Below are 51,983 nucleotides of genomic sequence, written 5' to 3'. Positions count from 1 at the left end.
CCCGAGACCGCCACCCAGGCGCGCCCGGGCGCGGGCCAGATGACGGCCATGCAGGCCGCGGCGATCAGCGGCATGAAGGACGAGATCCAGCGGCGCTGGAACCCCAACTGCGAGGTCGTGGGCGGCGGTTCGATGCAGATCAAGCTCAGCTTCAAGCTGGCGAGCAACGGGCGCGTCCAGGGCCAGGTGACCGCCGGCGGGGCCGAGAATTCCGGCGACGCCATCGTCAAGACCGAGGCCGAGCGGGCGATCCGCGCGGTCTTCCAGTCTGCCCCGTTCGAAGGCCTGCCGCCCGACTACTACAACACCCAGCTGAACCTGAACTTCAAGGCGCGCGACGCCTGCGCCGCGCGTTAGGCGTTCCAGAGACGCCGCAAAGAGAAGAATGGAAGGAAGCCCGACGATGATCGCCAAGAGCGCCCGCGCCAAGCGGACCCTCGCCACGCCGCTCCTCGCCATGACCCTCGCCCTGGCGGGCGGCGCGTTCGCGGCCGCCCTGCCGGGCGTGGCGGCGGCCCAGATCGAGATCGACATCGACAAGGGCGCGGTCAAGCCGATGCCCGTGGCGATCCCGGCCTTCGCCGGTGCCCAGCGCGGCGCCGACATCGCTCAGGTCATCAGCGGCAATCTCGAGCGCTCGGGCCTGTTCCAGCCGCTGAACGTGGCCGGCGTGCCCGACAAGCTGACCGACGTGAACATCCAGCCGCGTTTCCCCGACTGGCAGGGCACCGGCGCCCAGGCGCTGATCAACGGCCAGGTCACGGTCGGCGCCGACGGCTCGCTGCGCGTCGACTTCCGCCTGTGGGACACCTTCAGCCAGCAGCAGCTGCTGGGCCTGCAATTCACCTCGACGGCAGAGAACTGGCGCCGCGTGGCCCACAAGATCAGCGACGCGGTCTATGAGCGCCTGACCGGCGAGAAGGGCTATTTCGACACCCGCGTGGCCTTCGTCGCCGAGAGCGGCCCCAAGCTGAATCGCGTCAAGCGCCTGGGCATCATGGACCAGGACGGCGCCAACCCGCAGTTCATCACCGACGGCTCGTCGATCGTGATGACCCCGCGCTTCTCGGCCACCAGCCAGGAGCTGACCTACATGGCCCTGCGGCCGACCGGGTCGAGCATCTACCTGCTGAACCTGCAGACCAATCGCCAGGAAACGGTCGGCCGCTTCCCCGGCATGGTGTTCGCCCCGCGCTTCTCGCCCGACGGCAAGAAGGTGGCCTTCTCGGTCGAGAAGGGCGGCAACAGCGACATCTACGTGCTGGACCTGCGCACCCGCCAGTCGACCCGCATCACCACCGACCCGGCCATCGACACCTCGCCGTCGTTCTCGCCGGACGGCAGCAAGATCGTGTTCAACTCCGACCGCGGCGGCCAGGCTCAGCTCTATGTGATGAACGCCGACGGCTCGGGCGTGCGCCGCATCTCCTACGGCGGCGGCCGCTATACGACCCCGGTGTGGAGCCCGCGCGGCGACTACATCGCCTTCACCAAGCAGACCGGCGGCCAGTTCCACATCGGCGTCATGCGCACCGACGGCGGCGACGAGCGCCTGCTCACCACCAGCTATCTCGACGAAGGCCCGACCTGGGCCCCCAACGGGCGGGTGCTGATGTTCTTCCGCGAGAGCTCGGCCGGCAATCCGCGCCTCTGGACCGTCGACATCACCGGCCGAATCCTGCGTCCCGCCGCCTATCCGGGCGCGGCCTCGGATCCGGCCTGGTCGCCGCTGCTGGACTGATTTTCGGGCGAGGGAAGCTGCGGAATAAGAAGGTTTCGCAACTTTCCACAGCCTCGGCGCGTTGGAGCGTGGCTGTTCATCCGTCGTTCACCCGGCAGGTGAAACGAGGTGGAGCAGCGTCCAACTGACGCCATTGTGAGGTCCAGGGAACGTTTTTGCGGGGCGGAGCAAGAGCAGCGCCGGTAAGAGTTTTGAACCCAGGCCGTACCTAGACTTGAGGAGATACTGTATGAGCTTCGACACCAAGAGCGCCGTCCGACTGGCGCTGATCGGTCTGGCCGTCGCTTCGGTCGCGGCTTGTACGCGCCCGAAGCCCCAGGGCCCGGTCGAAACCCCGCCGGCTCCGACGCAACCGGCCACGCCGCAACAGCCCTACACGCCGCCGCCGGCCCCCGGTCCGGTGGACCAAGGTCCGCTGCCGGGCACGGTGCAGGACTTCGTCGTCAACGTCGGCGACCGCGTCTACTTCGACACCGACTCCTACTCGGTCCGCGCCGACGCCCAGCCGGTCCTGGCCGGCCAGGCCCAGTGGCTGGCCCGTTACTCGGCCGTCCGCGTCCGCATCGAAGGCAACGCCGACGAACGCGGCACCCGTGAATACAACCTGGCCCTGGGCGCCCGCCGCGCCAACGCCGTCCGCGAGTTCCTGATCGGCCAAGGCGTCGCCGCCTCGCGCATCGAGACAATCTCGTTCGGCAAGGAGCGTCCGCTGGATCCGGGCACCACCGAAGACGCGTGGGCCAAGAACCGCAACTCGCGCACCGCCATCACCGAGGGTGCGCGCTAAGGCTTGACCGCCTGAGCTGAACGAAGGCCCTCCTCCTAGCGGAGGGGGGCCTTTTTTCTGGCCGCGTTTCTGGCCGCACTTTTGTCCGCAACCGGGGCATAATCGTCGACATGAAGCTGAAATCCGCGCTCCTCGCCTCCGTCCTCCCGGTCGCCTTGGCTCTCGCCGCCGCCGCGCCGGCCCTGGCCCAGACGCCGATGCCCGATCCGCTGGACGACCGTTCGGCCAAGCGCATCGAGAAGATGGAGAAGGTCGTGCGCGAGCTGCGAGCGATCGTCTTCCAGGGGCGCGACACCGGCAAGCCCGTCGTCGTCCAGACCGCCGAGACCGACGCCCAGATCGCCGCCCTCAACGAGCGGATCTCCGACCTGGAGCAGACCATCCAGCGGATGAACGGCCAGAACGAGGTCCTGACCCACGATCTGGACCAGGCCCGTCGCGGCGCCGAGAGCCAGAAGTCGCGCGCCGACCAGCTGGAACAGCGGCTGTCGGCCCTCGAAGGCAAGATCACGACGCTGGAGACCGCCGCCGCCAACGCCGCGGCCGCGCAGATCCCGGCGGCGCCGGCCGCCCCGGCCGATCCGGCCACGGCCTTCAAGCAGGCCCGCCAGCTGCTGCTGGACGGCGACTATGCCGGCGCCGAGAACGCCTTCGGCGGCTTCGTCTCGGCCTATCCCGACGACGCCAAGGCGCCAGAAGCCCGCTACTGGCTGGGCGAGACCCAGTTCGTCCGCGAGGCCTATGGCGACGCGGCGGGCTCGTATCTTGGCGCCGTGCGCGGCTGGCCGCAGACCAGCTGGGCGCCCAATGCGGTGCTGAAGCTGTCGCGCTCGCTGGTGGCGCTGAAGAAGCCCGCCGACGCCTGCCGCACGCTCGACGAATTGGCCAAGCGCTATCCCAAGGCGCCGGCCGACGTGGTCAGCAAGGCCAAGAGCACGCGCACCCAGGCCAAGTGCGCGGCCTGACGCGAGACGTCCAGGCCGTCCTGCAACGGCGACTGCGGCCAGGGGCGACCACGCCCCTGGCCGTCGGCTTTTCGGGCGGCGGCGACAGCCTGGCCCTGCTGCGGCTGACCCTGGACTGGGCCGAGCTCCGGGGACGACCGGTCCTGGCCCTGACCGTCGACCACGGCCTCAATCCCGCCAGCGCCGGCTGGACCGCCGACGCCTTGGCCAAGGCCCGGGCCCTCGGCGCGCAAGCCCAGGCGCTGCACTGGATCGGCGACAAGCCGTCCACGGGCGTGCAGGCCGCCGCCCGCGCCGCCCGCCACGCCCTGCTGGCCGCCGCCGCCCGAGAGGCCGGCGCCTGCGTCCTGCTGCTGGGCCACACCGCCGACGATCGCCTGGAGGCCGCGCGGATGCGGGCCGAGGGCTCGACCACCTCCGATCCCCGGCAATGGGCCCCGTCGCCGGTCTGGCCGGAGGGGCGCGGCGTCTTCGTCCTGCGGCCGCTGCTGGAGGCACGCCGCCAGGCGCTGCGCGAATGGTTGTCGCAGCGGGGCGAGACCTGGCTGGAGGATCCGGCCAACGACGACGCCCGCTTCGCTCGCGCCAGGGCTCGTGCGGCCCTGGCCGGAGAAGACCCGGCCGTTCCTCCGCTTGCGCCGGATCCCGCGCCGCCCGCCGCGTTCGAGGGCGAGCACGCCCTGCGCCTGCCGCGCGAGGCTCCCGCCGCCCAGGTCGCCGCCGCCTGCCTGTGCGCGGCCGGCGCCGCCACGCCGCCGCGCGGCGAGCGGCTGGAGCGGCTGGTCGCCCGGCTGCGCTCGGGCGAGGCCTTCACCGCCACCCTGGCCGGCGCCCGGATCGTCGCGGGGGAGGCCGGGGCGCTGTTCGTGCGCGAGGCGGGGGAGGGGCGCCGCAGCGGCCTATCGCCGCTGGTCCTGGCCGCCGGCGAGACCGGCGTCTGGGACGGTCGCTACGAGATCACGGCGGGCGCGCAGCCGATCACCGTCCGACCGCTCGGCGGACTGGCCGGCCGTCTGCCGGCGGACGAAACGCAGGCCCTGAAAGGGTTTCCCGCCGCCGTCCGCCCCGTCCTGCCGGCCGCCGTCGACGCCGTCGGCATGGTTTCTAGCCCGATCCTTGCAGAGGCCGGGACAATCGGCGCGCGCGTGCTGATCCGGGAAAGGTTCGAGGCCGCGACCGGCCTGATCGATCAAGAACCCGCTACATGACATCGCGCGCGTGGCGAAAAGCCGTCCGCCGTCCTATCTTAGGTCGACGAGCGCTATCTTTGGGAAGACGACGCGTATGAATCTGAGGAATGTCGCCATCTGGCTTGGGGTCGTTTTCGTCCTCATCATGGCCTACAGCGTCTTGCAGCGCGGCGGTCCCACGGGGCGCGCCGGCGAGGTCAGCTACTCGCAACTGCTCAAGAACATCGACGCGGGCCAGGTCAAATCCGCCGAGATCAACGGGCAGCAGGTCAAGATCGCCTCGCCCGACGGCAAGACGACCTACACCGTCAACGCCCCGCCCAACAGCGAAGACCTGATCAAGCGCCTGGAAGCGCGCAACGCCGAGATCAAGATCCAGGACGGCGGCCGCTTCAGCCTAGTCAACCTGTTCCTGAACATGCTGCCGATCCTGCTGCTGATCGGCGTGTGGATCTTCTTCATGCGCCAGATGCAGGGCGGCACGAAGGGCGCGATGGGCTTCGGCAAGTCCAAGGCCCGCCTGCTGACCGAGAACAAGAACCGCGTGCTGTTCGACGACGTCGCCGGCGTGGACGAGGCCAAGGAAGAACTGCAGGAGGTCGTCGACTTCCTGAAGGATCCGGCCAAGTTCCAGCGCCTGGGCGGCAAGATCCCCAAGGGCGCCCTGCTGGTCGGCCCTCCCGGTACGGGTAAGACCCTGATCGCCCGCGCCGTGGCGGGCGAGGCCGGCGTGCCGTTCTTCACCATCTCCGGTTCGGACTTCGTCGAGATGTTCGTCGGCGTCGGCGCCAGCCGCGTGCGCGACATGTTCGAGCAGGCCAAGAAGAACGCCCCCTGCATCATCTTCATCGACGAAATCGACGCCGTCGGTCGCCACCGTGGCGCCGGCCTGGGCGGCGGCAACGACGAACGCGAGCAGACCCTCAACCAGCTGCTGGTCGAGATGGACGGCTTCGAGGCCAACGAAGGCATCATCCTGATCGCCGCCACCAACCGTCCCGACGTTCTGGACCCCGCCCTGCTGCGTCCGGGCCGCTTCGACCGGCAGGTCGTGGTGCCTAACCCCGACGTCGCCGGCCGCGAGAAGATCCTGCGCGTGCACATGAAGAACGTGCCGCTGGCCGCCGACGTCGACGTCAAGACCCTGGCCCGCGGCACCCCCGGCTTCTCGGGCGCGGACCTGGCCAACCTCGTCAACGAGGCGGCCCTGACCGCCGCGCGCAAGAACCGCCGCATGGTCACCATGCACGACTTCGAGTACGCCAAGGACAAGGTCATGATGGGCGCCGAGCGTCGCTCGATGGCCATGAGCGAGGACGAGAAGAAGCTGACGGCCTATCACGAGGGCGGCCACGCCCTGGTGGCCCTCAACGTCCCGGTCGCCGACCCCGTGCACAAGGCCACCATCGTGCCGCGCGGCCGCGCTCTCGGCATGGTCATGCAACTGCCGGAAGGCGACCGCTACTCGATGAGCTACGACATGATGACCTCGCGTCTGGCCATCATGATGGCCGGCCGGGTCGCCGAGGAGCTGATCTTCGGCAAGGAGAAGATCACCTCGGGCGCGTCGAGCGACATCAGCGCGGCCACCAACCTGGCTCGCAACATGGTCACCCGCTGGGGCTTCTCTGACGACCTGGGCACCGTGGCTTACGGCGACAACCAGGAAGAGGTGTTCCTGGGTCACTCGGTCGCGCGCACCCAGAACGTCTCGCCCGACACCATGGTCAAGATCGACGCCGAGGTCCGTCGCCTGGTGAAGGGCGGCGAGGACGACGCCCGTCGGATCCTCACCGAGAAGCTGGAAGACCTGCACTCGGTGGCGAAAGCCCTGCTGGAGTTCGAGACCCTCAGCGGCGAGGAGATCATCGGCGTGACCAAGGGCGTGGCCCCCAAGCGCGACGAGCCGGAAGAAAAGAAGCCGACCGGCCCGGTCGCCTCGGTTCCGGTCTCGCCCTCGGGCGTCACCGCTTAAAGGTCGATCACCTACTCGAATAATGCGAAAGCCGGATCCGTCCTCGGGTCCGGCTTTTGTTTTGCGCGTTAGGAGGCCTCATGAAGACCGCTCTCGTCGCCGCCGTTCTGGCGCTGTCGCTTCCGATCGCAGCGCCTGATCGCGTTCGGGCGGCCGAACCGCCCGCCGTCGGGATCGCGCTGGAGAACTACGCCTATCCCTATCCCGTGGGGTTCCTGCCGCTGGAGCACGGGGGCCACGCCGTGCGCATGGCCTATATGGACGTCGCGCCGACCGGCCTGGCCAACGGCCGCACCGTGCTGCTGCTGCACGGCCGCAACTTCCCCGCCGGCTACTGGGCGCCGACCATCAAAGCCCTCGCCGGCGCAGGCTATCGGGTCGTGGCCCCCGACCAGATCCAGTTCGGCAAGTCCTCCAAGCTCGACGACGAGCCCGTCCGCTTCGACCGCATGGTCGAGGACACGGCCGTCCTGCTGGACCACCTGAAGATCGGCAAGGTCGACGTCGTCGCCCACTCGATGGGCAACCATGTGGGCGTGCGCTGGTCCCTGGCTCATCCTGACCGCACCGGGCGCCTGGTCATGTACGGCCCCGTCGGGCTGGAGGACTACCGCCTCTACACGCCGTCCACGCCGCTGGAGAAGCTGGTCGCCGACGACGAGGCTAAGGGGCCAGAGGCTTATCTGAACGAGTTGATGACCAGCTACGGCCTGACCCTGCCGCGCGAGGCCATGGCCCCCTATGTCGAGCTGCGCGAGGGTCTCAAGCGCTCGGGCGACTGGCCGCGCTACGTCCGCAGCTTCGCCGCCAGCGCCGTCGCCATCCGTGACCAGCCCTATTTGCAGGACCTGCCCAAGGTGTCGGTTCCGGTGCTGATCCTGGCCGGCGAGCGCGACGGCACGGCGCCGGGCAAGGGCTATGCTAGGCCCGAGGACAAGCCGAAGTTCGGCCATGTGCTGGCCCGCGCCCAGGCCCTGGCGCCGACCATGAAGAACGCCCGGGTCGAGGCCTTCGACGCCGGCCACCTGCTGCACCTGGAGCGCACCGAGCGGTTCAACGCCGCCGTCCTGGCCTTCCTGAGCGAAGGCCGGTAGAGCTTCCCTTCGAAGTCGAACGAAAGGGAAGATCGATGAAGACGTCGATTCCGGGCCTTCTGGCCGCCGCCGTGATGCTGTCGCCAGCCGTCGCGCTGGCCGCGCCCAAGCCGATCCATGCCGACGGCATGACCGGACCCGAGGTGGTCAAGTGGTTGCAGGACGCCGGCTACAAGGCTGAACTGCTGACCGACAAGACCGGCGACCCGCACATCAAGAGCGCGGCCAACGGGGTCAACTTCGACATCTATTTCTACGACTGCACGGCCAAGCCGCGCTGCAAGGCGATCCAGTTCTCGGCCGGTTTCGACCTGAAGACCCCGCTCTCGGCGGGCAAGATCAACGAGTGGAACCGCGATAACCGCTATCTGAAGGCCTATATCGACGACGACGGCGACCCCTACGTCCAGTACGACGTCAACCTGAACGCCGGCCGCACCACCGACGTCCTGGACGACGACTTCGGCGTCTGGACCTCGATGATCGACGACTTCACCACCTTCATCGGCTGGTGACGGCCGCGGGTCACGGGGGTAAACCCGCCCCCATGATCCATGCCGTTCCAAGCGTCATGGGCGTGGTCAACGTCACGCCCGACAGCTTCTCGGACGGCGGCCGGTTCTTTGATCCCGCCGCCGCCCTGTCCCACGCCCGCCGGCTGATCGACGACGGCGCGGCCATACTCGACATCGGCGGCGAGAGCACGCGGCCGGGTTCGGACCTGGTCTCCGAGGCAGACGAGATCGCCCGGGTCGTTCCGCTGATCCGCGCCATCCGCGCCGAGAGCGACGTGACGATCTCGATCGACACCATGAAGCCGGGCGTCGCCCGCGCCGCCGTCGCGGCCGGGGCCGACATCTGGAACGACGTGGCGGCCCTGCGTTTCGCGCCCGACGCGCCGGAGGTCGCCGCCGAGCTGGGCTGCGAGGTGATCCTGATGCACATGCGCGGCGAGCCGGGCACCATGCAGGACGAGCCGCGCTATGACGACGTGGTGGCCGAGGTCGAGGCCTTCCTGCTGGCCCGGGCCCTGACCGCCATGGCCGCGGGCGTCGAGCGCGAGAAGATCTGGCTCGACCCGGGCATCGGCTTTGGCAAGACGCTGGAGCACAACCTGGCCCTGCTGGCCGCCCTGCCGCGCTTGGTGGGGCTGGGCTATCGCGTGCTGCTGGGCGCCAGCCGCAAGCGATTCATCGCCGCCGTCGACCCGCGCGCCCAGGACGCCCGCGACCGCTTGGGCGGCTCGCTGGCCGTCCATCTCCATGGCGCGGCCTGCGGCGTGGAGTCGGTGCGCGTCCACGATGTGCGCGAGATGAGCCAGGCCCTGGCGGTGTGGAAGGCGATAGGGGCGGCGAAGGGCTGACGGTCAGGCCGGGGCGGTCACCGCCTGGCCCGGTAGGCGAAGGCCACGGTCAGGAGGCCGACGACGGCGCCGATGGCGACCAGTCCGACGAACAGGCTCCAGGGCGAGTCCACGACGCCGCCGGGACGAAAGGGCTGCTGGCAGGCCAGCAGCATGACCGTCGCCGCCACGCCCGTGAGCAAGGCGCCCATCGCCGCCCCCGCGCCCGGGGAGCGAATCCCGCGTCGATGCAGCCACCACCAGGACGGACCGCCGAGCAGGCAAAGTCCGGCCAGCCAGGCCGGGAGGGAAGCGGCGAGGGCGATCGCGGCGATGTAGAAGGCCAGGCTTCCGCTCGTCGGCACGGACAGGACGAACGTCATTGTCGCCGTGAGCAGGGTGCCGGTTCCAACCCCGAGCGCCAGGGCCGTGACGACGTCGCCCTTGGTCGGCTGGGCGAGGCGCGGCGACGGATCCATGGCGGCTTCCTGGTTCTAAATGTAAGTCATTCCTTAAATATCTCATCGCTAATTTGCAAGCGATTAGCGAACGGCTTAAATACGGGCGCATGCAACGCGTGTTCGAAGCCCTGTCGTCGACGGTCCGGCGCAAGATCCTGGCCTATCTGGCCCATGCCGACCTGACGGCCGGCGAGATCGCCTCGCGCTTCGAAATCTCCAAGCCGGCGGTGTCGCAGCACCTGTCGATCCTGGAGGCGGCGGGTCTGGTCAGCAGCGAGAAGCGCGGCCAGTTCGTGCACTACAGCCTGGTGCGCGACAGCCTGGTCAACACGCTGACCGAGTTCGTGCAGGAGGTCTGCCCGGTCTCCAAGCCGCTGAAATCCGAGAGCGCGCGCCTCAAGGCTCAGCGCGACGGCGAGTGATCGGCAACGACGTCGGCCAGCCGACGTTATAGGCTCTTCCGAACCTTCGCTTTCCGGGGAGCCCGCCAATGATCCGTCCGTTGTTCGTCGCCGGCCTGGCCGTCCTGGCCCTGGCCGCCTGCGAGAAGAAGACCGAGGCGCCCAAGCCCGCGCCGACGCCCGACAACCTGGCCCAGAGCCCGGCGCCGCCGGCCGCGCCCGCCTCCGCCGAGCCCAAGCAGATCGTCTATGCCTGCGCTGACGGCAGCGTGCTGAAGGCGACCTATCCCGACGACAAGACCGCCGTGGTCGAATACGGCGACAAGACCCGCACCCTGACCGTGGCCATGTCGGCCAGCGGCGCGCGCTATGTGGGCGAGGGCCTGCAATGGTGGACCAAGGGCATGACCGAAGGAATGGTCGCCCCGCTCAAGGACGGCGAGGACGTCGCCAGCGCCAAGCCGGTCGAATGCATGGCCCCGTCCGACGCGGGGAAGTAGGGCTGGCGGGCGGGAGCCTTCTCCCTTCCCCCTTGATGGGGGAAGGGCCGGGGATGGGGGTGACTGCTGAACGGACGGCGGCGAGGCGTTTGGCGCCGCACCACCCCTGCCCCTCTCCCATTAAGGGGGGAGGGAGGTGGGAAAGGCTCTTCGCCTCGGCTGCGCCCGCCCTAGAGCAACGTTCGCTGCGTGGGTTCCACCGTCTCCGTCGGCGACGCCTCCCCCCGTCGCCGCAGTTCGGTCTCGGCGCTGAAGCGCACGTCGGGGTCGCGGTCCTGGGCCAGCAGGCGCAGCGCCTCGTCGCCGACCAGGGGCCAGGCCTTGCCGCGCTCGGGGCCTCTGGGCGCGCGGGGCAGCAGGCCCGGTTCGGCGCTCCAGGCCAGTAGCTGCTCGAGCGAAGCCGCGCGCAGCATGTCGCGCAGATGGTGGGCGGTGACATAGGCGTCGGGCAGGGCGCGGTGCGCCGGCAGGCCCAGCGCATGGACGAGGCCCTGCGGCATCCGCTGGTAGCGCAGCATCTGGTTGGAGAAGCTGGTCAGATGAGGCCACAGGCGCAAGGCGCATTTCCAGGTGCAGATCCAGGCGGCTCCGCCCGCCAGGGCCGGCGTGCAGTAGCGCTGCTCGAACGAGGCCCGATGCGCCGCCAGCGCCGCGACGCCGCCTTCGGGTCTCAGCACCCCGGGCGCGGCGTCCTTCCAGAACGGCGCGCCGGCCACCTCGGCGTCGAGGATGTGGTGAACGGCCATGGTTTCCGGCGAGATCGGGCGGCCGGGATTGACCAGCAGGGCGCCGCGGTCCTCGTCGACGCGCCAGCGGCCGTCAGGGTCCTGGACGACGTCCTGCCAGCCGATCTCGCAGACGTCCTGCGGTCCGTTGCCGGCGGTCTCGAGGTCGATGACGCGGATGCGTGTCATCACCTGAATATGGGACCAGGCCGCGTCGAGGCCAAATGGCCCGGCGCCCAAACCTGTCAGCTGACTCGCAGGAAGGCGCGTCCGGCGGCGAAGTCGCCGACCTCGACATAGGCGCGGCGCACGGTCTCGCGGCCGTCGCGGCCCTGGATGACGAACTCCACCGTCATGGCCTCGCGCGGGTCGAGCCGGGCGATGACGTCGCCAGCCTCGCGCGGGAAGCGGAAGCCCATGCCGGTCTTGGCGCTGGTCGGCAGCAGGGTGGGGGCGGGAGCGGCGTCGCGGGTCTCGGCCCCGAACACCCGGCTGGCCGCGCGCGGGGCGGCGTTGTCGGCCAGGGCCCCGGCGTTGCGGGCCTTCAGATAGGGACCTTGCGTGCGGGTCGGATCGCGCATGACCAGCCTGGCGGTGTAGGGCCTGGCGCCGTCGGCGAAGGTCGCCACGGCCAGCAGTTCGGTGTTGCGGCCGGCCAGGCCGAACACCAGACGGTCGCCGCCGAAGCTGGCCGACTGCGACAGCCGCCAGAACGGGATGGTCGCCGAGCTGGCGCGGTCGGCCTGCCAGCTGGCGCGATCGCCCGGATAGTTCATCCGTTGCAGCATGGCGTAGCCCTCGAAGGCCTTGCGCACGCGGCCGGCGGCGGTGGTCAGGTCCTTGGAGCCGCAGGGCACGGAGGCGGCCTTGGCGTGGGCGCGCTGCTGCACGCCGTCCAACTGCTCGACGCTGGCGCCGGCGCGCAGGGCCGCGCCCCGGGCCTGGGCCCTGCCGGCGTCGAGGGCGCCCGACAGCGACGGGCTGAACAGGCCGCAGCGCGCGCCGGCGGCGCTCATCAGGCTGCGTTCGTAGAAGACGTCGGAGGGGGTGGCCGTCGCCGTCTGGGCCGCGCCGAGCACGGCTGTGGCGACGAGCGTCGCCGCCAGGCGCCGCTTTCGCGGTGCGGAGGTCTTCACGGTGGCCATTTTCTCGTATTCTGCGAGAGAGGATATTCGAGCGGACCTTAGCCGCTCCTGGTTGCGGTTCGGTTAGCGATGCTTCTTTCGACGGATCTTTGGGTGGGCGCGCTGATCCGCCGCGCCGAGCTGGGCGGGGCCTTCGCCATGGTCGTGCGCAAGGGCGACGCCCGGGCGGGCGCGGTGCTGGTCAAGGTGGTCGACCGCAAGGCCGGCACGGTGCGGCTCTACAGCGAGGCCACGCGCGGCGACGGCGAGCGGGTGTGGATGCAGCCCACCAAGTCCGACTTCGAGCCGGATCTCGACGCCTATACCGAGCGCGCCGCGCGCATCGATCCCGATGTCTGGGTGGTGGAGATCGAGGATCGTGAGGGTCGCCACTTCCTGACCGAGGCGGTCGAGGGCTGAGCGCGGGGCGGGACGACAGGCCGCACGGCGTTCGTGCAACGATCCACAGCATTAACCCTGCCGCTAAACCAGACCGAAAGTAGAGCGCGGCAGGATGTCGCAGGTCCCCAGCAGCCCCCGTCATCCGCCCATGCTCTTCCTGATGAACGACGTCGTGCTCAGCCTGGACGCCGCCGAACTGTCGCCGCCGATGACGCGCGACCGTTTCGCGGCCCTGTCGCTGAACTTCGTCGCCGAACTGGGCAAGGAGCTCTATGCCGAAGAACCGCTGCTGCACCACAAGCAGGTGGAGAAGGCCAAGCGCCTGGCCGCCCTGATCATCGCCAAGGCCCCGGAGATCAATGCGGCGCTGTTCGTCGCGCCGGCGCGCGGCTGCCTGATCGAGCAGGTGCAGGTGCGCTACGCCCAGATCGGCCTGGAGGTCATGGGCGCGCTGCACCAGCGTCAGAAGGCGGGCCAACTGACCAATCTCGAGGCCGATCGCCAGGTCTGGCGCCGGCTTGCGGCCTGACGTCGCCGACGGCCCGCTACATCAGCAGGCCGGCCACGATGTTCAGGACGAGGGCTATCACCACCAATCCAGCGATGACCGTACCCAGGCAGAGCGCGCTCTGCCCCAGGGGACGACGACGGATGTGATCGCGAGGGTCTTCGGCCAGGGCCATGTCGTTTCCTCCGTCGCCCCGACGGCTCTCGGGGGCCGAACGTCGGCGACAAGATGAGCATGACTCCAATTCCCCAGGTTGAATAGGGTTTTTCGAACGCCTGTTCGTCGGGCGTCGGAGCATTTTCGCCTAGCGCGGCGACCTCCCTGGGTTGCCAGGGGCTGACCGCTCTCGCTAGGCTCTGAGCCCAGTATCGGGGGCTTGCTTAGATGACGGAACGGGGCGTGCGATCGGCGGGGGCGCCGACGCGGCGGGGAATGGTGCTGGGGGCGGCGGTGACGCCCCTGCTGTGGGCGGCGGGCGCGGGCGCCGGCCGCGCGGCGCCGGCCCAGGGGCGATGGATGGTCGCCTCGTCGGCCAATTTCAATGTCTACAGCGCCGGCGACGAGCGCCAGTTGCGCGCCTACACGCTGATGCTCGAAGACTTCGACATGACGCTGCGCTTCATGCACGGCCTGCCGCTGGACAAGGCCGCGGACCGCAAGCTCGACGTGCACCTGATCGACAACAAGGCCGAGCTGCGCGTCACTTATCCGGGCGCCAACGAGAACTGGGCCGGCTACTACGTGGCCACGGCGCGCGACGTGGTCTGCATCGCCCTGAGGCCGCGCCGCGTGGCCAGCCAGGACGAGGACAGCAACGACACCACGATGCACGAGTACGCGCACCACTTCATGCGCCGCAACCTCACCTTCGCCTACGCCCCGTGGCTGGTGGAGGGCTACGCCGAATATGTCGCCACCACCCTGTTCGACGGCGACCAGATCATCGTCGGCAAGATCAACGCCAACCGCGGCGAGTGGCTGATGAACTCGGCCTGGCTGCCGCTGGAAGACCTGCTGACCAAGCGCTCGAGCGAGCTGCCGACGGAGCGGGGCAAGAACTACTATCCCCAGGCCTGGCTGCTGACGCATTACTTCATGAGCGACAAGAAGCGGAAGGCGCAGCTGGAGGTCTATATCCGGGCGGTCGGCGAGGGGCAGGGCTCGGTCGAGGCCATGGAGAAGGCCACGGGCATGACCCTGGACGGGCTGACCAAGGCCTTGCGCGAATACACCCGCGGACAGCTGCCGCTGCAGGGCTACAGCCGCACGCGCAAGCGCGAGGTGTCGATCACGGTCACCCGCCTGCCGGTCTCGGCCGACGATCTCGTCCTGCGCCGCGTGCGCATGGCGCGGGACGACTTCGAGGAGGACGGCCCGCCCTTCGTCAGCGAGATCCGCACCATCGCCGCCCGCTATCCCGGCGACGCCTACGCCGAGCTGACCCTGGCGCGGGCCGAGCAGCTGGCCGGCGATCCGGCGGCCGGCATGGCGATCCTTGACCGCCGCCTGGCCGCCGACCCGACCGACCTGCTGGCGCTGGAGTACAAGGCGCTGGGCCTGCTGGCCAAGGCCGACAAGAACCCCGCTGAGGCCGCGACCCTGAACAAGGCCGCCGGCGCGGTGCTGGCCAAGGCCTTCCAGGTCGACGCCAACCGCTACCAGGTCCTGCTGGCCTATGCCCGCAGCCGCAAGACCGCGCCCGGCTATCCCAGCGACAACGTCATGGAGGCGCTGCTGCTGGCCAACGAGCTGGCGCCGCAGGTCTCGGAGGTGACGATGGAGACCGTCCAGGCGCTGGCCATGCGCAGGGAGTACGGCCACGCGGCCTTCCTGCTGAAGCCGCTGGTCAACGATCCGCACGGTCGCCGCAACGAGCGGGCGGCGCAGTTGCTCAAGGAGCTGGAGACCAAGGCGGCCGCGGGGAAGTCAGCCGTCTGAGACACGGCGTCGGGCGAAGCTGGAGCTTGCCCGACGCCAGGATGTCCGGCAAAGCTCAACGTGTAATTGTGCAGGGGGCGAGCTTGGCGTCGCGGGTTTTCGGGGGCGGTCTGGTCTTGGCGGCGGCTTTGGGCGCCTGGGCTCCAGCCTGGGGGCAGGGCGGCGGCGTGGCGGCCGCTCCGCCCGTCGTTCAGGCCGACGCGCCCGGCCGCTGGATCCGCGGCGAGAGCGACCATTTCATCGTCTATTCGGACCGCAGCGAGGCCCTGATCCGCCGCTACGTGACGATGCTGGAGGACTTCGACAGCGTTCTGCGGATGCTGCACGGCAAGGCCGAGGCCGAGACCCCCCGCAAGCTGCCGCTCTATCTGCTGTCAAGCTCGCGCCAGCTGCGGCGGACGATCCCCGGCGCCGACGAGCGGATGCAGGGCGTCTATCTCACGGGCGTCGAGGACATCTTCGTCCTGGCCATCCGCGACGACAGCAACAGCTACGACCGCAACAACGGCGACGACACGGTGCTGCACGAGTACACGCACCACTTCATGATGCAGTACTTCCCCGACGCCTATCCCGGCTGGATGGTCGAGGGGCTGGCTGAGTACTACAAGACCATCGACCTGCAGATGAAGAAGGTGCAGATCGGCGACTTCAGCCGCGGGCGCGCCAGTTCGCTGCTGAACGACAAGTGGCTGCCGATGTCAGACCTCTTGTCCAAGCGGCCGTCGCAGTTCGATCGCGATCAGGTGCTGACCTACTACGCGCAGTCCTGGCTGCTGACCCACTATGTCTGGAGCGACAAGGAGCGCCGCAAGAAGCTCCAGGTCTATCTCGATCTGGTCCGTGACCACGGCGACCCGATGGCCAGCTGGACCAAGGTCTATGGCCAAGACGGGCCGGCCCTGGAAAAGGCCCTGCGCACCTACATGAACAAGCCCCTGCTGGCGCTGAACCTGACGCGTGAGCCGCCGAAACCGCAGATCGCCTTCTCTCGCCTGCCGGCCGGCGCCGACGACCTGATCCTGGAGATCCAGCAGCTGAAGCTGGGCGTGGCCAAGGCCGAGGCGCCGGCCCTGCTGGTCAAGTTCCAAGAGGCGGCGGCCAAGCGTCCCGGCGAGTACTACAGCCGCCTGGCCCTGGCCCGGGCCGAGATCGAGCTGGGCGACCGCGCCAAGGGCGAGGCGATCCTCAAGACCCTGCTGGACGAGCGGCCCAGCGACCTGGAGACGCTTCAGGTCATGGCTTACAGCCGGCTGGAGACCGCCCGGCGGATGGCCCGCACGCCCGCCGACCGCGACAAGGCCAAGGCGATCTACGCCGACGCCGCGAACTATCTGGGCCGCGCCCACAAGCTCGATGACGACAACTACCTGACGCTCTATGGCTACGCCGAGACCAAGTCGATGGACCGCGAGCCGTCGCAGAACACCCTCAACGTCGTCTTCCGGGCGGCGACGATCGCGCCGCAGAACCCGGCCATCCGCACCAACGCCGCGCGCCTGTTCATCCGCGCCAAGCAGTACGAGATCGCCCGCGAACTGCTGGAGCCGGTGGCCGGCAATCCGCACGGCGGGCCCCAGGCCAGGCGCGCCGCCCAGCTGCTGTCGACGCTCGAGGGCAAGGCCGATGGCGAGGCGTTGAAGCCCGCCACCGCCGCCGCGGCCTCGGGGGAAGGTGACAAGGACGCGCCGGGGGGGTAGTTGCGCGGGATGAGCACCTCTCCCGCCGCTGAAGCCGCCCGTCGGCGCACCTTCGCCATCATCAGCCACCCCGACGCCGGCAAGACGACGCTGACGGAAAACCTGCTGCTGGCCGGCGGGGCGATCCGTGCGGCCGGCGCCGTGCGTGCGCGCGGCCAGGCCCGCCGCACCCAGTCGGACTGGATGAAGATCGAGCGCGAGCGCGGGATCTCGGTGTCGGCCTCGGTGATGACGTTCGACCACGACGGCCTGATGTTCAACCTGCTCGACACCCCGGGCCACGAAGACTTCTCGGAAGACACCTACCGCACCCTGACCGCCGCCGACGCGGCCGTCATGGTGCTGGACGCCGCCAAGGGCATCGAGCCCCAGACCCTGAAGCTGTTCGAGGTGTGCCGCCTGCGCGACATCCCGATCATCACCTTCATCAACAAGATGGACCGCGAGGCCCAGGATCCGTTCGAGCTGCTCGACGAGGTTTCCTCGAAGCTGGCTCTCGACCCCGCGCCGCTCTACTGGCCGGCCGGTTCGGGCGGGCGCTTCAAGGGCATGCTCGACCTGCGCAGCCAGCAGTTCCTGCCCTACGCCAAGAAGAGCTCGACCGACGAGGAGGGCCACCCCGACGCCGTCGCCTTCAACGGCAACGCCATCGTCCAGTACCTAGACCCCGAGGAACGCTCGGAGCTGGAAGACAACGCCATGCTGGTCACCGAGGCCGGCAAGCCGTTCGACGTCCAGAGCTTCCTTGAGGGCCACATGACGCCGGTGTTCTTCGGCTCGGCCCTGCGCCACTTCGGCGTCGACCAGCTGCTGGCCGGCATCGGCGCCTATGCGCCCGCGCCCAAGCCGGCCAAGGCCAGCAAGGCCGGCGCCGAGACCCACGTCGCCCCGGGCGACAACGAGGTCTCGGGCTTCGTGTTCAAGGTCCAGGCCAACATGGACCCCAATCACCGCGACCGGATCGCCTTCCTGCGCCTGACCAGCGGCCGCTTCACGCGCGGCATGAAGCTGAAGGCCCAGAACACCGGCAAGGCCATGAGCGTCAACGCGCCGATCATGTTCTTCGCCAGCGACCGCGAACTGGCCGAGGACGCCTTCGCCGGCGACGTGATCGGCATTCCCAACCACGGCGTCCTGCGCGTGGGCGACAGCCTGTCGGAGACCGGCGCCCTGCGCTTTGCGGGCCTGCCCAACTTCGCCCCGGAAATCCTGCGCCGCGTGCGCGTGAAGGATCCGCTCAAGGCCAAGCACCTGAAGAAGGCCCTGGAGGGCCTGGCCGAGGAAGGCGTCACCCAGCTGTTCCGCCCGATGATCGGTTCCGACTTCATCGTCGGCGCCGTGGGCCAGCTGCAATTCGAGGTCATGGCCGACCGCCTGGGCAACGAGTACCAGCTGGACGTGATCTTCGAGGCCAGCCCCTATGCCGAGGCCCGCTGGCTGGTCGGCGAGCGCGCCGACGTCGAGGACTTCGAGAACAAGCACAAGTCGGCCATGGGCCGCGACATCGACGACCAGCCGGTGTTCCTGGGCAAGAGCGCCTGGGAGATCGGCTATGTCGCCGAACGCTATCCGAAGGTGCGCTTCGAGCGGACCAGGGAGCGGGGCTAGCCCGGACCGGCCTCGGCCGCCTTCAGGCGCTGATAGACGGTCTGGATCTCCGGATCGGTCGGCGAGATGGCGTAGGCCTTGGCCGCCGCTCGGCGCGCCTCGACCAGGTCGGGCGGGGCGCCGCCCTTGCGCTCGAAGCGGTCGATCCAGGCGGCCGCCTCCACCGTCGCCAGCATGGCGATCTCGGTCTGGGAGGCGGGCGCTTTGGAGCGCCAGAAGTCTCGCGCCGTCTCGATCGCCCGGTTGGGATGTCCGCCCTGGCGCTGGAACCAGGCCAGGTGCAGGGCGATGTCCGACCACGGCGCGCCGCAGGAATTGGCCAGTTCGCGCCACGACTGGGCCAGCTGGGCGCCTTGGCGATGCAGTTCATTCCGCTTCAGCGCCCGCACCCACGGACCGCGCAGGGCGCGCTCGGGCAGCTTGCCGTCGCGCCGAGCCATCTCGGCGGCGTGGACGGCCTCCAGATCGGCGACCGAGGCGAAGGGCCTGGGATATTCCGCGCCGAGTTCGTCGCGCATCCTCTGGTGGACGCGCTCCTGCGGCGAGACGGCTGCCCTGACCGCCGCGACGGCCGGATGGTCGGGCCTCGGCGCCACCAGCAGGCCGTCGGGCAACCGCCCGAACGGAAACCGCACGCGCCCCTTTTGTCCGCCGCAGACCAGCGCCTGGCGGGAAAGATCGACCTCGAGGATCGGCAAGGGCTCGTCGGCCTCGCCGTCATCCAGCGCGCAGCCGGCCAGCACAGCCGGATCGGCCGCGTCGCTCTTCAACCAGCGTTGCAGCAGGCGCCCGTCGATCTCCACTTCACTCACGCTATGGTCTCCAGGGTTTGAAGCGCCGTTTCTAGCGTGTCGTCACACCTTCTTCAGCCCGTAGTCCCGCGCCATCTGGCGATACAGCTCCATGAAGGCGTTGGCGTCGTAGCGACCGCCGTGCTCGGTCCTTTCGGGATGCGGCGGCGGGGCGCCGGCGATCGCCGCGCCGGGGGCCTCGGCGGCGTTGATGCCCTGCGACAGCAGGTTGGGGCGCGGGCCCTCGCCGGCGTTCTTGCCGTCCTGGTCGAAGATCGCCTCCTGGTGACGGGTCGGCTCCCAGATGAACGCGCCCCAGCCGCGCTGGCCCGGCGCGTTGAAGACCAGATCGTTCACGTAGCGCTTCCGGCTGGAATATTCGGCCACGTAGAAGCCGTGGTCGCGGTAGCGCTCGCCGAAGCGCGCGAAGGTGTTGGCCCAGTCGCCCTCGGCCGCCTGCTGGTAGCAGGAGAAGCCCGTGGCGTCGAAGCGCACGCCGCGCGCCAAGAGGCTGTCCATCCAGTGGCTGACGATGGTCCAATGACGGCCCAGGTGGTTGTGCAGGCTGGTCTTCACGCCCGGCACGGCCTCGCGCGAGGCGTCCAGCCCGGCGCTCAGCAGCCTGGCCAGCTTGTCGAAGCCCCCGGCGTCGGGAACGTTCAGGTGCACCGCGTCGGTGGCCGGGTTGCCGGTGGGAACGGGCAGGGGCACGCGGCCGTCGGGCCAGAGCATGCCGAAGGTGATCTCGTTGCCGATCACCACCATGTCGGGCTTGGCGCCGGCCTTCACCAGCGCGCCCAGCACCTGGCGGGTGTGGTCGCCGACGGCCTTGACCAGGGCGTCGAACGAAAGGTCCTTCCAGGCGGCGGGCTTGCCCTGCTTCTGCGGGTCGGCCCAGGTGTCGCTGTAGTGGAAGCTGATCGTCAGGTGCATGCCGGCGGCCTTGATCCGCCTGGCCATGGCGACCGTCTGGGCCAGGCCCGCCCACGGGTCGGTCTTGCGCCGGGCCGAGTAGCCGTTCTCGGGATTGACGAAGACGCGGATCTTGATGGCGTTGAAGCCGGCGTCGCCCAGGATCGCCAGGATGTCCTGCCGGCGGCCATTGGCGAAGAACTGCGCGCCGTCGGCCTCGTCCTGCGGGATCCAGGTGATGTCGGCGCCCAGCAGGTACGGGCCGGGGCGCGCACCTTGCGTCGCGGCCAGGGCCATCGGCGCGGCCGAGAGCAGGGGCAGGCCAGCGAGGCCCGCGCCGATGGCGCGGCGGTCGACGGTCATCGGCGGCTTCCTCCAGGACCGCTCATCTAGGCGGTCTCATTATTTGAGATATCATTTCAATATGTATCCTAGCGGCAATGCGCGCCAGAAGGGAAGGGCGCAGTCGGGCTGGCGGCGGCCTCGCCAGCCGCTATAGGGAGGAACGTTCGCAACCGGAGCCTTCCCCGCATGACCCGCCAGCTCGCCATCGGCCTCGTGGCCCACGACGACAAGAAGGCCGACCTCGTGGCCTGGGCCAAGGCCAATGCGGCGTTCCTGGAGAAGAGCATCCTCTACGGCACCGGCACCACCGGCGGCCGGGTGCTGGAGGCGCTGCCGCAGCTGCAACTGACCCGCCTCAAGAGCGGTCCCCTGGGCGGCGACCAGCAGCTGGGCGCGATGATCGCCGAAGGGCGCCTGGATATCCTGATCTTCTTCGTGGACCCGCTGTCGCCCCAGCCACACGACGTCGACGTCAAGGCGCTGATCCGCCTGGCGACGCTGGCCGACATCCCGTTCGCCTGCAACCCAGCGACGGCGACGCTGGTGGTGAAGGGGTTGGGGTAAAGAACCTCCCCCTGTGGGGGAGGCGGCCGAAGGCCGGAGGGGGAAGTTTTCAGCCGGTGGAGCGCTGGTCGGCGTGTAACCACGCCCCCTACCGATCGCTACGCGATCGCCTCCCCCACAGGGGGAGGTTCCTTCCGGTTCACCCCGGAAACTTCATCAAATTCGGCTTCGGAATGGCGGCCTTGAAGCTGCCGCGGCTCTTGGAGGTGTCCTGGCCGAATTCGGCCCAGGCTGCCAGGAAGCCGGTCTGCGGCGCGCTCGCCGCCAGCGGGACCAGGTTCAGCGAGGATCGCGCGGCGACCAGGGCGCGGGCTGCGGCCCAGGCCTCGGGCTCGGCCGTGGCGTAGGCGCCGTCGCTGGCCACCAATTCGCCGGCCAGGGCCGGATCGGCGAAGCGCAGGGTCACGGCCGTGTCGGCCGGCAGGTCCGCAAGGCTGGTCAGCGCTTCGATCAGGGCCGTCAGGCTCATCTTCGCCGGAGACGTCCGGCGCTCGCCGCCGGCCGCGCCCTTGATCGCGGCCGCGCCCGACACGCCGTCCAGCTTCCGTACGAACGCCCAGCCGCCATAGCTGGGATCCTGCTTGCAGAGGGCGGCGGTCCAGAGGGTCACGGCGGGGCTGGTCATGGCCGCTTCCTAGCGTTTCGCGTGCTGATCCGCCATCCCGCCCGTTCACGAACGTGAACGAAATATAAACAATGTCCTAAATCTTAGAGTTAACGTCATTTTTATATTGGTGAACGTCGTTATAAATTGTGCGATCGCACCATCCAATGGTTGTGTGTGGATCAAGCAAAAAGCGTGCCAAAATGGGTCAAAATCGCCGATTTCCCGGCCGCCGGAGCGATCAAAGTTAATGTGATCTGAATATTCGTGGTTAATGGCGGATTCAGACCTGTTAACCCCTTGTTAAGAGCGTTGGCTCCGGTTTTGCTGATCTCGCGTTAAATCCATCCCGGCCGTGCCGAGGTGGGACGATCCCGGTGCGGAGTACGCGAGCGATGTTCGAATTCGTGGGGCGCGATCTGATGAGGCTTCTGGGCGTCGAGGGCCAGGGACGGATGTCCCATGCCGCGGCGCATCGAGAAGGCCTGACCGGCGGCGACACCGCGCTGCTTGAACTGATGGACCTGCGCCTGCTGACCAACGAAGCCCGCGCCGCCGACGTCGCCGCCGGCCGTATCGGCTGCAAGGATCGCGCGGTCCGCCTTCTGGAAGCCGCCGTGGTCTGGCGCGAAGTGGCCCGCCGCACCGGCGACGCCGCCGCTCTGCGCAAGGGCGCGGCCCAGGCCGAGGCCGCCGCCCGGCTGGCCGACACCGAACGCAAGGCCGACCTCGTCTGCGCCGCCCGCTGCGAGCAGGCGGTGCTGGCCATGCTGGGCGCCGAACTGTTCGGCGACGAGGGCCTGCACGCCGCCGCCGGCGCGACGCTTTCCCTGGCCAAGACGGCCCACGGCCCGCACGCCGCCCTGGCCGCCAGCCTGCTGGCCGCCGTCGACGGGCGCATGGCCCTGTCCGACAACGACATCGACCGCGCCCTGGCCGCGGCCCAGGCCTTCGAGGCGCCGCTGGCTACCCTGGCTGGCGAGCGCGGGGCCAAGTCCGGCGGCGCCCGCCTGCAACTGGCCGAGCAGCGCGCCGCCCGCATCGACCTGCTGCTGGCCTGCGCCGTGCGCCTGAAGGACCGCGCTCTGGTCGAGGTCGCCCTGTCCGAATCCCGGACGGCGCTGGCCGCCCTCGATGCCGACTTCGAGCCCCTGACCTGGTCGCGCCTCGAACTGATGCGCGCCGAGGCCCTGGCCCGCCTGGGCGACTTCGACGGCGAGCTGTCGCTGATCGCCGACGCCGTCGAGGCCGCGACCCAGGCCCTGGAGCCGCTGGACCCCGGCCACAGCCCGCTGGACTGGGCCCGCGCCCAGGCCTCGCTGGGCGAGACCTTGCAGGCCATGGGCGAGGCGACGACCTCCGAGCGCTGCTTCGAGCAGGCCGTCACCTGCTTCGACCGCGCCACCCACATCGTGAAGGTGCAGCCGGCGCTGACCCTGCGCGCCGCCGTCGCCAACAACCGCGCCCTCAGCCTGGCGCGCTGCGCCGAGCTGACCGCGGACCTGGCCGTGCTCGACGCCGCCGAGCTGGCCTTCAAGGCCGAGCTGGCCGAGCAGCCCGGCGCGCGCGACCCCGCCGGGTGGGCCGTGGCCCAGATGAATCTCGCCCGTCTCTACGAGGCCCGGGTCGAGATCACCGGCCGCGACGACGGGCGCCTGGACCGCGCGGCCACCGCCCTGGCGGTGGCGTTCGACGTCTTCGCCGAACTGGGCCTGCGGTCGCTGACCGACATGGCGGCCCAGGGGTTGCAGCGGATCAAGCAGGCGAACGCCGCCTGACCCGAAATGAAACGCGGAGCCCTGACGGGCCATCCGACAAGACCATAGGGAAGATACAGTGATCGCTTCGTTCGTTCTCGCCGCCGCCGTCACCACCGTCGCTCCGGCCCTGCAAGCCGAGCCGCAGGCCCGCGTGGTCCAGGTGGCGCAACCGCGCGAAGCCGTCGCCCTGCTCAGCTGCATGGTCAAGAGCAACGGCGGCCTGACCGATTGCAGCGTCCAGGCCGAGAGCCCCACCGACCTCGGCGTCGGCGACGCGGCTCTGCAGATGGCCTCGCAGATCCAGGTCGAGCTCCTGGGTCCGGACGGCAAGAGCCGCGCCGGCTCGTTCATCGACGTGCCGATCCGCATCCGTATCCGCTAAATCAAAGGGCGAGCACGTTTCCGGGCTCGCCTTCACGTTCGGCCCGGCCTAAAGCTGGGCCATGGCTTCGGGACACCGCGCAGGCTGGGTGATCGCGCTCGCCGTGATGGCGGGAAGCCTCGCCGTCGCCGGCGGCTTGGCCGTTCGGCGCGAGCGCGCCCTGGCCGCGGAAGCGCCGGCCTACGTCCCCACGCCCTCCGAAGAGTTCGCGCTGGTCTTCGCCGAGATGGCGATCGACGAGCGACGGCTGCTGCGCCAGAGCCTGAGCGAGGGCAGGGAGGCCGAGGCTCGCCACATCGCCGCGACGCCGGGCCTGGCCCGCCGAGAGGGCGACGTCCTCTTCATTCGCCACGACGGGCGCGACGTGGCCTCGTTCGCCGACGACGCCAACCTCTGCGAGGGTTTCGACAATTGCAGCCGCTGGCGTTTCCTGGGCGAACTGGCCCTGGGGCCGCGCCGCTATCCGTATCTTAGCTTTTTCCATGGCGAAGGCGATGAGATCACCCTGCTGGTGGAGGCCCGGGGAGAGCTCGTCGTTCTGGGGCAGGGCCTGCCCAGCGCCTCGCCGGATGGTCGCTGGCTGGTGATCGCCGGCCATGACGACTACGGCTCCAACCTGTCGGTGTTCGCGGTCGGGCCGGATGGACTGAAGTTCGTCGCCACCAGCCAGGAGGCCTGTCAGCCGGCGCGCTGGCTGGAGCGCGATCGGCTGGAGATGGTCTGCGAGTTCCAGGCCGGCGAGTCGGCGCGCGCCATGCTCGTCCACGACCGGGGCTGGCGGCTGGAAGCCCCGCCCGACGCCCCGCGGCCCGTGCCGGCGGCGAAGCCGGAGGCCGCCGACGAGCCCGGCTATTTCGAGCGCAAGGGCTACCGGCGGCTTGCGCGCTGAGCGCCTACTTCGCCAGTCCCGACTTCTGCAGGGTCTTGTAGGCCTTGATGACGCGCTGGAGCTTGTGCTCGGCGCTGCGGTCGCCGCCGTTCATGTCGGGGTGGCAGCGCTTGAGCAGTTCCTTGTAGCGCGTGCGGATGGCCGCGGCGTCGGCGTCGACGTCCAGGTCCATGTCGGCCAGGGCCTGGCGTTCCAGCTTGCCCAGGGCGCGGCCGGCGGCGGCCGATTCGGCTTTCCGCTGCTGGGCGCGGAACAGGCCGAAGGGGTCGGCCATGTTGCGGGCGTCGCGGGCGGCGGCGGCGGCGGCCTCACGCGAGCCGGCGTCGGCCTTCATGCTCCAGGTCGGCCGGCCGCCGGTCATCTTCTCGCGCTCCTGCTCGGCGCGAATCTGACCCTCGTTCATGCCGGCGTAGAAGTTCCAGTTCTTGTTGTACTCGGCCGCATGCTGCTGGCAGAAGTTGTAGTACTGGCCGGGCAGGTCGCGGCTCTTGGGGGCCTTGGCCTCGGCCGGGCGCAGGCAGTCGGGATGCTCGCAGCGCTTCTGGCCGGGCTTGAGCTTGTAGACGTCGTCCGCGCGCGGACCCTCCTCCTCGCCCGGCTTGGGCGGGCGGACTCGGATGTCGAAGAACTTGGGGCGGTATTCGAACGCGCGGCTCATGGCGCTTAGAGTAAGCGCAGGCTATTTCCGTTCAAGGATTGACATGCCGGAGATCACCATGGGCGCCGTCGCAGACGCCATCGAAGCCAAGCTCAACGCCGCTTTTTCGCCCACAAGGCTGGTGCTGGTGGACGACAGCGACCGCCACAACGGCCATGCCGGCCACCGCGTGGGCGGCGAGAGCCACTTCAACCTGACCATCGAGGCGCAGGCCTTTGCCGGCAAACCCCGCGTGGCCCGCCAGCGGCTGATCTTCCAGGCCCTGCGCGAGGAGATGGCCGGGCCCGTGCACGCCCTGTCGATCGTCGCCCTGGCGCCGGGCGAAAGCTGAACCGGGAGGTGCGGTTTGCGCTTGCATAACCGCCCCGCGACTGATTGCCTCGGTTCCCGGCGCGATCCTGCCGGGATCCGAGGGATGGCATGAGCGCCGCACGACTTTCTTCCGACTTTTCAGGCTCCGACGAAGCCGCCATCGCCGCGCGGTTGCCGGCCTATCTGGCGCGGTCCTACGCCCGCTACTCCAACTTCACCGTCGCCAGCGCCGTGGTCGACGACCAGGGCGGCGTGCATTTCGGCGTTAATGTCGAGAACGCGGCCTATCCGTCGGGCACCTGCGCCGAACAGACCGCCATCGGGGCGATGATCACCGCCGGCGGGCGCAGGATCGAGCGCGTCTACATCGCCGCCGGCTCGGACGCGGTGGTCCAGCCCTGCGGCGCCTGCCGCCAGCGCATCGGCGAGTTCGCCGCCAAGACCTGCGAGATCGTCTCGGTGCAGGGCGGGGAGGCGACGCAGCGGACGCCGTTCTGGAGCCTGTTGCCGGAAGCGTTCGGGCCGGGGGATCTGGAGTAGGGGGAGGGCCCCCTCAGCCGCTTCGCGACAGCTCCCCCAGAGGGGGAGCATCTCGGCGCGAAAATCCTCCCCCTTTTGGGGGAGGTGGCCCGGAGAGCCGGAGGGGGAAGTTTTCAGCTTTCGCAGACCTTGGCGGGTTTCGCGGTCACGCCCCCCACCGATCGCTGGCGCGATCGCCTCCCCCAGAGGGGGAGGTTCGCTGATCAAGCAATAATATCCGGCGTGACCTGGTCTTCCAGGCGCACGATCTCGTCCTTCAGGGCCAGCTTGCGGCGCTTGAGGCGGGCGATCTGCAGCATGTCGGGCTGGGGGCGTTCCTCCAGGGCCGTGACGGCGTCCGACAGGTCCTGGTGCTCCTCGCGCAGCGTCGCCAGGCGGCGCTCCACCGCGATGACGGTGTCTTCCGAAGGATCGTCGTCATTCATGGACGTTCCTCCTGGGGCCCCTGTCCGAAAGCGGTGATAGATAGCAAAGCCTGACGGCCGGTAAAGGTCCCTCTCGGATCTTCAGGCGAGGGCGTCGGCAAGTCGCGCCAGAGCCGCCTCGTGCGGCGGATCGCCGGTGGCGCGGGCCGCCGCCAGCAGCGCGCCATAGACGTCGCGCGTGGCGTCGACCGGGCCGCAGGTCGCCTCCAGGCTTTCCATCAGCACTTTCTCGCCGGCCAGTTCCGCGGCCTTGACCTGGTCGCGGAAGATCTCGCGGGCCGCGTCGTCGATATCGGGACGAGAGGGCTTCAGCGCCCGGCGTACGCCGCGCAGGGGCGCGCCGATCTCGGCGTCCCAGGCGCGGACCAAGGCGGCCGCGCGCGGCAGGTCGACGGGACGTCCCTCCAGCGCCGCCCAGGCGGCCCAAAGCAGGAACGGCGCGTTCTGGCCGTGGGCGTCCTGCAGGTGCAGGCACGCGACTGCGACAGGCTGTCGCGCATAGACGGAAAGCGCCCAGTCCCAGAACCGCATGGCCGTTAATTTTCGTCCGCTTGATTGACGGTTGGCAGGTCCTCGCCCCATCGCTTCACCGGCCCCCAGGTCAGGCCGAAGAGGTCGAGGACGCGGCCGACGGACTGGTCGACCATCTCCTCGATCGAGGCGGGTTTCGCATAGAACGCCGGAACCGGCGGGGCGATCACCGCGCCCATCTCGGCCAGGCGCGTCAGGGTGCGCAGGTGGCCAAGGTGCAGCGGACTTTCGCGCACCATCAGCACCAGCGGCCGGCGTTCCTTCAGCACCACGTCGGCGGCGCGGGTCAGCAGGGACGAGGTCACGCCGGTGGCGATCTCGCTCATGGTCCGCACCGAGCAGGGGGCGACGATCATGCCCAGGGTGCGGAAGGAACCCGAGGCGATCGAGGCGCCGACGTCGCCGACGCGGTGCACGACGTCGGCCATGGCGGCGACGTCGCCGACCGCAAGGCCGGTCTCCTGGGTCAGGGTCAGGGCCGCCGACTTGCTCATGACGAGGTGGCTCTCGACGCCCAGCTCGCGGCAGGCGGCCAGGGCGCGCAGGCCGTACATGGCCCCCGAGGCGCCGGAAATTCCGACGACCAGGCGGGGCTTGGAGGCGGGGGCTGCGGCGTCCGTCATGGTGAATTTTCGTCCGTCACGGGATTAAGCGGCGCCACGTCAAGCGCTGCTGGTTGCAATCATATGTGATCTGACAGTCCGGGCCAGCGGGTGTTCACTCCCTCGGTCAACAGCCCAAAAGGAGGCCTCACCGATGGCCATCGAATCCCGTATCCGCGAGCTGGGGTCCCGTCACGAGAACCTCGACCGCACGATCCAGGAGGAGACCAACCGTCCGGGTAGCGACGCCACCAGGCTCCGAGAGCTCAAGCGGCAGAAGCTAAGGCTCAAGGAGGAGATAGAGGGACTTCGAGCCCGGCTCCATTAGAGCCTGCTCGTTTCCGACAGAGATCGGAAACGGATAAGCAGGCGCCCCCAAAGAACATTTGGAGCGTGGTGAGCACGCTCCGGCCGAAAGGCAAAGAAAAGGCCCACCCGAGCGTCGGATGGGCCTTTTTACTGTCCGGGATCGGCCGAGGATCAGTCCTCGTCGTCCTCGTCGTCGACATTGCCCGAGAACGAGCCGAACACGTCTTCGGCTTTCGGTTCGGCGCGCGAGGCGCGGATGTCGCGCTCTTCCTGCTCTTCCTCGGTGAGGTAGGCCGTCTCGGCCGCCGGACGCAGGGTCGGGTCTTCGGCGACGATGCCGCGCTTGGCGTCGTCCTTGGCCTTCTTCTCGGCGGCCTTCTTGACGAGGGCGTCGAGTTCCAGCTGGCCGACGAGGCCCAGGGTCACCGGGTCGACCGGCTTGATGTTGGCCGCGTTCCAGTGGGTGCGGTTGCGCACCTGCTCGATGGTGGCCTTGGTCGTGCCGAGGATCTTGGAGATCTGGGCGTCGGTCACTTCCGGGTGGTGGCGGATGAACCAGGCGATGGCGTCCGGACGGTCCTGGCGACGCGACACCGGGGTGTAGCGCGGGGCCTTCTTGGCCGGCTTCAGCAGCTCGGCGTGACGGCTGACCTGCGCCTTCATGCGGTAGTTCGGGTTGCCCTGGGCCTTGTCCAGCTCTTCGCGGGTCAGCTGGCCGTTGCCGATCGGATCGGCGCCGCGGATGTCGCGCGCCACTTCGCCGTCGGCGATGCCACGGACTTCCAGCGGGTGCAGGCCGCAGAAGTCGGCGATCTGCTCGAAGCTCAGCGAGGTGTTGTCCACGAGCCAGACGGCGGTCGCCTTGGGCATCAGGATGTCGGACATGCGGTCCTCCAGAAATGACGGCGCCCGACCTTTCGGCCGGGCGGGGTTGTTCAACACCGAGCTATAATGCGGTTCTGAGCGAAAGGGAACGGGGATCGATCATCTGTCGTCGGCTTGGCCGCTACTCCGGAACCCTCCCCCCGAAGGGGGAGGTGGCCCGGAGGGCCGGAGGGCCGGAGGGGGAAGTCCCTGCTGACGCTGAAGCGGTTGCAAACTCACACAGGCCACATCCCCCTCCGTCGGCTTCGCCGACACCTCCCCCTTCGGGGAGAGGGTCTTCAGGGGCGCCCTACGCCACCAGCACCACCTTGCCTACGTGCTCGCCCGCTTCCAGGTGGGCGTGCGCCTTGGCCGCGTCGGCCAGGGGGAAGGTCGCGTCGACGATCGGCGTCAGCTTGCCGGCCGCGATCCACGGCCACACCGTGCGCTCGACCTCGCCGGCCAGGCGGGCCTTTTCGTCGGCGGGGCGGGGACGCAGGGTCGAGCCGGTGATCACCGCGCGCTTCTGCATCACCTTCATCACCGGCACCTCCAGCGTCCCGCCGGCCAGGGCGGCGATGTAGACGATGCGGCCGCCGGTCTTCAGGGCGTCGAGGTTCTTGTCGAAATAGGCGGCCCCGACCATGTCGAGCACGACGTCGACGCCGCCGGCCGCCTTGGCGATCTCGGCGAAGTCTTCCGTCTTGGCGTCGACGGCGAGGTCAGCGCCCAGTTCCAGCGCCTTGGCCTTCTTGTCGGCCCCGCGGCCGGTGGCGATGACGGTCGCGCCGGCGGCCTTGGCCATGGCGATCGCCGTTGTCCCGATACCGGACGTGCCACCATGAATCAAAATGGTCTCGCCAGGCTTCAGCGCGCCATGTTCGAACACGTTGGCGAAGACGGTGAAGACGGTCTCGGGCAGGGCCGCGGCCTGGACGAAATCGAAGCCCTCGGGGATCGGCAGGGCCTGGCGGGCGTCGACCACGGCGTACTGCGCGTAGCCGCCGCCGCCCAGCAGGGCGCAGACCTTGTCGCCGACCTTCCAGCGGCCCGCGGCGACCTCGACCTCGCCGGCGACCTCTAGCCCCAGCGTGGTCGGCGCGCCCGGGGGCGGAGGGTAGAAACCCAGGCGCTGCAAGAGATCGGGGCGGTTGACGCCGGCCGCATGCACCCGGATCAGGATCTCGCCAGGGCCCGGCGTGGGGCGTTCGACCTCTGCCGGGCGCAGGGCGTCGGCCGCCCCTTTTCCGCCCTCGATCTCGATCGCGGTCATGGTCTGGGACATAGGCCTGTCGCTCCGTCGCGCTTGCGTTGGGCCCTAGGTAGGCGTCTCATGGTCGGTCGGAAAGGGAGGTCACCCATGATCGAAGAGCCGGTCGAGCCGCGCGCGTTCCGCGGCGACGCGCTGAACACGGCCACGCACGAGGATCTCGAGAGCTACGGCGTGCGTGAACTGGAAGAGCGGATCGAAGCCCTGGAGGCCGAGATCGCCCGCACCAAGGCCCAACTCAGCAAGAAGAAAGCGGGACGCGCGGCGGCCGATGCGCTGTTTGGTCGCCTAGACTAACGAAAGGTTTACGCTAGCAGTGGACGTTGGCGTGCGCCTGCCGGTCGCACCGATTCGGGCGGTCGCGAAACGGGACGTTAAGACTTGGCACGGGGGTTGCAGTCCACCCCGACAAGCGAGACGTCCTCGCGGCCTTTGGGGCATTGAGTAGACATGACCGATCCGAACGCGTCCACGGCCCCCTGGCGGGCGGGAGTCATCCAGGACTTCGCCCGCTCGGAATTGTTCGACCGCACCTTCGACGAGGGCATGCTGCTGGTCGAGGAGACCGCGGCCTATCTCGACGGGGCCGGCCGTCACGACAGCAAGATCCTCTCGCGCAACGCCGCCCTGGCCTATGCGAGCGAGAGCATGCGCCTGACCACCCGCCTGATGCAGGTCGCCTCGTGGCTGCTGGTGCAGCGCGCGGTGAAGGAAGGCGAGATGGCCCCCGAGGCCGCCTGCGCCGAGAACTACCGCCTGGCCCTGGAGGCCGGCGAGCAGCAGGCCGCCATCGAGGACCTGCCCTTCGGTCTGGTCAGTCTGCTGCAGCGCTCCGAGCGCCTGTACGAGCGCGTCCGCCACCTGGACCAGCGCATGTATGTCGAGGCCGCCGCCGTCGATGAGGCTCCGCGCCCCGTTCAGGCCCAGTTCGACCGTCTGACCGCCGCCTTCGGAGCGGCCTGACACCGGTTCAACCAAGTTTAAAAGCGGGGTAGGAGAGGCGCGTGACCCAAGCGCCTTCCTCCGATTCACAATTCCTGGGCCGCGTGCTCGTCCTGGCCGGATCCGATTCCGGCGGCGGCGCGGGCATCCAGGCCGACATCAAGACCATCACCGCGCTCGGCGGCTATGCGGCCACGGCCATTACCGCCGTCACCGTGCAGAACACCCTGGGCGTCACCGGCGTGCATCCGATCCCGCTCGAGGTGATCGAGGCCCAGGCCCGCGCCGTGCTTGACGACATCGGCGCCGACGCCTTCAAGACCGGCATGCTGGGCGACGTGGGCGTGGTAGAGATCGTGGCCCGGGTGCTGGCCAGCGCCCCGCAGATTCCGGCCGTGGTCGATCCGGTGATGATCGCCAAGGGCGGCGCGTCGCTGCTGGCCGAGCAGGCGATCGATGCGGTCAAGTCGCTGATGATCCCGCGCGCGGCCCTGCTGACCCCCAACGCCCCCGAGGCCAGCGCCCTGACCGGCCTGCCGGTCGAGACGATCGACGACCAGCGCCGCGCCGGCGAGGCCCTGCTGGCCCTGGGCGCCAAGGCGGTGCTGATGAAGGGCGGCCATGTCGCCAACAAGAGCGAAAAAGGAATCGAACGGGTCGTGGACCTGCTGATCACCCCGCAGGGCGAGACCAGCTTCGAGGGCGAGCGGATCGACACCCGCCACACCCACGGCACCGGCTGCACCCTGGCCTCGGCGATCGCCGCGGGCCTGTCGCAGGGCCTGCCGCTGACCGACGCTGTGGCCCGGGCCTGGAACTACGTCCATGAGGCCATGCTGCGCGCGCCGGGGCTTGGAAAGGGCCATGGCCCGCTCGACCACGCCTGGCCGGTGCGCTGATGGGGCGGGCCGGGCTCGCGATCCTTTCCATCGTCGCGAGCCTTGGCCTCTGTGGCTGCATCCGGGTCGATGGCGTGGACATCTCCAAGGCTTCGGGCGAGGTCTCGCTGGCCAAGGTGTTCGGCGACGACGCCGACGTGGTCTGCGTGCACGACCCCGCCCCGCCGTGGTTGCTGGACGTGGAGCCGGCCGTCCATCTCACGGGCTCGCTGCGACGCTCGAACCTGGCGGCCGAACTGAAGCCCTACTGTTCACGCCTGGGCGGCCTTTGGTGGCGGGGCCGCTGGGTTGCTCCGTACGAAACGCTGGTGCTGCGGATCCGCGGCTGCAAGGTGATCGGCGTGCGCAGGGTGACGGTCGAGGGCTCGTATCCGATCGACGGCGTCCCCGACGAGTTCTGCACCAGGCCCGATCGCCTGGCCGCCATCCGCCCCGCCTGGTCGCCGACCCAAACCGTCCTGATCGACACCCAGAGAAGACCCGATGCCGTTGGAAGAACGCCTCGTTGAGATCGTCCGCGCCACGCCGACGACCATGCAGGTGCTGCGCACCGTCCGTGACCTTGACCTGCCCGACTGGATGATCTTTTCGGGCGCCGTCTACCAGCCGGTGTTCAACCACCTGACCGGGCGGCCGCTGGACTATGGGATCAAGGACTACGACGTCGCCTATCACGACGACGGCGACACCTCCTACGAGGCCGAGGACGTGGTGATTCAGCGCGTGGCCGCCGCCTTCGAGCCGCCGCTGCGCGAACTGGTCGAGGTGCGCAACCAGGCCCGGGTGCACCTGTGGTTCGAGAAGAAGTTCGGCGCCGACGAGCCCTATCCGGCCCTGCGCTCCAGCGCCGAGGCCCTGGAGCGCTTCGTGGCGACGGCCTTCTGCGTCGGCGTGCGGCTGGAGACGGACGAGACCTTGCGCGTCTGGGCGCCGTTCGGCCTGGACGACCTGTTCGCCATGCGCCTGCGGCCCAACCCGCTGCGGGTGAAGGGGGCGGGCGGCTGGGCGCGCACCACCGGCTCTGCCAAGGCCCGCTGGCCGGAGATCACCGTCGAGGGGTGAGCGCTCTGGACGCGGCGGTCGCCGCCCTCTACGGGAATTGATAGCGCTATCATTTTCGTGAGCGACCCTATGGCCCTGCCGCGCCGCACCCTGTTCAAAGGCCTCCTGGCGGGCGCCGCCGCCGCGCCCGCCCTGGCGGTGCAGGCCGCCGAGGCCAAGCCGGTCGAGAAGGCCGCGCCGACCTGGGGCAAGGGTCCCGACGGCCGCCGCGTCGCCGACCTGGGCGACGGGACGTACCTGAACCCGATCATCAGCGGCGATCATCCCGACCCGACGATCCTCAAGGACGGCGACGTCTACTACATGACGTTCTCGTCGTTCCTGGCCTATCCGGGGCTGGTGATCTGGAAGTCGACGGATCTCGTGAACTGGACGCCGGTCGGCCCGGCTCTGCGCAAGCCGCTGGGCACGATCTGGGCCGTCGACCTGGTCAGGCACGAGGGCCGCTACTTCATCTACATCCCGGCCGATCCGACGGGGCAGGGCTGGTCGATCTTCGCTATCTGGGCCGACAGCATCGAGGGGCCGTGGAGCGATCCGGTCGACCTGAAGATCAGCGGCTGCATCGATCCGGGCCACGTCGTCGGCGAGGACGGGCGGCGCTATCTCTTCGTCAACGGCGTGCGCAAGATCCGCCTGACCGACGACGGCCTGGCCACCGGCGGCCAGCTGGAAAAGGCCTACGATCCCTGGCGCTATCCCGACGACTGGATCGTCGAGAACTTCGCGCCCGAGGGCCCCAAGCTGCTGCGCCACAACGGCTGGTTCTACCTGATCACGGCCGTCGGCGGCACGGCGGGTCCGGTGACCGGCCACATGGTCATCGCCGCCCGCTCGCGCTCGGTGCACGGGCCCTGGGAGCACTGCCCGCGCAATCCGCTGGTGCGCACCCGCAGCAAGGACGAGCCCTGGTGGTCGCGCGGTCATGCGAGCCTGGTGGAGGGACCGGCCGGCGACTGGTGGATGGTCTATCACGGCTACGAAAACGGCTACTGGACGCTGGGCCGCCAGACCCTGCTGGAGCCGATCGAATGGACGGCCGACGGCTGGTTCAGGCCGCTGGGCGGGGATCTCTCCAAGCCCATCCGCAAGCCGCGCGGCGGCAAGGCCGGGCCCTCGGGCATGTCGCTGAGCGACGACTTCTCGGTCGACCGCATGGGCGTGCAGTGGGCCTTCCATGAGCCGGGGCCTGACGAGGCGTCGCGCGCGACCTACGGCGGCAAGGCGCTGACGCTGAAGGGCAAGGGAGGCTCGCCGATCGACAGCTCACCGCTGACCTGCATCGTCGGCGACCGCTCGTACGAGGCCGAGATCTCGCTGGAACTGACCGGCGAGGCCGAGGCGGGGATCCTGCTGTTCTACAACCACAAAGCCTTCGTGGGTCTCGGCTTCACGCCGACAGCCCTGAAGACCTTCCAGTACGCCGAGGAGCTGGCCTGGGCGCGGGTCAAGCACGACGCCCGCCGCCTGCGCCTGAAGATCCGCAACGACGAGCACGTCGTCACCTACTGGTATTCCTACGACGACGGACGCACCTGGAGCCGCCACGGCACGCGGATGGAGGTCTCGGGCATGCACCACAACGTGTTCGGCGGCTTCATCAGCCTGAAGCTGGGGCTCTACGCCGCGGGAAGCGGACAGGTGAAGCTGCGCGACTTCGTCTATCGCGCCGGCCTGCCGAAGGTGGACGAGAGCGCCTGACGGACCGCTTGGGAGTATTGTCACAGTGGCAATACTCCTTTTGCTTCATGGATCATTGCCCGCTACCGCTATGGCCTCGCCCTGACGAGGAGGCCCTGGTGCGGATCGCGGTTCTGACGTTCGACGGCTTCAACGAGCTCGACTCGTTCATCGCCTCGGCGATCCTCAACCGCATGAAGGCCTACGGTTGGGCCGCGTTCATCACGTCTCCGACGCCGCAGGTGACCTCGCTGAACGGGGTGACCGTGCAGCGCCAGCAGCCCCTGGAGTACGCCGCCGAAGCTGATGCGGTGCTGATCGGCAGCGGTTCGAAGACCCGGCAGATCGCCGCCGACGAAGGCCTGCTGTCGCGCCTCGCGCTGGACCCGTCGCGCCAGCTGATCGGCGCTCAGTGCTCGGGAACCCTGCTGCTGGCCAGGCTCGGCCTGGTCGGCGACCTGCCGGCCTGCACCGACCTGACGACCAGGCCCTGGGTCGTCGAGGCCGGGGTGAAGGTGCTGGACGCGCCGTTCGTCGCCCACGGCAATGTCGCCACCGCCGGCGGCTGCCTGGCCTCGCAGTATCTGGCCGCCTGGACCATCGCCCGCCTGGCGGGCCTGGAGCAGGCCGAGGCCGCCATCCACTACGTCGCGCCGGTGGGGGAGAAGCAGGCCTATGTCGCCCGCGCCCTGGCCGCGATCACGCCCCATCTGCCCGTCGCCGACGCCGCCTGACTGAAGGAGCCTTCATGCGCCAGTGGACCATCGACGCCTTTGCGTCCGCCCCCTTCAAGGGCAATCCTGCCTGCGTGGTCGAGCCCTTCGACCGCTGGCCCAGCGACGCCTGGATGCAGGCCCTGGCGGCCGAGAACAACCAGGCCGAGACGGCCTTCCTGCTGAAGACCGCCGACCCGGCGCGTTTCGGCCTGCGCTGGTTCACGCCGGCCCGCGAGGCGCCCCTGTGCGGCCACGCCACCCTGGCGTCGGCCCACGCCCTGTTCGCCGAACTGGGCGTCGATGTGGAGGTGCTGGCCTTCGACACCCTGTCGGGCGAGCTGCGGGTGCGGCGCGAAGGCGAGCGGCTGGAGATGGACTTTCCGGCCAACCCGCCGCGCCGGGTCGAGATTCCGGCGGGTCTCGCCGAGGCCCTGGGCGCGCCGGTGGTCGAGGCCTGGGCCGGGGCCTATCTGGTGGCTGTGCTGGAGGACGAGGCGGCGGTGCGGCGCCTGGAGCCCGATTTCGCCGGCCTCAACCGCGTCGAAAGCGGAGCGACCGACGGCAAGGGCCAGGTCATCGCCGTGGCGCTGGCCGACGAAGGGCGACCCTATGCGGTGGTCAGCCGGTTCTTCGCCCCGGCGGCCGGCATTCCCGAGGATCCGACCACGGGGTCGGCCCACTGCATCCTGATGCCGCTGTACGGCGACAAGCTGGGCAAGGAGGCGCTGGAGTTCCACCAGGCCTATCCCGGCCGGGGCGGGGACCTGTCATGCGAAAGCCGCGGCGCGCGCGTGATCCTGCGCGGCCGCGGCCTCACCGTGGTGGAGAGCCGGCTCCGGGTGGAGCCGGCCTAGTGGTTACCAACGACCGCGGTGATCGTTCTGGCCGCCGCGGCCGTAGCCGTGGCCGTAGTCGCGGTCGTTACGCTCGTAGCGGATCTGGGCGCTGATGCGGTCCAGGCGACGGTCGAGGTCGGCGCGTTCCCAGCCGTTCAGGCCGTTGGCGCGGTAGCGGTATTCGAGACGCGAGACTTCGCGCAGTTCGCCTTGCAGGCGGCGGGCTTCGTGGCGGTTCAGGTCGCCGGTGCGCACGCCGCGGTCGATACGCTGCTCGAGCTGCGCTTGGCGCTGGTTGATGGGCTGGGCCATGGCCGCGGCGGGGACGGTGGCGGCCGCCAGGGCCGAGACCGCAACGATCGGCAGAATGATCTTCTTCATCGGTTCGGTTCCTTTCAACTGGTCCGTCGCCGGTCGCGACGACGTTGAAGACAAGAAACCACGTCCCGCCTGAAGCGGTTCTGAGCCCGTCGTTATGTTGAGTTCATCTACCTGAAGTCGTTGTCATGTCGCGGAGCGAGCGCCGCAGGGGTGGAAGCCTCGCCCTTCGACAGGCTCAGGAAGAGGCTTCTCTGTCGCCCTGCCTGCATCTGGTCCTCACCCTGAGCTTGTCGAAGGGCGAGGGCCGTGTACGGCGCTCAGGCCGCCTCGGCCGCGGCCAGGCGAGCGGCCGCAGCCACGGCGTCCTCGATGGCGGTGTAGAGCTTGGTGACCTCGATCGGCTTGGCCACGTGGCCGTCCATGCCGGCGGCCAGGTAGCCCTCGACCTGGTGGACCAGGGCGTTGGCGGTCACCGCCACGATCGGGGTGCGGGGACGGCCCTCGGCCTTCTCCAGCGAGCGGATGGTGCGGGCGGCCTCAACGCCGTCCATCACCGGCATGTGGATGTCCATCAGGATCACGTCGTGGCCGCCGGCGCGCCAGGCCTCGACGCAGGCCGCGCCGTCGGCGACCAGGGCCACCTCGGCGCCTAGGGGCGCGAGCACGGCGGCGATGACCTTCTGGTTGGTCAGGTTGTCGTCGGCGGCCAGCACGCGCAGGCGACGCGGGGCGCTCTCGTCGACGGGCTCGACGGCGGCCGGCGCGGGCGCCTGGATCTCGCCCTTGCCGCGCGGCATGGCCACGACGACGGTGAAGGTCGAGCCCTGGCCTTCGCGGCTCTGGACGTGGATGCCGCCGCCCATGACGGCGGCCAGTTCGCGGCAGATCGACAGGCCAAGGCCCGAGCCGCCGAAGCGGCGGGTGGTCGAGCTGTCGGCCTGAACGAACTTGTCGAACAGGCGCGGCACGATGTCGGCGGCGATGCCGATGCCGGTGTCGGTGACGTCGATGCGCAGGCCCGAGCCGTCCTCGGCCGAGGCGAAGCGCACCGAGACCGCGCCTTCCAGCGTGAACTTCAGGGCGTTGGAGACCAGGTTGGTCAGGATCTGTCGCAGGCGGTCGGCGTCGCCGCGCCAGCTGCCAAGGGCCTCGGGGGCGACCATGACGCCGAACTCCAGGCCCTTGTCGCGGGCTTGGCCGACGAAGGTCTCGCGCAGCGAGGCGGCGAGGGCGGACAGGTCGAAGTCGCGCTCGACCAGCTCCAGGCGGCCGGCTTCGATCTTCGACAGGTCGAGCACGTCGTTGAGCACGGCCAGCAGGAGGCCGCCGGATTCGCGGATCACCGACAGGCGCTCGCGCTGCTTGGCCGACAGGTCGTCCATGGCCATCACTTCGGTCATGGCCAGCACGCCGTTCAGCGGCGTGCGGATCTCGTGGCTCATATTGGCCAGGAAGTGCGACTTCAGCACGTTGGCGGCGTTGGCGTCGTCGCGGGCCTTGACCAGCTCGCCCATGGCCGAGCGCAGGTCGTGGTCGTTGGCTTCCAGGCGCGAGACCAGGTGGTTGAAGCTGTCGGTCAGGCTGTGGAAGACGTCGTCGTCGCTGGCCTGCTGCACGGGACTGTAGCGGCCGCCCTGGGCCATGTCGTGCATGGCGTCCGACAGCCGCTGCATCGGCTTGGTCATGCGCCGGGCCAGGCTGTTGGCCAGCAGGATGGCCAGGCCCGCCGCGCCGAAGAACAGGGCGCCGGTCAGGGCCAGGTCGCGGGCCAGGATCTCGACCAGGCTGGGCTGGCGGGCCACCAGGGCCAGCTCGCCGACCTTGCGGCCTTGCAGCACCACGGGGCGGGTCAGGGTTTCGACATTGGCCTCGTTGTCGACGCCGATGCGCGCGACGGTCTGGCCGGAAAGATCGGTGAGGCGCGCGCCGGCCACGTGCGGGGCGCGGATGACGGCGTCGAGGGCGCGGCTGGCGCCGACGGCGTTGTGGTCGGCCAGGGACGGGGCGGCGCCGGCGGCCACCATCTCGGCCAGGACGCGGTGGTTCTCGCGGGCTTCCTGCCGCGCCACGCTCCACTGCTGGAGCATGAAGCACAGGCATGCGGCGGTCAGCGCCGCGACCGTGGTGCCCAGCGCCACGCCGGCGATTCGCGCCTGCAAGGGCGCGTGAGCAGCGGCTTCCGAATTGCGGCGCGTGTCGTCCATGGCCCTTCCGCAGGTCAAACATGGCCATTTTGCCGCAAGGTTCCTAACGACTCGCTTCCAGCCCCAGGTGCAGTCGCGACAAAACAACGCTAGGGCGCATTTTCGATTGCGGCCGCGTTAATGATTCGTTTACCTATTCACTCGGTTCTCTGGAGGAGTCGGGTGTGGAAAAAGTTTTCGTAGCTCAACGTGTCGCCAATAAGCTTTTCGCGACCGAGAACGCCGTTGATACGGCGATGATGGAAGCCGCCGAACTGATGGCGGACATGCTGAAGGCCCGTAAGGACCTCGGCCTGTCGGCGGTCGTCGGCGACAAGGCCAGCGCCAAGCTGGTCGAGGCCCTGGCCGCGCTGGGAGAAGCCCGCAGCGCCATGGTCGACATGCATGGCCAGCTGAACGAAGTGAAGCTGCGCATGGGCATCCGCACGAAGCTGGCGGGCGTGGAAGACAAGTCGGGCGACCTCGGTGGCACGACCGGTCAGTCCGAAGGTCTTCGCACCGTCGCCTGACGGCAAAGTTGCAAGACTTTAACTTAGCAGGGCCCCTAATTTGCGTTAGGGGCCTTTCGCATGCTTGCTAGCGCCATCTCCGCCGCGATCTGGATTGCGATCGTCTCGCTGGTGGCCTTCGCATGGCTGAAGGGAAGTCGTCCCGAACGCATGGGATCCCTGGCCGTGCTGCTCGGCGCGCTGGCCGTGATGATCACCCACAGGTTGTTGCCGGAAGGCGTGCAGGCGGTCGTGCTGCTGGTCATCGACGCGGCCTTGGCGGTCGCCTTCCTGATGCTGGCCATGCGCTTCGTCAGCCAATGGCTGGGCGTGGCGATGATCCTGCAGGCGGTGCAGTTCAGCCTGCACGCCTACTATCTGGTGGTCGAGAAGCCGCACGACTACCTCTACAGAAGCGTCAACAACATCAACACCATCGGCGTCCTGCTGGCGGTGCTGGTAGGCACGCTGCTGGCCTGGCGTCGCAAGGCTCGCGCCGCAAAATAATTGCCCTGGCCGGACGATCCGTCGCGGCCCGTGGAATAAATTTTCAAAATTTCGGTCTTGCCTTCCGGGCGAAAACGCGGTTTTTCGCCGGCGGGCCACGCCCCCCCAACGGGGCGCAGTCCATCTGTAAGGATGGGAGACATCGCTATGACTACCCTCGCCAAGCCGGCAATCCGTCCGGCTCGCCCCGAGTTCTCTTCCGGCCCCTGCGCCAAGCGCCCCGGCTGGTCCCCTGAAAATCTGAGGAACGCGGTCCTTGGCCGTTCGCACCGCTCGAAGCTGGGCAAGGCGCGCCTGAAGGCCGCCATCGACCAGACGCGCGACGTGCTGGAAGTGCCGGCCGAGTTCCTGATCGGCATCGTCCCCGGTTCGGACACCGGCGCCGTCGAGATGGCGATGTGGTCGATACTGGGCGCCCGCCCCGTGCAGCTGATGGCCTTCGAGTCCTTCGGAAAGGACTGGGTCACGGACGTCACCAAGCAACTGAAGCTGCCGGACGTCGAGGTGCTCAGCGCCCCGTACGGCGAGCTGCCCGATACCGCCAAGGTCGATCCGGCCAAGGATCTGGTCTTCACCTGGAACGGCACGACCTCGGGCGTGCGCGTGCCCAACGCCGACTTCATCTCGGCCGAACGTGAAGGCATCACCATCTGCGACGCCACCAGCGCCGCCTTCGCCCAGGACCTGGACTGGACCAAGCTCGATGTCGTGACCTTCTCCTGGCAGAAGGCGCTGGGCGGCGAGGGCGCGCACGGGATCCTGATCCTGTCGCCGCGCGCCGTGGCCCGCCTGGAAAGCTACGTCCCGGCCTGGCCGATGCCGAAGCTGTTCCGCATGACCAAGAACGGCAAGGTCACGCTCGACCTGTTCGAGGGCGCGACGATCAACACCCCGTCGATGCTCTGCGTCGAAGACGCGCTCGACGCCCTGCAATGGGGCGCCTCGATCGGCGGGCTGCAGGCCATGCAGGGCCGCGCCGACCAGAACCTCAAGGTCCTGGCCGACTGGGTCGAGAAGACCGATTGGGTCGACTTCCTGGCCGCCTCGCCGGAAATCCGCTCCAACACCTCGGTCTGCCTGAAGGTGGTGGACGCTCAGATCGCCGCCCTGCCGGCCGACGCCCAGGCCGACTTCGCCAAGAAGCTGGCCAGCCTGCTCGAGAAGGAGGGCGCGGCCCTCGACATCGGCGGCTATCGCGACGCTCCGGCCGGCCTGCGCATCTGGTGCGGCGCTACGGTCGAGGCCTCGGATCTCGAGGCCCTGACGCCGTGGCTCGACTGGGCCTTCGCCGAGACCAAGGCGGCCACGCTCCAGGCGGCCTGAAGCCGGTGTTCGCCGATCCCCTGACGCAGCGCCTGGCCGACTTCGTCATCGGCATCGGCATCGACGTCACGGCGGGCGAGTTGCCCGACGACACCTTCCTTCCCGGAGTGGACATCCGCTTCGGGGGGCTGGTGATCGACGAGCAGCGTCTCGCCCACCCCGGCGACATCCTGCACGAGGCCGGCCACATCGCCGTCACCGAACCGGAAGGCCGCAAGGCCGAACGGCTCGAACCCACCGACGGCGAGGAGATGGCCGCCCTGGCGTGGTCCTGGGCCGCCCTGACCCACCTGGAGCTCGACCCCGGCGTGGTCTTCCATCCGGAAGGCTACAAGGGCGACGCCGGGTGGCTGGTCGAGACCTTCACCTCCGGGGGCGCCATCGGCGTGCCTCTGCTCCAGTTCTACGGCCTTGCCCTCGAGCCGCGACAGGCGGCCGAGCGCGGGGTCGCTCCCTTCCCGCACATGCTGCGCTGGCTTCGCTGAGCGCGGCTTTAGAAACAAAGACACAAGCGCGGTCCGACCGCCGACAAGGAACACCTGACCATGGCTCCTCGCGTCCTCATCGCCGACAAGCTTTCCCCCGCCGCCGTCGACATCTTCAAGAACCGCGGCCTCGACTTCGACATCAAGGTCGGCCTGTCGAAGGACGAACTGATCGCCGTCATCGGCGACTATGACGGCATCGCCATCCGCTCGGGCGCCAAGCTCGACAAGGACGTGATCGCCGCCGCCCACAAGCTGCAGGTCATCGCCCGCGCCGGCATTGGCGTCGACAACGTCGACATCCCGGCCGCCACCGCCAAGGGCATCGTGGTGATGAACACCCCGTTCGGCAACTCGATCACCACGGCCGAGCACGCCATCGCCATGATGTTCGCCCTGGCCCGCCAGATCCCCGCCGCCGACGCCAGCACCCAGGCGGGCAAGTGGGAAAAGAATCGCTTCATGGGCGTGGAGCTCTACGCCAAGACCCTGGGCCTGATCGGCGCCGGCAACATCGGCGGCATCGTCGCCGACCGCGCCCTGGGCCTGAAGATGAAGGTCGTGGCCTACGACCCCTTCCTGAGCCCCGAGCGCGCCATCGAGATGGGCGTCGAGAAGGTCGAGCTGGAAGAGCTGCTGGCCCGCGCCGACGTCATCACCCTGCACACGCCGCTGACCGACAAGACCCGCAACATCCTGTCGGCCGAGAACCTGGCCAAGACCAAGAAGGGCGTGCTGATCGTCAACTGCGCCCGCGGCGGCCTGGTCGATGAAGCCGCCCTGCGCAAGCTGCTCGACGAAGGCCATGTGGCCGGCGCCGGCTTCGACGTGTTCGTCACCGAACCGGCCAAGGAAAACCCGCTGTTCGGTTCGGACAAGGTGGTGGCCACCCCGCACCTGGGCGCCTCGACCTCGGAAGCCCAGGAGAACGTGGCTCTGCAGGTGGCCGAGCAGGTCAGCGACTACCTGCTGACCGGCGCCGTGACCAACGCGCTGAACAGCCCGTCGGTCAGCGCCGAGGAAGCCCCCAAGCTGAAGCCGTTCGTGGCCCTGGCCGAGAAGATCGGCGCCCTGGCCGGCCAGATGGTCGACTTCGGCATCAAGGCCATCGACATCGCCTTCGAGGGCGAGGTCTCCAACCTCAACGTCAAGCCGCTGACTTCGGCCGCTCTCGCCGGCGTGCTCAAGCCGATGCTGGCCGAGATCAACATGGTTTCGGCCCCGGCCGTGGCCAAGGAACGCGGCGTCACCGTCTCGGAAAGCCGCCAGGAAAAGAGCCCGACCTATGACTCGCTGCTGCGCGTGACCATCACCACCGAGAAGGGCAAGCGCGCCTTCGCCGGCACGGTGATCGCCGGCGCCCCGCGCGTCATCGAGGTCAAGGGCATGGAGCTGGACGCGGGCTTCTCGCCGGCCATGCTCTACATCAACAACCTCGACAAGCCGGGCTTCATCGGCGCCCTGGGCATGCTGCTGGGCGAAGCGGGCGTCAACATCGCCACCTTCAACCTCGGCCGCGTCTCGGCGGATGAAGACGCCATCGCCCTGGTCGGCGTCGACCAGGCCCCGAGCGAAGAGCTGCTGGCCAAGATCCAGGCCCTGCCGCACGTGAAGGAAGCCCGCGCGCTGACCTTCTGAAGACTGAACGACCCTGCGTGATCCTCGTCCTTCGACAAGCTCAGGATGAGGATCATGTTTGGCCTCGACGGCAGAGAAACCTCACCCTGAGCCTGTCGAAGGGCGAGGTTTCCGCCGCACGATTGCAGATCGCGTGCAGAGCCCGACAAGAATGGCCGCTCCGGCTCGCGCGCCATTTTCACGCCCCAGATGAGCGGCTAGGGCAGGGGCCCGCCTCGTCCAGGAGCCCCGATGTCCCGCAGCTTCAAGCGCAAGATCAACTGGCTGGCCTTCGCCGTGTTCGTGGCGGCCGCCGCCTACGCGTTCTGGAAAGCGATCACGCCGGGCGACGACAGCGTCGGCCTGATCCCGTGGGACAAGGCCAAGCACTTCATCGTCTTCTACGTGCTGGCCGTGCTCGGCTGCCTGGCCCTGCCCAAGAGCCGGCTGTGGCGGATCGCGGCCGTGCTGGTGGCCTTCGGCGGGCTGATCGAGATCGTGCAGCACTTCACCGGGCGCGACATGTCGTGGGGCGACCTGGTGGCGGATTTCTGCGGCGTGACGGCCGCCTATGCCTACAGCCTGGTCGGCGCGATCCGCCGCAAGCTGCCCGCCGGCTGAGCTTGACCGTTCCCGGCGGCGCGCTCACCACTGGCGCGTGAAGAAGTTCCCGCCGCTCAAGACCGATTCCGACGACATGCTGCACCTGGACGCCCTGCGGGCGCTGGGCGCGGTGCTGATCGTCGTCTTCCACTTCAACCGGTTCATCAATATCGACGGCCGGTGGCAGGCGGTGGACGACACGGTCAAGAGCTTCAGCCTGCTCGTCGACCTGTTCTTCGTGATCTCCGGCTATGTGATCAGCGCCGTCTATACGGGCCGGATCCGCACGCTGTCGGACTTCCGCTGGTTCCTGCAGAAGCGGGTGGCGCGCCTGATGCCGCTGCACTGGCTGACGCTGGGCGTCTTCATCGTCATCGCCGTCGCCGGGGTCATGGGCCTCGTGAACGACCGCGATCCTTCCCGCTACGACCCGGCCTGCGTCGTACCCAACATCCTGAACCTGCAAGCCTTCGGCATCTGCCGGGCCCAGACCTTCAACTTCGTCAGCTGGTCGATCAGCGCCGAGTGGGCGATGTACCTCCTGCTGCCGCTGCTCCTGTGGCTGGCCATGCGCGGAACGGCCTGGCTGACCGTGGTCACCGCCGTGATCCTGGCGGCGCTGTTCGCCATTCCGGCGCAGCAGCCCTTCCACATGTGGACCGCCGATTTCGGGATCGCCCGCGCCGCGCCCGGGTTCCTGGTCGGCATGATCGCCTACAAGATCCGCGGGCCGTTGGGCCGCCTGCCGGCCGCGAAGTGGTGGTTCTTCGCTTCGTGCGTCGCCTTCGTCGCCGGCTGCGCCGTTCAGCTGGATCGCGACCTGCTGCTGTTCGTCTGCTACGCCGTCGGCCTGCTGGGCGTGGCGGCCGACAATGCGCCGGCCAGGCCTGGCCCCGTGGTGCGCTGGCTGGCGCCCTGGGGGCAGCTGTCCTACTCGATCTACATGCTCCACCCGATCGTGCTGAAGATCGCCCTGAACTGGGTGGGCCTGGGGATGCTGCACCTGGATGGCGACGTCATGCGCCTGTGGTGCCTCTTCTGGGGGCTGGTGCTGATCCCGGTCAGCTATGCGTCGCTGATGTATTTCGAGAAGCCCGCGCGGGATGCGATCGCGCGGTGGGGGAAGAAAAAGAAACCTCTCCCATAGGGAGAGGGAGGGGCCGATCGCGAGGCGATGGGAGGGTGAGGGGTTACACCCTCAAACGTCTTACCCCCTCATCCTACCACGCCTGCGGCGCGGGCCCCTCCTTCTCCCCATGGGAGAAGGGGGTAGTGATGGAGAAGGGCTAGCGTTTGGACACGTGATCCACGAACGCCGGCAGTTCGGCGATCGAGGCCAGTTCCACATAGCGCTCGTGCCCGACCGGCGCCTCGGCGGCTTCGTGGGCCCAGACCAGCGGGTAGGGGATCAGCGCGCCCCAGGCGCCGGCCTCCAGCGCCGGCAGGATGTCGGACCGCATCGAATTGCCGGCCATCAGGCCCTGCTCGGCGCCGGTGCCGTAGCGCTCGAACACCCGGCGATAGGTGCCCGCGTCCTTCTCCGAGACGATCTCGACCGCGGCGAACAGGTCTCCCAGGCCCGAGGCGGCCAGCTTCTGCTCCTGGTGCAGCAAATCACCCTTGGTGATCAGGATCAGGCGATAGCGCTTGGAAAGCTCGGCCAGCGCCCGCTCGACGCCGGGCAGGGGCTCCACCGGCTCGGTCAGCATCTCGCGGCCGACGGCCAGGATCTCGCGGATCACGCGGGTGGAGACCGCGCCGTCCGTCAGGTCCAGCGCGGTCTCGATCATCGACAGGGTGAAGCCCTTGGCCCCGTAGCCATAGATCCGCAGGTTGCGCTTCTCGGCCACGGCCAGCTGGCTGTTGATCCGCTCTTCGTCGCCGAAGTCGGACAGCAGTTCGACGAACCGCTTGTGGGTCAGCCGGAACAGGCTTTCGCAGTGCCAGAGGGTGTCGTCGGCGTCGACGCCGACCGTGGTGATGAGGCTCATCCCCTCCGTCTACATCAGCGCAGCGTGCGCTTGTAGAGGTCCAGCAGGTTGGTCCAGGCCTGTTCGGCGGCGGCCTCGTTGTAGACCTGGCTGCCCTTGACCGTCCAACCGTGGGCGGCGCCCTCGAAGACCTCGACCTTGGCCGGGCGTTTGGCCTCGGCAAAGGCGGCCTTCAGCTTGTCCTTCACGTCGGGCTCCTTCTTGTCGTCGTTGTCGGCGACCTCGATCAGGTACTCGGCGTGGGTCTTCGGGATCAGCAGGTGCGGGCTCGAGGGATCGGCCGTGACCAGGCCCCCGCCGTGGAAGCTGGCGACGGCGGCGATACGGCCCGGCGCGGCGGCGGCGGTGCGGAACGACAGCGGCCCGCCCATGCAGTAGCCCTGCACGCCGATCTTGCGGCCCTTGTCGGTTTCCTTCTGGGCGTCGAGGAAGGCCACGTAGGCCAGGGCGTCGCGGTCCGTGCCCTCGGGCGTGACCGTGGCCCGCAGCGGCGTGATCTTGGCCCGGTCTTCGGGGTTGGCGAAGTTGAAGGTCCCGTCGATCACCGGCGCCTTCTTCACGCGATAATAGAGGTTGGGAACCAGCACCACGTAGCCGGCGGCGGCCAGGCGGCGACCCATGTCGCGGAACACGGGGCGCAGGCTCATGACGTCGGGCCAGATCAGCACGGCGGGGTGCTTGCCCTTGCCGGCCGGCTTGAACAGGGCCGCGTCGGCCTCGCCGTCGGGCGTCTTGATGGTGACGTCGGTCTCCACGACCTTGTCGTCGGCGCGGGCGGCGGTGGCGGCCAGGCCCCCGGCGGCGGCGGTCATCAGGCCGAAGGTGCGGCGCGAGACGCGGGGATCATGAACCAGGCCGGGATGGATGTCGTCGTCGCACATCGCGCGGGCTCCTTGCTGAACAGAGGCGCCCGCACGGTGCACGACCTGACGCCGAAGGCAATCGGCGGCTCGCGATAAGGTTCAGAAGCTGAGGACGACGAAGACCACGCCGCTGATCACCACGCCCGCGCTCAGCATCACGCCGAGCGCCTGGCCGGCCAGCGACTGACCCGGAAGGCGCGTCCAGGCGATCTTCGGCGCGCGCTTCGGGGCGGCTCGATCGTGGACGGCGGCGGTCATGATTCCATCTCCTCGTTTAAGCCCAAGCTTGTGGGGCCTGACGAGTTAACGGGCCTGAACCGCCGGTGGATGCAGGCGTGCGACCGATTGATCCAGGGTGCGCCTAAAGGGTCACACTCCAGCCGTCGCGACCGCTGCCGGGGCCGACGGGAGGCCGGGGCTTGGCGTAGGCCGTGTGAGCCTTGGTGACCCGCCGCAGCGAGGCGGGAAAGCGGTGCAGCTTGCTGTCCGGGCGGATCGGCCGGGCCACCAGGTCGCCCTCGCAATTGGGGCAGACGCCGTGGAATCGGGTTTCCGCGCAGTCGGCGCAGAAGGTGCACTCGAAGGTGCAGATCCGGGCCTCGCCGCTGTGGGGCGGCAGGTCGCGGTCGCAGCACTCGCAGTTGGGGCGCAGTTCGAGCAAGGGCCGTCCTCCCGTGTTCTTATGCGTTGAAGCCCCGCACCATAAGGGCTTGAGGGGCGTCCGCGCGAGGGGGCGCGTTGGGAGATCACGGGAATGTGGGGCGGGTCGCGAAAAGCCGTGATCCGAGGGGTTGACCCCCCCGCCCACGACCCCTAAACACCCCGCCGTTTGCGCGGCGGGCGGGGTTCTCCCTGGCCCGCCTTTTTGCAACAATAACCACGCGTTCTGGAGGCGCTTCTCGAGATGTCCCAAGACCTTCTCCCCGGCGTCACCGGCGTTCTGGTTTTGGCCGACGGCACCGTCCTGCAGGGCGTGGGCTGCGGCGCGGTCGGCGACGCGGTCGGCGAGGTGTGCTTCAACACCGCCATGACCGGTTACCAGGAAATTCTGACCGATCCGTCCTACATGGCCCAGATCGTGGCCTTCACCTTCCCGCACATCGGCAATGTCGGCACGAACAGCGAAGACGTCGAGCAGGTCACCGGCGTGGCCGAGACGGCCGCCCGCGGCGCGATCTTCCGCGACGTCCCGACCGATCCGGCCAACTGGCGCGCCAACAGCGACTTCGACGGCTGGATGCAGCGCCGCGGCGTCGTCGGCCTGGCCGGCGTCGACACCCGCGCCCTGACCCGCAAGATCCGCGAGACCGGCATGCCGCACGGCGTCATCGCCCATGCGCCGGACGGCAAGTTCGACCTCGACGCCCTGAAGGCCAAGGCCCGCGACTGGTCGGGCGTCGTCGGCCTGGACCTGGCCAAGGACGCCTCGACCACCCAGACCTTCACCTGGGACGAGGGCCTGTGGTCGTGGCCCGCCGGCTACGCCAAGCTCGAGACCCCCAAGTACGAAGTGGTGGTCATCGACTACGGCGTGAAGCGCAACATCCTGCGCGCCCTGGCTCACGTGGGCGCCCGCGCCACCGTCGTTCCGGCCAGCACCTCGGCCGAAGACATCCTGGCCCGCAACCCCGACGGTGTTCTGCTGTCCAACGGCCCGGGCGACCCGGCCGCCACCGGCGAGTACGCCGTGCCGGAAATCCAGAAGCTGGTCGCCAGCGGCAAGCCGGTGTTCGGCATCTGCCTTGGCCACCAGATGCTGGCCCTGGCTCTCGGCGCCAAGACCGTGAAGATGGAACAGGGCCACCACGGCGCCAACCACCCGGTCAAGGACCTGACCACCGGCAAGGTCGAGATCGTGTCGATGAACCACGGCTTCACCGTCGACAGCGAAAGCCTGCCTGAGCCGGTGCAGGAGACCCACGTCTCGCTGTTCGACGGCACCAACGCCGGCATCGCCCTGAAGGACAAGCCGGTGTTCAGCGTCCAGCACCACCCGGAAGCCTCGCCCGGCCCGACCGACAGCCTCTACATCTTCGAGCGCTTCGCCGGCCTGATGGACCAAGCGAAGTAAACAGCGCGAAGTAGGATCAAGCGCCCCGCCGAAAGGCGGGGCGTTTTTCGTTTCCGGGTCCTGTCACGAAACCATCGCCCAGGGTTCACGCAGCGATTGAGCGACCCGTGTTAGCGTTCCAGCCGTTCCCCAGACCTCGTGAGGACGGCATGAGCGCCTATGAACGCATCGGCGGCGAGGCCGCCGCCCAGTCGGTGATCGACGACTTCTTCCAGCGCGCCCAGGGCGACGCGCGGCTTTCCGGCCTGTTCGGCGGCGAGATCCCGCCCGGCGCCCGCGCCGTGGTGGCCGGCGCCCTCGATCCCGAGGCCGGCGAGGCCCGCGGCGACCTTGAACTGGCTCAGGTGTGGTTCGGCGCCAATGCGCTGGAGGACGACGAGCTCGACCTGATCATCGGCCACCTGGCCGCAGCCCTCGAAGCCGCCGGGATCGACGACGAGATCACCGCCGACGTCGCCGACCAGATCGAACTCCTCCGCGACCTGGCCCTGGGGCCGGACGAAGAGGACTTCGACGACGAGGATGAGGACGAAGAGGGCGAAGTGGCGGCCTAAGTTTCACCTTCTCCCAGAGGGGAAGGAGGGGCCCGCGCCGCAGGCGTGGGAGGATGAGGGGTTATGAGGTTGGCTGGCGTGTCGGCACGATCCAGGGCAATGCGGTGAGGGTGTAACCCCTCACCCTCCCATGCTGCGCATGGGCCCCTCCCTCTCCCTATGGGAGAGGTTACCCGTTGTAGGGATCGAGTTTACGTCCCGAACTGCGTGAACGGCACCTTGTTGAACAGCTCGCGTTCGCCGCCGCGGGGGTCGTCGGCCATGCGGGTGGTCTCGTCGAACACCAGGGTCTGGCGGCGGGGCAGGGTGTAGGGCTCCCACCTGGGGATCGCCGCGCAGTTGGGATCGCCGGTGCGGGCGAAGGCGACGAAGGCGTCCATCATGGTGTCGGACATGGCCTGGCTGCGGGCGTCGGTCCCCACGATCGCGCCCTTGGCGTCCAGCGTGCCGAACACCAGGCAGATATCCAGCGTGTGGGGCGCGCCCCAGATCCCGCCGTCCTTGGGCGATTTCCAGTCGAGTTGATAGACCCAGGCCGGCGCGCGGGTGGGCGCGCGGGCCTCGGCCTGCAGGATCGCCGCCTTCCACGAACGCCCCGCCGTAGAGGCGGCGAAATAGACGTCCGACGGCGAGTAGTGCGGGTACATCCGGCGATAGGCCGCCACCACCGTGGCCGGGTCGATGTCGATGCGCGCGTTGAACTGGGACGGCAGCTTTTCGACCACCTGGGCCCAGGTCATGTCGAACACCTTGGGATCGGAGCCGACGAAGCCGCGCGTCTCGTCATGGGTGTTGCCGCAGATCAGCGGCACGTCCAGGCCCTGGGGCGCCGCGTCGGGGAAGAACGGGTGACGGGTCAGCGACCGCTCGTCCAGCACCGGGCCCATATAGACCCCGCCCGATCCGGCCACGGGATCGATCGCCTTCAGCCCGTTCAGCAGCTGGTCGGCGGGCAGGGCGCGCAGGGTCGCCAGGTCGTTGATCCCCAGCTTCTCCAGGAACAGCTTGGCCCGCTTGGTCGCATTGAACGGGCCGGCGGCGGTGACCTGCTGGCCGCTCATGGTGGCGGCGCGGTGGAACAGGCCCTTGGCGGCCGGCATGGCCAGCAGGGTGGCGATCTTGGCCCCGCCGCCTGACTGCCCGAACAGCATGACCCGGCCCGGATCGCCGCCGAAGGCCTCGATGTTGTCGCGCACCCATTGCAAGGCGAGCACCATGTCCAGCTGGCCGACATTGCCGCTGTCGGCGACGCCGGGGTCGTCGAACAGGCGGGCCAGGTAGAGATAGCCGAAGGCGTTCAGGCGGTGGTTGACGGTGACCACCACGACGTCGCCGCGCTTGGCCAGCTTGGTCCCTTCGTACCAGGGACTGCCCCCCGAACCGCCGTTGTAGGCGCCGCCGTGGATGTAGAACATCACCGGCCGCTTGCCGCCGTCGGCGAGGCCCGTCTTGGACGCCTTGGCCGGGGTCCAGACGTTGAGGAACAGGCAGTCTTCCGAGAGGGTCTCGCCTTCCTCGCCCTTGCCGGTCTGCATCGAGGCCGCGCCATAGGCCAGGGCGTCGGCGACGCCGGTCCAGGGCTGGGGCTTGCGGGGCGGGGCGAAGCGACCCTCCCCGCCGGTGTCGGCCCCATAGCGCAAGCCCTTGAACACGTGGACGCCGTCGGCGGTGGTCGCGCCCCGCACCTTGCCGGCGGCGGTGGTCACGATCGGCGAGCGGGCGGGGCCGGCGGGCTTGGCGGCGTGAGCGGGCAGGGCGCTGGCGGCGGCCGCCGCGCCGGCGGCCAGCAGCAGGCTGCGACGATCCATGGGGTGTTCCTCCGGCGCTTCTGACGAGCTTGCGCCATGGCTAGCACGAACCATGACACCGGTGACAATCCATTTTGCGCGGGGAGATCGGGTCAGCGCCGAAGTCCGAGGAACCTCCCCCTGTGGGGGAGGCGGCCGAAGGCCGGCGGGGGGGACGTTTTCAGCTTTCGAGGTGTTGGCCGCCCTCGCAGCCACGCCCCCCACCGATCGCTGCGCGATCGCCTCCCCCACAGGGGGAGGTTCCCTGAGCTCACCACATCGACGCGGCCGCCCGCGCGGGCCAGGTCTCGTCATAGGTCGGTCCGCCGACCTCGCCGTCGGTAATGGAGGCCAGCATCGCCCCGGCGCTGGGCAGGCTCTTGGCGTCGACCTGGGCCTCGGCGTTCCACAGCCCGGCCCGCATCACCGCCCGAGCGCACTGAAAGTAACATTCCTCGATGGTGACGATCACCGCCGTGCGCGGGGTCTTGCCGTCGACCGCCAGCCCCGCCAGCAGGTCCGCGTCGGCGCTGATCGCCGCGCGGCCGTTGACCCGGAAGGTCGTGCCCGAGCCGGGAATCAGGAACAGCAGCGCCACGCGCGGGTCGCGGACGATGTTGCGTAAGGAGTCGATGCGGTTGTTGCCGCGCCGGTCGGGCAGGATCAGCGTGCGGTCGTCGGCGATGGTCACCAGGCCGTGGGCGTCGCCGCGCGGGCTGCAATCCAGGCCCTCGGGGCCGACCGTTGCGAGCGCCAGGAACGGCGAGGCCTCGACCAGGCGGCGATAGTCGGGGGTCAGCCGATCGCTGACCTTG

General features: G+C 69.1%; 61 protein-coding genes (2 of these 61 running past the window's edge). 40 read left to right on the top strand and 21 right to left on the bottom strand.

The window, feature by feature from the left end; translation table 11 throughout:
* From SGCZBJ_RS22465 to folP, 9 genes are all read left to right on the top strand, one after another.
* A protein-coding gene (locus tag SGCZBJ_RS22465) for a cell envelope biogenesis protein TolA (protein WP_101720148.1) crosses the window boundary here: on the top strand, window positions 1–357 show its 3' portion. The gene continues 510 nt to the left of window position 1, outside the view; the window shows 357 of its 867 coding nt (coding positions 511–867); the start codon falls outside the window, past its left edge; the stop codon is at window positions 355–357.
* Between the two features lie 46 nt (window positions 358–403).
* Window positions 404–1,741: a Tol-Pal system beta propeller repeat protein TolB gene (gene tolB, locus SGCZBJ_RS22460; RefSeq protein ID WP_420808189.1), complete on the top strand. Its 1,338-nt coding sequence runs from the start codon at window positions 404–406 to the stop codon at window positions 1,739–1,741.
* A 214-nt stretch (window positions 1,742–1,955) separates the two neighbouring features.
* A complete protein-coding gene (gene pal / locus SGCZBJ_RS22455) occupies window positions 1,956–2,528 on the top strand; it encodes a peptidoglycan-associated lipoprotein Pal (RefSeq protein WP_058347187.1) in 573 nt (190 codons plus the stop codon).
* 110 nt (window positions 2,529–2,638) lie between these two features.
* Entirely contained in the window at window positions 2,639–3,493 is an 855-nt protein-coding gene (gene ybgF / locus SGCZBJ_RS22450; RefSeq protein ID WP_101720147.1) for a tol-pal system protein YbgF, read from the top strand.
* Window positions 3,490–4,701 carry a tRNA lysidine(34) synthetase TilS gene (gene tilS, locus SGCZBJ_RS22445; protein ID WP_101720227.1) on the top strand — a complete coding sequence of 404 codons (1,212 nt, stop codon included), beginning with the start codon at window positions 3,490–3,492 and terminating at the stop codon, window positions 4,699–4,701. The genes ybgF and tilS overlap by 4 nt, the downstream gene beginning before the upstream one ends.
* A 76-nt stretch (window positions 4,702–4,777) precedes the next feature.
* Entirely contained in the window at window positions 4,778–6,658 is a 1,881-nt protein-coding gene (gene ftsH, locus SGCZBJ_RS22440; protein WP_101720146.1) for an ATP-dependent zinc metalloprotease FtsH, read from the top strand.
* Window positions 6,659–6,738: 80 nt separating this feature from the next.
* Window positions 6,739–7,752 (top strand): alpha/beta fold hydrolase, encoded by a 1,014-nt coding sequence (locus SGCZBJ_RS22435; RefSeq protein ID WP_101720145.1) that lies wholly within the window; start codon window positions 6,739–6,741, stop codon window positions 7,750–7,752.
* A 35-nt stretch (window positions 7,753–7,787) separates the two neighbouring features.
* Entirely contained in the window at window positions 7,788–8,267 is a 480-nt protein-coding gene (locus tag SGCZBJ_RS22430; protein WP_101720144.1) for a YbjN domain-containing protein, read from the top strand.
* Between the two features lie 32 nt (window positions 8,268–8,299).
* Window positions 8,300–9,115, top strand: coding sequence for a dihydropteroate synthase (gene folP, locus SGCZBJ_RS22425; RefSeq protein WP_101720143.1), 816 nt, complete (start codon window positions 8,300–8,302; stop codon window positions 9,113–9,115).
* A 17-nt stretch (window positions 9,116–9,132) separates the two neighbouring features.
* On the opposite strand, the gene SGCZBJ_RS22420 is transcribed toward folP, so the two are convergent.
* The gene (locus SGCZBJ_RS22420; RefSeq protein WP_101720142.1) at window positions 9,133–9,573 is read right to left on the bottom strand and encodes a hypothetical protein; all 441 of its coding nucleotides are present in this window, start codon (window positions 9,571–9,573) and stop codon (window positions 9,133–9,135) included.
* Window positions 9,574–9,662: 89 nt separating this feature from the next.
* Here SGCZBJ_RS22420 and SGCZBJ_RS22415 point away from each other — a divergent pair, with 89 nt between their 5' ends.
* Together SGCZBJ_RS22415 and SGCZBJ_RS22410 are read left to right on the top strand one after the other, a co-directional pair.
* Complete coding sequence (locus SGCZBJ_RS22415) at window positions 9,663–9,977, top strand: metalloregulator ArsR/SmtB family transcription factor (RefSeq protein ID WP_101720141.1); 315 nt, start codon at window positions 9,663–9,665, stop codon at window positions 9,975–9,977.
* Window positions 9,978–10,045: 68 nt separating this feature from the next.
* Window positions 10,046–10,456: an MliC family protein gene (locus SGCZBJ_RS22410; RefSeq protein ID WP_101720140.1), complete on the top strand. Its 411-nt coding sequence runs from the start codon at window positions 10,046–10,048 to the stop codon at window positions 10,454–10,456.
* A 170-nt stretch (window positions 10,457–10,626) separates the two neighbouring features.
* Here SGCZBJ_RS22410 and SGCZBJ_RS22405 read toward each other — a convergent pair whose 3' ends face one another.
* Window positions 10,627–11,370, bottom strand: a complete 744-nt coding sequence (locus SGCZBJ_RS22405; RefSeq protein WP_101720139.1) for a DNA polymerase III subunit epsilon — start codon at window positions 11,368–11,370, stop codon at window positions 10,627–10,629.
* A gap of 56 nt (window positions 11,371–11,426) precedes the next feature.
* Window positions 11,427–12,326 carry a hypothetical protein gene (locus SGCZBJ_RS22400; protein WP_240621609.1) on the bottom strand — a complete coding sequence of 300 codons (900 nt, stop codon included), beginning with the start codon at window positions 12,324–12,326 and terminating at the stop codon, window positions 11,427–11,429.
* A 69-nt stretch (window positions 12,327–12,395) separates the two neighbouring features.
* On the opposite strand from SGCZBJ_RS22400, the gene SGCZBJ_RS22395 reads away from it, so the two are divergent.
* The gene (locus tag SGCZBJ_RS22395; RefSeq protein WP_101720138.1) at window positions 12,396–12,725 is read left to right on the top strand and encodes a DUF1491 family protein; all 330 of its coding nucleotides are present in this window, start codon (window positions 12,396–12,398) and stop codon (window positions 12,723–12,725) included.
* A gap of 130 nt (window positions 12,726–12,855) precedes the next feature.
* A complete protein-coding gene (locus SGCZBJ_RS22390; RefSeq protein WP_101720225.1) occupies window positions 12,856–13,236 on the top strand; it encodes a hypothetical protein in 381 nt (126 codons plus the stop codon).
* A 16-nt stretch (window positions 13,237–13,252) separates the two neighbouring features.
* Here SGCZBJ_RS22390 and SGCZBJ_RS25810 read toward each other — a convergent pair whose 3' ends face one another.
* Window positions 13,253–13,390 (bottom strand): hypothetical protein, encoded by a 138-nt coding sequence (locus tag SGCZBJ_RS25810; protein WP_154112379.1) that lies wholly within the window; start codon window positions 13,388–13,390, stop codon window positions 13,253–13,255.
* 209 nt (window positions 13,391–13,599) lie between these two features.
* Here SGCZBJ_RS25810 and SGCZBJ_RS22385 point away from each other — a divergent pair, with 209 nt between their 5' ends.
* The 3 genes from SGCZBJ_RS22385 to SGCZBJ_RS22375 all read left to right on the top strand — a co-directional run bounded on the left by SGCZBJ_RS22385 (window position 13,600) and on the right by SGCZBJ_RS22375 (window position 18,461).
* Window positions 13,600–15,153 carry a tetratricopeptide repeat protein gene (locus SGCZBJ_RS22385; protein ID WP_133149312.1) on the top strand — a complete coding sequence of 518 codons (1,554 nt, stop codon included), beginning with the start codon at window positions 13,600–13,602 and terminating at the stop codon, window positions 15,151–15,153.
* Window positions 15,154–15,236: 83 nt separating this feature from the next.
* The gene (locus SGCZBJ_RS22380; RefSeq protein ID WP_133149311.1) at window positions 15,237–16,853 is read left to right on the top strand and encodes a hypothetical protein; all 1,617 of its coding nucleotides are present in this window, start codon (window positions 15,237–15,239) and stop codon (window positions 16,851–16,853) included.
* A 9-nt stretch (window positions 16,854–16,862) separates the two neighbouring features.
* Window positions 16,863–18,461 carry a peptide chain release factor 3 gene (locus SGCZBJ_RS22375; RefSeq protein ID WP_101720135.1) on the top strand — a complete coding sequence of 533 codons (1,599 nt, stop codon included), beginning with the start codon at window positions 16,863–16,865 and terminating at the stop codon, window positions 18,459–18,461.
* Here SGCZBJ_RS22375 and SGCZBJ_RS22370 read toward each other — a convergent pair.
* The gene (locus SGCZBJ_RS22370; protein WP_133149310.1) at window positions 18,458–19,273 is read right to left on the bottom strand and encodes a hypothetical protein; all 816 of its coding nucleotides are present in this window, start codon (window positions 19,271–19,273) and stop codon (window positions 18,458–18,460) included. The genes SGCZBJ_RS22375 and SGCZBJ_RS22370 overlap by 4 nt on opposite strands.
* Window positions 19,274–19,315: 42 nt before the next feature.
* The gene (locus SGCZBJ_RS22365; protein ID WP_101720133.1) at window positions 19,316–20,527 is read right to left on the bottom strand and encodes a glycosyl hydrolase 53 family protein; all 1,212 of its coding nucleotides are present in this window, start codon (window positions 20,525–20,527) and stop codon (window positions 19,316–19,318) included.
* A gap of 168 nt (window positions 20,528–20,695) precedes the next feature.
* Here SGCZBJ_RS22365 and SGCZBJ_RS22360 point away from each other — a divergent pair, with 168 nt between their 5' ends.
* Complete coding sequence (locus tag SGCZBJ_RS22360) at window positions 20,696–21,073, top strand: methylglyoxal synthase (protein WP_101720132.1); 378 nt, start codon at window positions 20,696–20,698, stop codon at window positions 21,071–21,073.
* Window positions 21,074–21,212: 139 nt separating this feature from the next.
* Here the strand turns inward: SGCZBJ_RS22360 and SGCZBJ_RS22355 are convergent, their stop codons facing one another.
* The gene (locus tag SGCZBJ_RS22355; protein WP_101720131.1) at window positions 21,213–21,698 is read right to left on the bottom strand and encodes a ribonuclease H; all 486 of its coding nucleotides are present in this window, start codon (window positions 21,696–21,698) and stop codon (window positions 21,213–21,215) included.
* A gap of 401 nt (window positions 21,699–22,099) precedes the next feature.
* Between SGCZBJ_RS22355 and SGCZBJ_RS22350 the strand changes: the two genes are divergently transcribed.
* The 3 genes from SGCZBJ_RS22350 (at window position 22,100) to SGCZBJ_RS22340 (ending at window position 24,708) form a co-directional block, all read left to right on the top strand.
* On the top strand, window positions 22,100–23,455 hold the full coding sequence (locus SGCZBJ_RS22350; RefSeq protein WP_165799413.1) for a glycoside hydrolase family protein: 1,356 nt from the start codon (window positions 22,100–22,102) through the stop codon (window positions 23,453–23,455).
* Between the two features lie 58 nt (window positions 23,456–23,513).
* Window positions 23,514–23,819 (top strand): TonB family protein, encoded by a 306-nt coding sequence (locus tag SGCZBJ_RS22345; protein WP_101720129.1) that lies wholly within the window; start codon window positions 23,514–23,516, stop codon window positions 23,817–23,819.
* A 61-nt stretch (window positions 23,820–23,880) separates the two neighbouring features.
* Window positions 23,881–24,708 (top strand): hypothetical protein, encoded by an 828-nt coding sequence (locus SGCZBJ_RS22340; protein ID WP_101720128.1) that lies wholly within the window; start codon window positions 23,881–23,883, stop codon window positions 24,706–24,708.
* Between the two features lie 4 nt (window positions 24,709–24,712).
* Here SGCZBJ_RS22340 and SGCZBJ_RS22335 read toward each other — a convergent pair whose 3' ends face one another.
* On the bottom strand, window positions 24,713–25,366 hold the full coding sequence (locus SGCZBJ_RS22335; RefSeq protein ID WP_101720127.1) for a J domain-containing protein: 654 nt from the start codon (window positions 25,364–25,366) through the stop codon (window positions 24,713–24,715).
* 58 nt (window positions 25,367–25,424) lie between these two features.
* Between SGCZBJ_RS22335 and SGCZBJ_RS22330 the strand changes: the two genes are divergently transcribed.
* Window positions 25,425–25,697: a BolA family protein gene (locus tag SGCZBJ_RS22330; protein ID WP_101720224.1), complete on the top strand. Its 273-nt coding sequence runs from the start codon at window positions 25,425–25,427 to the stop codon at window positions 25,695–25,697.
* Window positions 25,698–25,786: 89 nt separating this feature from the next.
* Window positions 25,787–26,218 (top strand): cytidine deaminase, encoded by a 432-nt coding sequence (gene cdd / locus SGCZBJ_RS22325; RefSeq protein ID WP_101720126.1) that lies wholly within the window; start codon window positions 25,787–25,789, stop codon window positions 26,216–26,218.
* Between the two features lie 203 nt (window positions 26,219–26,421).
* Here the strand turns inward: cdd and SGCZBJ_RS22315 are convergent, their stop codons facing one another.
* The 3 genes from SGCZBJ_RS22315 to SGCZBJ_RS22305 form a co-directional block, all read right to left on the bottom strand.
* A complete protein-coding gene (locus SGCZBJ_RS22315; RefSeq protein WP_101720125.1) occupies window positions 26,422–26,643 on the bottom strand; it encodes a YdcH family protein in 222 nt (73 codons plus the stop codon).
* An 81-nt stretch (window positions 26,644–26,724) separates the two neighbouring features.
* Window positions 26,725–27,174, bottom strand: a complete 450-nt coding sequence (locus SGCZBJ_RS22310) for a TIGR02444 family protein (RefSeq protein WP_101720124.1) — start codon at window positions 27,172–27,174, stop codon at window positions 26,725–26,727.
* A gap of 5 nt (window positions 27,175–27,179) precedes the next feature.
* Window positions 27,180–27,797 carry a UbiX family flavin prenyltransferase gene (locus tag SGCZBJ_RS22305; protein ID WP_101720123.1) on the bottom strand — a complete coding sequence of 206 codons (618 nt, stop codon included), beginning with the start codon at window positions 27,795–27,797 and terminating at the stop codon, window positions 27,180–27,182.
* A 133-nt stretch (window positions 27,798–27,930) separates the two neighbouring features.
* On the opposite strand from SGCZBJ_RS22305, the gene SGCZBJ_RS22300 reads away from it, so the two are divergent.
* Complete coding sequence (locus tag SGCZBJ_RS22300) at window positions 27,931–28,104, top strand: YdcH family protein (protein ID WP_058346543.1); 174 nt, start codon at window positions 27,931–27,933, stop codon at window positions 28,102–28,104.
* Between the two features lie 152 nt (window positions 28,105–28,256).
* On the opposite strand, the gene SGCZBJ_RS22295 is transcribed toward SGCZBJ_RS22300, so the two are convergent.
* Window positions 28,257–28,970: a DUF1013 domain-containing protein gene (locus tag SGCZBJ_RS22295; protein ID WP_101720122.1), complete on the bottom strand. Its 714-nt coding sequence runs from the start codon at window positions 28,968–28,970 to the stop codon at window positions 28,257–28,259.
* Window positions 28,971–29,259: 289 nt separating this feature from the next.
* Complete coding sequence (locus SGCZBJ_RS22290; RefSeq protein ID WP_101720121.1) at window positions 29,260–30,234, bottom strand: NAD(P)H-quinone oxidoreductase; 975 nt, start codon at window positions 30,232–30,234, stop codon at window positions 29,260–29,262.
* A 75-nt stretch (window positions 30,235–30,309) separates the two neighbouring features.
* Between SGCZBJ_RS22290 and SGCZBJ_RS22285 the strand changes: the two genes are divergently transcribed.
* The 8 genes from SGCZBJ_RS22285 (at window position 30,310) to SGCZBJ_RS22250 (ending at window position 36,372) form a co-directional block, all read left to right on the top strand.
* On the top strand, window positions 30,310–30,516 hold the full coding sequence (locus SGCZBJ_RS22285; RefSeq protein ID WP_101720120.1) for a DUF1192 domain-containing protein: 207 nt from the start codon (window positions 30,310–30,312) through the stop codon (window positions 30,514–30,516).
* 153 nt (window positions 30,517–30,669) lie between these two features.
* Window positions 30,670–31,182: a protease adaptor protein RcdA gene (gene rcdA / locus SGCZBJ_RS22280; protein ID WP_101720119.1), complete on the top strand. Its 513-nt coding sequence runs from the start codon at window positions 30,670–30,672 to the stop codon at window positions 31,180–31,182.
* A gap of 74 nt (window positions 31,183–31,256) precedes the next feature.
* Complete coding sequence (gene thiD, locus SGCZBJ_RS22275; RefSeq protein WP_101720223.1) at window positions 31,257–32,060, top strand: bifunctional hydroxymethylpyrimidine kinase/phosphomethylpyrimidine kinase; 804 nt, start codon at window positions 31,257–31,259, stop codon at window positions 32,058–32,060.
* Between the two features lie 74 nt (window positions 32,061–32,134).
* Window positions 32,135–32,569, top strand: a complete 435-nt coding sequence (locus SGCZBJ_RS22270) for a hypothetical protein (protein WP_101720118.1) — start codon at window positions 32,135–32,137, stop codon at window positions 32,567–32,569.
* On the top strand, window positions 32,544–33,122 hold the full coding sequence (locus SGCZBJ_RS22265; RefSeq protein WP_101720117.1) for a nucleotidyltransferase family protein: 579 nt from the start codon (window positions 32,544–32,546) through the stop codon (window positions 33,120–33,122). The genes SGCZBJ_RS22270 and SGCZBJ_RS22265 overlap by 26 nt, the downstream gene beginning before the upstream one ends.
* A 69-nt stretch (window positions 33,123–33,191) precedes the next feature.
* Window positions 33,192–34,823 carry a family 43 glycosylhydrolase gene (locus tag SGCZBJ_RS22260; protein WP_101720116.1) on the top strand — a complete coding sequence of 544 codons (1,632 nt, stop codon included), beginning with the start codon at window positions 33,192–33,194 and terminating at the stop codon, window positions 34,821–34,823.
* Between the two features lie 98 nt (window positions 34,824–34,921).
* On the top strand, window positions 34,922–35,536 hold the full coding sequence (locus SGCZBJ_RS22255) for a DJ-1/PfpI family protein (protein ID WP_101720115.1): 615 nt from the start codon (window positions 34,922–34,924) through the stop codon (window positions 35,534–35,536).
* 14 nt (window positions 35,537–35,550) lie between these two features.
* Entirely contained in the window at window positions 35,551–36,372 is an 822-nt protein-coding gene (locus tag SGCZBJ_RS22250) for a PhzF family phenazine biosynthesis protein (protein ID WP_101720114.1), read from the top strand.
* A gap of 3 nt (window positions 36,373–36,375) precedes the next feature.
* Here SGCZBJ_RS22250 and SGCZBJ_RS22245 read toward each other — a convergent pair whose 3' ends face one another.
* Complete coding sequence (locus SGCZBJ_RS22245; RefSeq protein WP_101720113.1) at window positions 36,376–36,735, bottom strand: hypothetical protein; 360 nt, start codon at window positions 36,733–36,735, stop codon at window positions 36,376–36,378.
* A 257-nt stretch (window positions 36,736–36,992) separates the two neighbouring features.
* Window positions 36,993–38,879 carry an ATP-binding protein gene (locus SGCZBJ_RS22240; protein ID WP_101720112.1) on the bottom strand — a complete coding sequence of 629 codons (1,887 nt, stop codon included), beginning with the start codon at window positions 38,877–38,879 and terminating at the stop codon, window positions 36,993–36,995.
* Between the two features lie 236 nt (window positions 38,880–39,115).
* Between SGCZBJ_RS22240 and SGCZBJ_RS22235 the strand changes: the two genes are divergently transcribed.
* The 7 genes from SGCZBJ_RS22235 (at window position 39,116) to SGCZBJ_RS22205 (ending at window position 45,049) form a co-directional block, all read left to right on the top strand.
* The gene (locus SGCZBJ_RS22235) at window positions 39,116–39,388 is read left to right on the top strand and encodes a hypothetical protein (RefSeq protein ID WP_338065469.1); all 273 of its coding nucleotides are present in this window, start codon (window positions 39,116–39,118) and stop codon (window positions 39,386–39,388) included.
* A 60-nt stretch (window positions 39,389–39,448) separates the two neighbouring features.
* Entirely contained in the window at window positions 39,449–39,874 is a 426-nt protein-coding gene (locus SGCZBJ_RS22230) for a hypothetical protein (protein ID WP_101720110.1), read from the top strand.
* A 147-nt stretch (window positions 39,875–40,021) separates the two neighbouring features.
* The gene (locus SGCZBJ_RS22225; protein ID WP_101720109.1) at window positions 40,022–41,197 is read left to right on the top strand and encodes a phosphoserine transaminase; all 1,176 of its coding nucleotides are present in this window, start codon (window positions 40,022–40,024) and stop codon (window positions 41,195–41,197) included.
* A gap of 5 nt (window positions 41,198–41,202) precedes the next feature.
* On the top strand, window positions 41,203–41,682 hold the full coding sequence (locus tag SGCZBJ_RS22220) for a hypothetical protein (RefSeq protein ID WP_101720108.1): 480 nt from the start codon (window positions 41,203–41,205) through the stop codon (window positions 41,680–41,682).
* Between the two features lie 60 nt (window positions 41,683–41,742).
* Window positions 41,743–43,320, top strand: coding sequence for a phosphoglycerate dehydrogenase (gene serA / locus SGCZBJ_RS22215; protein WP_101720107.1), 1,578 nt, complete (start codon window positions 41,743–41,745; stop codon window positions 43,318–43,320).
* 231 nt (window positions 43,321–43,551) lie between these two features.
* Window positions 43,552–43,920: a VanZ family protein gene (locus tag SGCZBJ_RS22210; protein WP_101720106.1), complete on the top strand. Its 369-nt coding sequence runs from the start codon at window positions 43,552–43,554 to the stop codon at window positions 43,918–43,920.
* A gap of 37 nt (window positions 43,921–43,957) precedes the next feature.
* Window positions 43,958–45,049 carry an acyltransferase family protein gene (locus SGCZBJ_RS22205; protein ID WP_101720105.1) on the top strand — a complete coding sequence of 364 codons (1,092 nt, stop codon included), beginning with the start codon at window positions 43,958–43,960 and terminating at the stop codon, window positions 45,047–45,049.
* 139 nt (window positions 45,050–45,188) lie between these two features.
* Here SGCZBJ_RS22205 and SGCZBJ_RS22200 read toward each other — a convergent pair whose 3' ends face one another.
* The 4 genes from SGCZBJ_RS22200 to SGCZBJ_RS22190 form a co-directional block, all read right to left on the bottom strand.
* Window positions 45,189–45,893: an HAD family hydrolase gene (locus SGCZBJ_RS22200; RefSeq protein WP_101720104.1), complete on the bottom strand. Its 705-nt coding sequence runs from the start codon at window positions 45,891–45,893 to the stop codon at window positions 45,189–45,191.
* Window positions 45,894–45,907: 14 nt separating this feature from the next.
* Window positions 45,908–46,774, bottom strand: a complete 867-nt coding sequence (locus SGCZBJ_RS22195; protein WP_101720103.1) for a dienelactone hydrolase family protein — start codon at window positions 46,772–46,774, stop codon at window positions 45,908–45,910.
* Window positions 46,775–46,855: 81 nt separating this feature from the next.
* Window positions 46,856–47,014: a hypothetical protein gene (locus SGCZBJ_RS25805; RefSeq protein ID WP_165799412.1), complete on the bottom strand. Its 159-nt coding sequence runs from the start codon at window positions 47,012–47,014 to the stop codon at window positions 46,856–46,858.
* Between the two features lie 103 nt (window positions 47,015–47,117).
* The gene (locus SGCZBJ_RS22190) at window positions 47,118–47,417 is read right to left on the bottom strand and encodes a DUF1272 domain-containing protein (protein ID WP_101720102.1); all 300 of its coding nucleotides are present in this window, start codon (window positions 47,415–47,417) and stop codon (window positions 47,118–47,120) included.
* Window positions 47,418–47,660: 243 nt separating this feature from the next.
* Between SGCZBJ_RS22190 and carA the strand changes: the two genes are divergently transcribed.
* Both carA and SGCZBJ_RS22180 read left to right on the top strand, forming a co-directional pair.
* Window positions 47,661–48,827 (top strand): glutamine-hydrolyzing carbamoyl-phosphate synthase small subunit, encoded by a 1,167-nt coding sequence (gene carA, locus SGCZBJ_RS22185; RefSeq protein WP_101720101.1) that lies wholly within the window; start codon window positions 47,661–47,663, stop codon window positions 48,825–48,827.
* Window positions 48,828–48,976: 149 nt separating this feature from the next.
* Entirely contained in the window at window positions 48,977–49,381 is a 405-nt protein-coding gene (locus SGCZBJ_RS22180) for a globin family protein (protein WP_058350106.1), read from the top strand.
* Between the two features lie 191 nt (window positions 49,382–49,572).
* Here the strand turns inward: SGCZBJ_RS22180 and SGCZBJ_RS22175 are convergent, their stop codons facing one another.
* Together SGCZBJ_RS22175 and SGCZBJ_RS22170 are read right to left on the bottom strand one after the other, a co-directional pair.
* Window positions 49,573–51,189, bottom strand: a complete 1,617-nt coding sequence (locus SGCZBJ_RS22175) for a carboxylesterase/lipase family protein (RefSeq protein ID WP_101720100.1) — start codon at window positions 51,187–51,189, stop codon at window positions 49,573–49,575.
* 250 nt (window positions 51,190–51,439) lie between these two features.
* Window positions 51,440–51,983: the 3' portion of a pyridoxamine 5'-phosphate oxidase family protein gene (locus tag SGCZBJ_RS22170; RefSeq protein ID WP_101720099.1), read on the bottom strand. It continues 71 nt past the right edge of the window; only the last 544 of its 615 coding nucleotides appear in the window; its start codon lies off the right edge, out of view; the stop codon is at window positions 51,440–51,442.

Source organism: Caulobacter zeae (genome assembly GCF_002858925.1).
In the GTDB taxonomy this organism is placed as follows: domain Bacteria; phylum Pseudomonadota; class Alphaproteobacteria; order Caulobacterales; family Caulobacteraceae; genus Caulobacter; species Caulobacter zeae.
The sequence above is the reverse complement of the archived record's forward strand: the minus strand, read 5'-3'. Positions and strand labels throughout refer to the sequence as shown.

What these genes read in the sequence shown, in the direction of transcription:
- tolB (WP_420808189.1), top strand. Translation starts at nt 404, where the DNA reads ATGATCGCCAAGAGCGCCCGCGCCAAGCGGACCCTCGCCACGCCGCTC.
- ybgF (WP_101720147.1), top strand. Translation starts at nt 2,639, where the DNA reads ATGAAGCTGAAATCCGCGCTCCTCGCCTCCGTCCTCCCGGTCGCCTTG.
- ftsH (WP_101720146.1), top strand. Translation starts at nt 4,778, where the DNA reads ATGAATCTGAGGAATGTCGCCATCTGGCTTGGGGTCGTTTTCGTCCTC.
- SGCZBJ_RS22435 (WP_101720145.1), top strand. Translation starts at nt 6,739, where the DNA reads ATGAAGACCGCTCTCGTCGCCGCCGTTCTGGCGCTGTCGCTTCCGATC.
- SGCZBJ_RS22430 (WP_101720144.1), top strand. Translation starts at nt 7,788, where the DNA reads ATGAAGACGTCGATTCCGGGCCTTCTGGCCGCCGCCGTGATGCTGTCG.
- folP (WP_101720143.1), top strand. Translation starts at nt 8,300, where the DNA reads ATGATCCATGCCGTTCCAAGCGTCATGGGCGTGGTCAACGTCACGCCC.
- SGCZBJ_RS22420 (WP_101720142.1), bottom strand. Translation starts at nt 9,573, where the DNA reads ATGGATCCGTCGCCGCGCCTCGCCCAGCCGACCAAGGGCGACGTCGTC.
- SGCZBJ_RS22415 (WP_101720141.1), top strand. Translation starts at nt 9,663, where the DNA reads ATGCAACGCGTGTTCGAAGCCCTGTCGTCGACGGTCCGGCGCAAGATC.
- SGCZBJ_RS22410 (WP_101720140.1), top strand. Translation starts at nt 10,046, where the DNA reads ATGATCCGTCCGTTGTTCGTCGCCGGCCTGGCCGTCCTGGCCCTGGCC.
- SGCZBJ_RS22405 (WP_101720139.1), bottom strand. Translation starts at nt 11,370, where the DNA reads ATGACACGCATCCGCGTCATCGACCTCGAGACCGCCGGCAACGGACCG.
- SGCZBJ_RS22400 (WP_240621609.1), bottom strand. Translation starts at nt 12,326, where the DNA reads ATGGCCACCGTGAAGACCTCCGCACCGCGAAAGCGGCGCCTGGCGGCG.
- SGCZBJ_RS22395 (WP_101720138.1), top strand. Translation starts at nt 12,396, where the DNA reads ATGCTTCTTTCGACGGATCTTTGGGTGGGCGCGCTGATCCGCCGCGCC.
- SGCZBJ_RS22390 (WP_101720225.1), top strand. Translation starts at nt 12,856, where the DNA reads ATGCTCTTCCTGATGAACGACGTCGTGCTCAGCCTGGACGCCGCCGAA.
- SGCZBJ_RS25810 (WP_154112379.1), bottom strand. Translation starts at nt 13,390, where the DNA reads ATGGCCCTGGCCGAAGACCCTCGCGATCACATCCGTCGTCGTCCCCTG.
- SGCZBJ_RS22385 (WP_133149312.1), top strand. Translation starts at nt 13,600, where the DNA reads ATGACGGAACGGGGCGTGCGATCGGCGGGGGCGCCGACGCGGCGGGGA.
- SGCZBJ_RS22375 (WP_101720135.1), top strand. Translation starts at nt 16,863, where the DNA reads ATGAGCACCTCTCCCGCCGCTGAAGCCGCCCGTCGGCGCACCTTCGCC.
- SGCZBJ_RS22365 (WP_101720133.1), bottom strand. Translation starts at nt 20,527, where the DNA reads ATGACCGTCGACCGCCGCGCCATCGGCGCGGGCCTCGCTGGCCTGCCC.
- SGCZBJ_RS22360 (WP_101720132.1), top strand. Translation starts at nt 20,696, where the DNA reads ATGACCCGCCAGCTCGCCATCGGCCTCGTGGCCCACGACGACAAGAAG.
- SGCZBJ_RS22355 (WP_101720131.1), bottom strand. Translation starts at nt 21,698, where the DNA reads ATGACCAGCCCCGCCGTGACCCTCTGGACCGCCGCCCTCTGCAAGCAG.
- SGCZBJ_RS22350 (WP_165799413.1), top strand. Translation starts at nt 22,100, where the DNA reads ATGAGGCTTCTGGGCGTCGAGGGCCAGGGACGGATGTCCCATGCCGCG.
- SGCZBJ_RS22340 (WP_101720128.1), top strand. Translation starts at nt 23,881, where the DNA reads ATGGCTTCGGGACACCGCGCAGGCTGGGTGATCGCGCTCGCCGTGATG.
- SGCZBJ_RS22335 (WP_101720127.1), bottom strand. Translation starts at nt 25,366, where the DNA reads ATGAGCCGCGCGTTCGAATACCGCCCCAAGTTCTTCGACATCCGAGTC.
- SGCZBJ_RS22330 (WP_101720224.1), top strand. Translation starts at nt 25,425, where the DNA reads ATGGGCGCCGTCGCAGACGCCATCGAAGCCAAGCTCAACGCCGCTTTT.
- cdd (WP_101720126.1), top strand. Translation starts at nt 25,787, where the DNA reads ATGAGCGCCGCACGACTTTCTTCCGACTTTTCAGGCTCCGACGAAGCC.
- SGCZBJ_RS22315 (WP_101720125.1), bottom strand. Translation starts at nt 26,643, where the DNA reads ATGAATGACGACGATCCTTCGGAAGACACCGTCATCGCGGTGGAGCGC.
- SGCZBJ_RS22310 (WP_101720124.1), bottom strand. Translation starts at nt 27,174, where the DNA reads ATGCGGTTCTGGGACTGGGCGCTTTCCGTCTATGCGCGACAGCCTGTC.
- SGCZBJ_RS22305 (WP_101720123.1), bottom strand. Translation starts at nt 27,797, where the DNA reads ATGACGGACGCCGCAGCCCCCGCCTCCAAGCCCCGCCTGGTCGTCGGA.
- SGCZBJ_RS22300 (WP_058346543.1), top strand. Translation starts at nt 27,931, where the DNA reads ATGGCCATCGAATCCCGTATCCGCGAGCTGGGGTCCCGTCACGAGAAC.
- SGCZBJ_RS22295 (WP_101720122.1), bottom strand. Translation starts at nt 28,970, where the DNA reads ATGTCCGACATCCTGATGCCCAAGGCGACCGCCGTCTGGCTCGTGGAC.
- SGCZBJ_RS22290 (WP_101720121.1), bottom strand. Translation starts at nt 30,234, where the DNA reads ATGTCCCAGACCATGACCGCGATCGAGATCGAGGGCGGAAAAGGGGCG.
- SGCZBJ_RS22285 (WP_101720120.1), top strand. Translation starts at nt 30,310, where the DNA reads ATGATCGAAGAGCCGGTCGAGCCGCGCGCGTTCCGCGGCGACGCGCTG.
- rcdA (WP_101720119.1), top strand. Translation starts at nt 30,670, where the DNA reads ATGACCGATCCGAACGCGTCCACGGCCCCCTGGCGGGCGGGAGTCATC.
- SGCZBJ_RS22265 (WP_101720117.1), top strand. Translation starts at nt 32,544, where the DNA reads ATGCCGTTGGAAGAACGCCTCGTTGAGATCGTCCGCGCCACGCCGACG.
- SGCZBJ_RS22260 (WP_101720116.1), top strand. Translation starts at nt 33,192, where the DNA reads ATGGCCCTGCCGCGCCGCACCCTGTTCAAAGGCCTCCTGGCGGGCGCC.
- SGCZBJ_RS22250 (WP_101720114.1), top strand. Translation starts at nt 35,551, where the DNA reads ATGCGCCAGTGGACCATCGACGCCTTTGCGTCCGCCCCCTTCAAGGGC.
- SGCZBJ_RS22245 (WP_101720113.1), bottom strand. Translation starts at nt 36,735, where the DNA reads ATGAAGAAGATCATTCTGCCGATCGTTGCGGTCTCGGCCCTGGCGGCC.
- SGCZBJ_RS22240 (WP_101720112.1), bottom strand. Translation starts at nt 38,879, where the DNA reads ATGGACGACACGCGCCGCAATTCGGAAGCCGCTGCTCACGCGCCCTTG.
- SGCZBJ_RS22235 (WP_338065469.1), top strand. Translation starts at nt 39,116, where the DNA reads ATGATGGAAGCCGCCGAACTGATGGCGGACATGCTGAAGGCCCGTAAG.
- SGCZBJ_RS22230 (WP_101720110.1), top strand. Translation starts at nt 39,449, where the DNA reads ATGCTTGCTAGCGCCATCTCCGCCGCGATCTGGATTGCGATCGTCTCG.
- SGCZBJ_RS22225 (WP_101720109.1), top strand. Translation starts at nt 40,022, where the DNA reads ATGACTACCCTCGCCAAGCCGGCAATCCGTCCGGCTCGCCCCGAGTTC.
- serA (WP_101720107.1), top strand. Translation starts at nt 41,743, where the DNA reads ATGGCTCCTCGCGTCCTCATCGCCGACAAGCTTTCCCCCGCCGCCGTC.
- SGCZBJ_RS22210 (WP_101720106.1), top strand. Translation starts at nt 43,552, where the DNA reads ATGTCCCGCAGCTTCAAGCGCAAGATCAACTGGCTGGCCTTCGCCGTG.
- SGCZBJ_RS22200 (WP_101720104.1), bottom strand. Translation starts at nt 45,893, where the DNA reads ATGAGCCTCATCACCACGGTCGGCGTCGACGCCGACGACACCCTCTGG.
- SGCZBJ_RS22195 (WP_101720103.1), bottom strand. Translation starts at nt 46,774, where the DNA reads ATGTGCGACGACGACATCCATCCCGGCCTGGTTCATGATCCCCGCGTC.
- SGCZBJ_RS25805 (WP_165799412.1), bottom strand. Translation starts at nt 47,014, where the DNA reads ATGACCGCCGCCGTCCACGATCGAGCCGCCCCGAAGCGCGCGCCGAAG.
- carA (WP_101720101.1), top strand. Translation starts at nt 47,661, where the DNA reads ATGTCCCAAGACCTTCTCCCCGGCGTCACCGGCGTTCTGGTTTTGGCC.
- SGCZBJ_RS22180 (WP_058350106.1), top strand. Translation starts at nt 48,977, where the DNA reads ATGAGCGCCTATGAACGCATCGGCGGCGAGGCCGCCGCCCAGTCGGTG.
- SGCZBJ_RS22175 (WP_101720100.1), bottom strand. Translation starts at nt 51,189, where the DNA reads ATGGATCGTCGCAGCCTGCTGCTGGCCGCCGGCGCGGCGGCCGCCGCC.